The sequence below is a fragment of the Vibrio sp. 10N.261.46.E11 genome (assembly GCF_041472735.1).
Taxonomy (GTDB): domain Bacteria; phylum Pseudomonadota; class Gammaproteobacteria; order Enterobacterales; family Vibrionaceae; genus Vibrio.
Map to the genome: position 1 here is coordinate 1 of NZ_JBFRQW010000001.1, position 57,671 is coordinate 57,671.

The 57,671-nt window shown below is 44.0% G+C and carries 49 protein-coding genes, 1 tRNA gene, 2 pseudogenes and 1 riboswitch (1 of these 53 running past the window's edge); of the genes and pseudogenes, 25 read left to right on the forward strand and 27 right to left on the reverse strand.

The annotated features are described in order from the left end of the window. Positions 1 to 68: 68 nt before the first annotated feature. On the reverse strand, positions 69 to 680 hold the full coding sequence (locus AB4407_RS00005; protein WP_372117384.1) for a YecA family protein: 612 nt from the start codon (positions 678 to 680) through the stop codon (positions 69 to 71). A gap of 210 nt (positions 681 to 890) precedes the next feature. Here AB4407_RS00005 and dusC point away from each other — a divergent pair, with 210 nt between their 5' ends. After that, entirely contained in the window at positions 891 to 1,847 is a 957-nt protein-coding gene (dusC, locus tag AB4407_RS00010) for a tRNA dihydrouridine(16) synthase DusC (RefSeq protein ID WP_372117387.1), read from the forward strand. Between the two features lie 68 nt (positions 1,848 to 1,915). On the opposite strand, the gene AB4407_RS00015 is transcribed toward dusC, so the two are convergent. The 3 genes from AB4407_RS00015 to yfbV form a co-directional block, all read right to left on the reverse strand. Next, positions 1,916 to 3,382, reverse strand: coding sequence for a GGDEF domain-containing protein (locus AB4407_RS00015; protein WP_372117390.1), 1,467 nt, complete (start codon positions 3,380 to 3,382; stop codon positions 1,916 to 1,918). A gap of 252 nt (positions 3,383 to 3,634) precedes the next feature. Then, the gene (locus tag AB4407_RS00020; protein ID WP_372117392.1) at positions 3,635 to 4,600 is read right to left on the reverse strand and encodes an ABC transporter substrate-binding protein; all 966 of its coding nucleotides are present in this window, start codon (positions 4,598 to 4,600) and stop codon (positions 3,635 to 3,637) included. Positions 4,601 to 4,908: 308 nt separating this feature from the next. Beyond that, the gene (yfbV, locus tag AB4407_RS00025) at positions 4,909 to 5,361 is read right to left on the reverse strand and encodes a terminus macrodomain insulation protein YfbV (protein WP_372117394.1); all 453 of its coding nucleotides are present in this window, start codon (positions 5,359 to 5,361) and stop codon (positions 4,909 to 4,911) included. Between the two features lie 341 nt (positions 5,362 to 5,702). On the opposite strand from yfbV, the gene AB4407_RS00030 reads away from it, so the two are divergent. The 3 genes from AB4407_RS00030 to AB4407_RS00040 all read left to right on the forward strand — a co-directional run bounded on the left by AB4407_RS00030 (position 5,703) and on the right by AB4407_RS00040 (position 12,066). Then, the gene (locus AB4407_RS00030; protein ID WP_102514399.1) at positions 5,703 to 6,899 is read left to right on the forward strand and encodes an acetate kinase; all 1,197 of its coding nucleotides are present in this window, start codon (positions 5,703 to 5,705) and stop codon (positions 6,897 to 6,899) included. Between the two features lie 146 nt (positions 6,900 to 7,045). Continuing rightward, positions 7,046 to 9,211, forward strand: coding sequence for a phosphate acetyltransferase (gene pta, locus AB4407_RS00035; RefSeq protein ID WP_372117398.1), 2,166 nt, complete (start codon positions 7,046 to 7,048; stop codon positions 9,209 to 9,211). A gap of 497 nt (positions 9,212 to 9,708) precedes the next feature. After that, positions 9,709 to 12,066, forward strand: a complete 2,358-nt coding sequence (locus AB4407_RS00040) for an EAL domain-containing protein (protein ID WP_372117400.1) — start codon at positions 9,709 to 9,711, stop codon at positions 12,064 to 12,066. 196 nt (positions 12,067 to 12,262) lie between these two features. On the opposite strand, the gene AB4407_RS00045 is transcribed toward AB4407_RS00040, so the two are convergent. The 11 genes from AB4407_RS00045 to moaA form a co-directional block, all read right to left on the reverse strand. Continuing rightward, complete coding sequence (locus AB4407_RS00045; protein ID WP_372117403.1) at positions 12,263 to 13,210, reverse strand: glutathione S-transferase family protein; 948 nt, start codon at positions 13,208 to 13,210, stop codon at positions 12,263 to 12,265. A gap of 206 nt (positions 13,211 to 13,416) precedes the next feature. Next, a complete protein-coding gene (gene oppF, locus AB4407_RS00050) occupies positions 13,417 to 14,403 on the reverse strand; it encodes a murein tripeptide/oligopeptide ABC transporter ATP binding protein OppF (protein ID WP_017062172.1) in 987 nt (328 codons plus the stop codon). Beyond that, positions 14,400 to 15,371, reverse strand: coding sequence for an ABC transporter ATP-binding protein (locus tag AB4407_RS00055; RefSeq protein WP_012603544.1), 972 nt, complete (start codon positions 15,369 to 15,371; stop codon positions 14,400 to 14,402). Before AB4407_RS00055 ends, oppF begins: the two co-directional genes overlap by 4 nt. Before the next feature lie 52 nt (positions 15,372 to 15,423). Further along, positions 15,424 to 16,326, reverse strand: coding sequence for an oligopeptide ABC transporter permease OppC (gene oppC, locus AB4407_RS00060; RefSeq protein ID WP_372117405.1), 903 nt, complete (start codon positions 16,324 to 16,326; stop codon positions 15,424 to 15,426). Between the two features lie 12 nt (positions 16,327 to 16,338). Then, positions 16,339 to 17,259, reverse strand: coding sequence for an oligopeptide ABC transporter permease OppB (gene oppB / locus AB4407_RS00065; protein ID WP_017062174.1), 921 nt, complete (start codon positions 17,257 to 17,259; stop codon positions 16,339 to 16,341). A 111-nt stretch (positions 17,260 to 17,370) separates the two neighbouring features. Continuing rightward, entirely contained in the window at positions 17,371 to 19,002 is a 1,632-nt protein-coding gene (locus AB4407_RS00070) for an ABC transporter substrate-binding protein (protein WP_372117407.1), read from the reverse strand. Between the two features lie 633 nt (positions 19,003 to 19,635). Beyond that, entirely contained in the window at positions 19,636 to 20,091 is a 456-nt protein-coding gene (gene moaE, locus AB4407_RS00075) for a molybdopterin synthase catalytic subunit MoaE (RefSeq protein ID WP_372117409.1), read from the reverse strand. A 2-nt stretch (positions 20,092 to 20,093) separates the two neighbouring features. After that, on the reverse strand, positions 20,094 to 20,339 hold the full coding sequence (gene moaD / locus AB4407_RS00080; RefSeq protein WP_019823606.1) for a molybdopterin synthase sulfur carrier subunit: 246 nt from the start codon (positions 20,337 to 20,339) through the stop codon (positions 20,094 to 20,096). Then, positions 20,336 to 20,815: a cyclic pyranopterin monophosphate synthase MoaC gene (gene moaC / locus AB4407_RS00085; RefSeq protein WP_004734026.1), complete on the reverse strand. Its 480-nt coding sequence runs from the start codon at positions 20,813 to 20,815 to the stop codon at positions 20,336 to 20,338. The genes moaD and moaC overlap by 4 nt, the downstream gene beginning before the upstream one ends. Before the next feature lie 12 nt (positions 20,816 to 20,827). Next, complete coding sequence (gene moaB / locus AB4407_RS00090) at positions 20,828 to 21,340, reverse strand: molybdenum cofactor biosynthesis protein B (protein ID WP_004734027.1); 513 nt, start codon at positions 21,338 to 21,340, stop codon at positions 20,828 to 20,830. Between the two features lie 356 nt (positions 21,341 to 21,696). Beyond that, on the reverse strand, positions 21,697 to 22,686 hold the full coding sequence (gene moaA / locus AB4407_RS00095) for a GTP 3',8-cyclase MoaA (RefSeq protein ID WP_372117410.1): 990 nt from the start codon (positions 22,684 to 22,686) through the stop codon (positions 21,697 to 21,699). Next, a riboswitch (molybdenum cofactor riboswitch) is annotated at positions 22,675 to 22,827 on the reverse strand. (Overlaps the previous gene by 12 nt.) Before the next feature lie 194 nt (positions 22,828 to 23,021). Here moaA and AB4407_RS00100 point away from each other — a divergent pair. Continuing rightward, positions 23,022 to 23,909, forward strand: a complete 888-nt coding sequence (locus AB4407_RS00100) for a YvcK family protein (protein ID WP_372117413.1) — start codon at positions 23,022 to 23,024, stop codon at positions 23,907 to 23,909. 112 nt (positions 23,910 to 24,021) lie between these two features. Here AB4407_RS00100 and luxU read toward each other — a convergent pair whose 3' ends face one another. The 3 genes from luxU to uvrB all read right to left on the reverse strand — a co-directional run bounded on the left by luxU (position 24,022) and on the right by uvrB (position 28,109). Next, positions 24,022 to 24,366: a quorum-sensing phosphorelay protein LuxU gene (gene luxU / locus AB4407_RS00105; RefSeq protein WP_372117415.1), complete on the reverse strand. Its 345-nt coding sequence runs from the start codon at positions 24,364 to 24,366 to the stop codon at positions 24,022 to 24,024. Between the two features lie 23 nt (positions 24,367 to 24,389). After that, positions 24,390 to 25,778: a quorum-sensing sigma-54 dependent transcriptional regulator LuxO gene (gene luxO / locus AB4407_RS00110; RefSeq protein WP_372117418.1), complete on the reverse strand. Its 1,389-nt coding sequence runs from the start codon at positions 25,776 to 25,778 to the stop codon at positions 24,390 to 24,392. 300 nt (positions 25,779 to 26,078) lie between these two features. Beyond that, complete coding sequence (uvrB, locus tag AB4407_RS00115) at positions 26,079 to 28,109, reverse strand: excinuclease ABC subunit UvrB (protein WP_372117420.1); 2,031 nt, start codon at positions 28,107 to 28,109, stop codon at positions 26,079 to 26,081. Positions 28,110 to 28,618: 509 nt separating this feature from the next. Here uvrB and AB4407_RS00120 point away from each other — a divergent pair. The 10 genes from AB4407_RS00120 (at position 28,619) to AB4407_RS00165 (ending at position 37,621) form a co-directional block, all read left to right on the forward strand. Next, positions 28,619 to 28,694: transfer RNA gene (locus AB4407_RS00120), tRNA-Asn, on the forward strand. A 526-nt stretch (positions 28,695 to 29,220) separates the two neighbouring features. Beyond that, complete coding sequence (gene rsxA / locus AB4407_RS00125; protein ID WP_004734039.1) at positions 29,221 to 29,799, forward strand: electron transport complex subunit RsxA; 579 nt, start codon at positions 29,221 to 29,223, stop codon at positions 29,797 to 29,799. Between the two features lie 2 nt (positions 29,800 to 29,801). Next, positions 29,802 to 30,395 carry an electron transport complex subunit RsxB gene (gene rsxB / locus AB4407_RS00130; protein WP_004734040.1) on the forward strand — a complete coding sequence of 198 codons (594 nt, stop codon included), beginning with the start codon at positions 29,802 to 29,804 and terminating at the stop codon, positions 30,393 to 30,395. Positions 30,396 to 30,402: 7 nt separating this feature from the next. Continuing rightward, positions 30,403 to 33,213, forward strand: coding sequence for an electron transport complex subunit RsxC (gene rsxC / locus AB4407_RS00135; RefSeq protein ID WP_372117423.1), 2,811 nt, complete (start codon positions 30,403 to 30,405; stop codon positions 33,211 to 33,213). Then, positions 33,213 to 34,259: an electron transport complex subunit RsxD gene (gene rsxD, locus AB4407_RS00140; RefSeq protein WP_017105543.1), complete on the forward strand. Its 1,047-nt coding sequence runs from the start codon at positions 33,213 to 33,215 to the stop codon at positions 34,257 to 34,259. Before rsxC ends, rsxD begins: the two co-directional genes overlap by 1 nt. Positions 34,260 to 34,271: 12 nt before the next feature. Then, positions 34,272 to 34,901 (forward strand): electron transport complex subunit RsxG, encoded by a 630-nt coding sequence (gene rsxG, locus AB4407_RS00145; RefSeq protein WP_372117426.1) that lies wholly within the window; start codon positions 34,272 to 34,274, stop codon positions 34,899 to 34,901. After that, the gene (locus AB4407_RS00150; protein WP_076656929.1) at positions 34,901 to 35,593 is read left to right on the forward strand and encodes an electron transport complex subunit E; all 693 of its coding nucleotides are present in this window, start codon (positions 34,901 to 34,903) and stop codon (positions 35,591 to 35,593) included. The genes rsxG and AB4407_RS00150 overlap by 1 nt, the downstream gene beginning before the upstream one ends. 206 nt (positions 35,594 to 35,799) lie before the next feature. Then, positions 35,800 to 36,435 (forward strand): endonuclease III, encoded by a 636-nt coding sequence (gene nth, locus AB4407_RS00155; protein WP_102281089.1) that lies wholly within the window; start codon positions 35,800 to 35,802, stop codon positions 36,433 to 36,435. Between the two features lie 133 nt (positions 36,436 to 36,568). Continuing rightward, positions 36,569 to 36,985: a lactoylglutathione lyase gene (gene gloA, locus AB4407_RS00160; protein WP_004734046.1), complete on the forward strand. Its 417-nt coding sequence runs from the start codon at positions 36,569 to 36,571 to the stop codon at positions 36,983 to 36,985. Between the two features lie 201 nt (positions 36,986 to 37,186). Beyond that, positions 37,187 to 37,621 (forward strand): DUF2753 domain-containing protein, encoded by a 435-nt coding sequence (locus tag AB4407_RS00165; protein ID WP_004734047.1) that lies wholly within the window; start codon positions 37,187 to 37,189, stop codon positions 37,619 to 37,621. 99 nt (positions 37,622 to 37,720) lie between these two features. On the opposite strand, the gene motY is transcribed toward AB4407_RS00165, so the two are convergent. Next, on the reverse strand, positions 37,721 to 38,602 hold the full coding sequence (gene motY / locus AB4407_RS00170) for a flagellar protein MotY (protein ID WP_372117428.1): 882 nt from the start codon (positions 38,600 to 38,602) through the stop codon (positions 37,721 to 37,723). A 188-nt stretch (positions 38,603 to 38,790) separates the two neighbouring features. Between motY and rnt the strand changes: the two genes are divergently transcribed. Beyond that, positions 38,791 to 39,426, forward strand: a complete 636-nt coding sequence (rnt, locus tag AB4407_RS00175; RefSeq protein ID WP_372117431.1) for a ribonuclease T — start codon at positions 38,791 to 38,793, stop codon at positions 39,424 to 39,426. A gap of 74 nt (positions 39,427 to 39,500) precedes the next feature. After that, a complete protein-coding gene (locus tag AB4407_RS00180; protein ID WP_372117434.1) occupies positions 39,501 to 40,826 on the forward strand; it encodes a Na+/H+ antiporter family protein in 1,326 nt (441 codons plus the stop codon). 215 nt (positions 40,827 to 41,041) lie between these two features. Here the strand turns inward: AB4407_RS00180 and AB4407_RS00185 are convergent, their stop codons facing one another. Both AB4407_RS00185 and AB4407_RS00190 read right to left on the reverse strand, forming a co-directional pair. Next, entirely contained in the window at positions 41,042 to 41,671 is a 630-nt protein-coding gene (locus AB4407_RS00185; protein WP_372117437.1) for a DsbA family protein, read from the reverse strand. 98 nt (positions 41,672 to 41,769) lie between these two features. Then, a complete protein-coding gene (locus AB4407_RS00190; RefSeq protein ID WP_004741702.1) occupies positions 41,770 to 42,108 on the reverse strand; it encodes a Grx4 family monothiol glutaredoxin in 339 nt (112 codons plus the stop codon). A gap of 269 nt (positions 42,109 to 42,377) precedes the next feature. Here AB4407_RS00190 and sodB point away from each other — a divergent pair, with 269 nt between their 5' ends. The 3 genes from sodB (at position 42,378) to AB4407_RS00205 (ending at position 44,675) form a co-directional block, all read left to right on the forward strand. After that, positions 42,378 to 42,962 carry a superoxide dismutase [Fe] gene (gene sodB / locus AB4407_RS00195; RefSeq protein ID WP_004734050.1) on the forward strand — a complete coding sequence of 195 codons (585 nt, stop codon included), beginning with the start codon at positions 42,378 to 42,380 and terminating at the stop codon, positions 42,960 to 42,962. Between the two features lie 247 nt (positions 42,963 to 43,209). Next, positions 43,210 to 43,713 (forward strand): VC2046/SO_2500 family protein, encoded by a 504-nt coding sequence (locus tag AB4407_RS00200; RefSeq protein WP_372117439.1) that lies wholly within the window; start codon positions 43,210 to 43,212, stop codon positions 43,711 to 43,713. A gap of 278 nt (positions 43,714 to 43,991) precedes the next feature. Beyond that, positions 43,992 to 44,675: an SDR family oxidoreductase gene (locus tag AB4407_RS00205; protein WP_372117442.1), complete on the forward strand. Its 684-nt coding sequence runs from the start codon at positions 43,992 to 43,994 to the stop codon at positions 44,673 to 44,675. A gap of 190 nt (positions 44,676 to 44,865) precedes the next feature. Here the strand turns inward: AB4407_RS00205 and adhE are convergent, their stop codons facing one another. Next, positions 44,866 to 47,571: a bifunctional acetaldehyde-CoA/alcohol dehydrogenase gene (adhE, locus tag AB4407_RS00210; protein WP_372117444.1), complete on the reverse strand. Its 2,706-nt coding sequence runs from the start codon at positions 47,569 to 47,571 to the stop codon at positions 44,866 to 44,868. Between the two features lie 640 nt (positions 47,572 to 48,211). On the opposite strand from adhE, the gene AB4407_RS00215 reads away from it, so the two are divergent. Beyond that, a complete protein-coding gene (locus tag AB4407_RS00215) occupies positions 48,212 to 48,850 on the forward strand; it encodes a YchE family NAAT transporter (protein WP_004734056.1) in 639 nt (212 codons plus the stop codon). 149 nt (positions 48,851 to 48,999) lie between these two features. Continuing rightward, the gene (locus tag AB4407_RS00220) at positions 49,000 to 49,842 is read left to right on the forward strand and encodes an ion transporter (RefSeq protein ID WP_372117512.1); all 843 of its coding nucleotides are present in this window, start codon (positions 49,000 to 49,002) and stop codon (positions 49,840 to 49,842) included. 138 nt (positions 49,843 to 49,980) lie between these two features. On the opposite strand, the gene asd is transcribed toward AB4407_RS00220, so the two are convergent. Continuing rightward, positions 49,981 to 51,099, reverse strand: a complete 1,119-nt coding sequence (asd, locus tag AB4407_RS00225) for an aspartate-semialdehyde dehydrogenase (protein ID WP_012603520.1) — start codon at positions 51,097 to 51,099, stop codon at positions 49,981 to 49,983. A 500-nt stretch (positions 51,100 to 51,599) separates the two neighbouring features. Between asd and nhaC the strand changes: the two genes are divergently transcribed. Continuing rightward, positions 51,600 to 53,036: a Na+/H+ antiporter NhaC gene (nhaC, locus tag AB4407_RS00230; RefSeq protein ID WP_372117445.1), complete on the forward strand. Its 1,437-nt coding sequence runs from the start codon at positions 51,600 to 51,602 to the stop codon at positions 53,034 to 53,036. 96 nt (positions 53,037 to 53,132) lie between these two features. Here nhaC and AB4407_RS00235 read toward each other — a convergent pair whose 3' ends face one another. From AB4407_RS00235 to yejK, 4 genes and pseudogenes are all read right to left on the reverse strand, one after another. Then, complete coding sequence (locus AB4407_RS00235; protein WP_372117448.1) at positions 53,133 to 54,311, reverse strand: chemotaxis protein; 1,179 nt, start codon at positions 54,309 to 54,311, stop codon at positions 53,133 to 53,135. A 76-nt stretch (positions 54,312 to 54,387) separates the two neighbouring features. Beyond that, positions 54,388 to 54,759, reverse strand: a pseudogene (locus AB4407_RS00240) (Hpt domain-containing protein); the annotation flags it as partial. Between the two features lie 231 nt (positions 54,760 to 54,990). Next, positions 54,991 to 55,773: pseudogene (locus tag AB4407_RS00245) on the reverse strand (Hpt domain-containing protein); the annotation flags it as partial. 96 nt (positions 55,774 to 55,869) lie between these two features. Beyond that, positions 55,870 to 56,874: a nucleoid-associated protein YejK gene (gene yejK, locus AB4407_RS00250; RefSeq protein WP_009848690.1), complete on the reverse strand. Its 1,005-nt coding sequence runs from the start codon at positions 56,872 to 56,874 to the stop codon at positions 55,870 to 55,872. Positions 56,875 to 56,958: 84 nt separating this feature from the next. Here yejK and AB4407_RS00255 point away from each other — a divergent pair, with 84 nt between their 5' ends. Both AB4407_RS00255 and AB4407_RS00260 read left to right on the forward strand, forming a co-directional pair. Next, the gene (locus AB4407_RS00255; protein WP_004734063.1) at positions 56,959 to 57,186 is read left to right on the forward strand and encodes a YejL family protein; all 228 of its coding nucleotides are present in this window, start codon (positions 56,959 to 56,961) and stop codon (positions 57,184 to 57,186) included. 27 nt (positions 57,187 to 57,213) lie between these two features. Beyond that, positions 57,214 to 57,671, forward strand: partial view of a DUF3413 domain-containing protein gene (locus AB4407_RS00260; RefSeq protein ID WP_372117451.1) — the 5' end (the start) only. It continues 1,339 nt past the right edge of the window; only the first 458 of its 1,797 coding nucleotides appear in the window; its start codon is at positions 57,214 to 57,216; the stop codon falls past the right edge of the window.

Here is a 57,671-nt window from a genome sequence, read left to right on the forward strand (position 1 = left end):
AGTTATTTACTACGATTGGTATAATGTTCATTCAAGCTTAATCTATCAACAAGTCTCGATTAGCTGTGTTAACCGCAACATTGCTTGAATTTCTTGCCACTTTCACACGGACATAAATCGTTTCGACCAATGTCTTTAAATGGGTTCACGCTTTGTGACTTATTACCCAGCATAGCTTCATCTGCGGCAAGTGCCACTTCAGAAATCATCAGATCGACTTGACCCACTAAATCGGTAAGCGATGGTGGATTTTTAAGCCCTGCAGCGACCATTTGTTGTTGGGTTTGTTCTTCATCAATCGCTAGCATCAATGTAGTTAGCAGCGCTTGCAACATACGCAGAGTGCCGTCCGCAACTGTCACGCTCTGCCACTGCTCTTCCACTGTTGGCCAAACCATCATAAAGCCTTCAGAAAAATCGGCGAATTGTTCGTTAAAATCACCTTCAGCTAGTACGTCTGTCAGTAAATATTCATTGCGCTGAATCAGGTTGTGCTGACGATTGATCTGCTCTGTCACCGTTGTTACAAGCTGTTTACCCGCTTCAGGCGCAACAATAGCGAGCCATTCTTCTGGGTCTAATGGCTTGGTGGCTAAGTTAGAGGCAAGAATTGCGCCTTCCATAAACTGCGGAGTAATGTCAGTGATTGATTCAGGTAGGCTTAATAATTGATATGTCATGAAAGCTCTGGATATTGGGGCATTTTCGACATTATAACGCCATACTCCCTGAGTTGTCGCTATTTAGCGATAAACCATCATCAAGTCGGGTAGCACACACTAAGACAGGTAAACCATACTCATAGTGACAATCCTATAAGCAAACCGTACAATCACGCCTCTAATTTTTCGACCCACTCAGTTCGGTCCACTCAGTTTCGGTAAAGCAACATGCGAGTAATACTTGGCCCTATGGAGGGCGTTCTAGACCATCTAATGCGTGAAATTCTCACAGAGATCAATGATTACGATCTCTGTGTGACGGAATTTGTGCGCGTAGTTGATCAACTTCTTCCTCCGCATGTTTTTCACCGTATTTGCCCTGAATTGCATCAAGGCTCTCAAACCATGGCTGGTGTTCCAATCCATCTCCAGCTTCTAGGACAACACCCAAATTGGATGGCCGAGAATGCTTTTCAAGCTGCTAGTTTAGGCGCTAAAGGCATTGATCTTAATTTTGGTTGCCCTGCAAAAGCGGTAAACAAAAGTAATGGCGGTGCGTCACTGCTAAAAGAGCCCGAGCTCATCTATCAAGTAGTGAAAGCTTGCCGTGAGGCGGTCCCTGCGCACATTCCCGTGTCTGCAAAAATTCGATTAGGTTGGGAGCACCCGGAAGAGTGCTTTGAAATTGTCGACGCTATCGAACAAGCAAAGGCAGACGAACTCACTGTGCATGCAAGAACCAAAGTTGGCGGCTATAAAGCCAGCGAAATTAAATGGGATTACATCAATCAAATAAGAGAGAAAACCTCTCTGCCGTTGATTGCAAATGGGGAAATTTGGAACTATCAAGATGGTCAAGATTGTATTGAAGCAACGGGCGTCGACTCATTAATGGTCTGCCGCGGTGCTTTTAATATTCCAAACCTTGGCAATGTGGTTAAGCACAACCACCAGAAAATGCCATGGGATAGAGTGATCGCACTTTTACTGCGCTATTCAGAGTTTCAAATAAAAGGGGACAAAGGCATGTACTACCCCAATAGAGTGAAGCAGTGGTTTGTTTATCTAAGTAAAGGCTACCCTGAAGCGAATGAACTCTTTAAAGAAATTCGTACTTTCAAGAAAGCGCCGCCTATCGTAGAGCGCTTACAACGTTATCAAGATGAGCATTTCCACTCAGCTTAATATGTCTAAGCGAGGGAGAGCCATCAGCCCCTCTCCTCCTTATGCAGCACAAGACTTCAATAACGTGGTTAAAACTCGATTCGGTCTTTACCGGTCGTCTTAGCCACGTACAGTTTTTCATCGGCGTACTTAAATATCTCTTCAAAGTTGAGTTTGCTTTGCTCCGTCTCAACAATGCACACGCCGCCAGATACCGTGAAGCCATTAGGAATGATATCCGCGGATTTAGAACAAACTGCACTTTTTACACGTTGTAATGTTCTCATTAATGTTTCTCTGTCATCGCCTTTAATGTAGACAACAAACTCTTCACCACCAAACCTTGCTGCGACATCACTACTTCGAATGCTATTACTTATCTGGCGGGACATGTAGCGAATAACATCGTCCCCTTTGTCATGCCCAAAGGTATCATTAATCAACTTGAAATTATCAATGTCAAATACAGTCAAGGCGAATAACTGGTCATGCTCCACACTGCGCCAAAAAGCTTCTAGTCCCCTACGATTTAGCAGCCCGATCATCGGGTCTTTAGCTGCTAGCTCTTTGAAGTAACCACGTTCAATATTGGAGTTAACGAAGAAAAAGAGCGTTACAGAGAATAGATATACGATGATAGCGACAATCAGACTGTCTTTCTCGTAGACAAAAAAGTGCTCCACCTCTTTGGCAAAATCTAATTCGTAGTACATCGCGTGATGAGAGGTGACTCCTTCCAGTTGTATCGCGTGATAGAAAGTAGCGCTATCAACCGGATTAACCAAGGTGGTATCAATAATATCGATTCTACCGGCTAAGTGCTCATTCGAACTCGCAAGCAATTTACTGGCGTCAATCTCAACAGAAAGCATTCCTTGATGTATCCCCTTATGAAACACCGGAATCGTCATGCTTATCATACGGTCAAGAGAGTCAAATCGATACGCAGGCCCCGTTAAAGTCAATTGTTCTGGATTGTTGGCGGTTCTTTGCCAATACGGGCGGCTTTTTATGGTCGAAAGTAGTTCTTTCCCTAGCTCTTTAGCAAAGTCTTCAGGCGAAGAGATCACATAGCCGCGGGTATCAATAAAGTGTACACCGTTGTGATATTCATCAAGCTGGGATAAAAATGAAAGAATGGGTGCTAGAGCAATCTTGTTTGCCGCACTTTTATAGCTATCGCTAGTTTCATCACAAAGGGATTCTTGACCAACCAACATATAGTCGATATCGACAGAGGGGATATCTGCGGTTTTTCCGTCAGCAAGAAGTAATACGTCGATAGGCCAAATGCGGCAAAGACCGTCAACCACCTGCTTATTATGATCCAGGAAAAGAGGGTTTCCTGATTTGTAGTAATTAGAGAAGCTGTAATCTAGAGCGGTAACAATTTTGGTCGTTCGTTTAAACACTTCTTCAATACGCTGAAACTCACTGCTGATGTCTTTTTCTACCGCATCAAAATGATTTTTTCCTATCAGCCCAAGTAACATGGTCGCGATCACAGCGGGAAAGCCGAAGACAAAGGTAAGGCTAAAGTGCCTATTTACTTTCATAGAATGTGCTCTTAGCGCTCAGTTAATATCATTAGTTCCATTAATATTATGACATTAATCGACAACCCTCTCGATGTAAAATAATGTAAATTGATATTAGCGATGCACCTAACGGGGAAATAACTACTTAAAAATGAATAAAGTAGATCGCAGCTAATGGTGAGAGTCGACTAGTGTTGTTCATTGTGATGGTTTAAAACCCTGTTAACAAAGTGACTTATCAAGCGTTGTGTTTTTTGATGTAAATACCCTTTAACGACTAACTATCGCACGTTCAACCACAGACTTTGGTAGTGTCAAACCAAGCTCACGAGCAGCCTCTAGATTCACAACCAACTGAGAGCTTTGAGCCGTTTGAACACTCAACTTCCCTGGTTTTTGTCCGTCCAAAATAGCGGCCACATAATCAGCGGTCTGCACCCCAACGTCATAGTAATCTAGACCTAACCCAGCTATTGCTCCCTTGCCAACATAAGACGTTGCTCCTGCAACCACGGGTGTGCCAGCTTGGTTTGCTGCATTTATAAGTCCTTCAATACCGCTTGCCACCGTGTTATCGGTTAGCGCGTAGATAACATCAGATTTTTTAGCCACGGATGCTGTTTTTTCTTCTAAATCATCGATGGACAGCACTTTTGCAGTATGCAAAGTAAAACCAAAGTCTCGTGTAGCCTTTTTCAATAACCCAACTAATGCAACGGCATTCGCTTCGGCAGGGTTATAAACCACACCGATTGAACCTGCATTAGGGAGTAGCTCTTTAATAAGAGATACATGTTGGGAAATAGGTGATAAGTCAGAAAGGCCTGTGACATTTCGTCCCGGCTGTTCCAATTGTTTAACAAGCCTTGCGCCGATAGGGTCTGTTACCGCAGTAAACACAATCGGGATCGTTCGAGTCGCTGAAACCAACGCTTGAGAGGTCGGTGTCGCGATGCCAACTAATACATGAGGGTTCTCATTAACTAACTCTCTGGCTATTTTTGCAGCCTGAACGGGATTGCCACCAGCCATTTCATAAGAGAACTCTAAATTTTTACCCGGTTCGTAACCTTTGGCTCTCAATCCTTCAAGAAGTCCTAGACGTGTTGCATTCAGATCTGGATGGTCGACAACTTGTGAAACCGAAACTTTGGCAACGTTCGCCATTACATTGCTTGTCCATAGCAACAACAGACAACTTACGATCGCTGCCAATACCTTTTTTACAGAACTCATTATCGCTCCCTGAATCAAGCTCTACTCATTATTGCTCGCTCAAAGAGAACAACATCAATATTGATAGTATTACCAGTAACCATTGATAACTTGAAGTTATATTTAACAAAAACACAACAAGGCTCGAAAAATGCGTGAAATAGAGAGAGGCAGAATTTGAAAGGTAAGAAACTACATGAGTAGTAAGAGAACAAAGGAATGAGGGGAGCGAGATGAATAAAAACGAAGTGAAAATATTAAAGTCAAACCTGAGAACAAACCATCAATGAAGAATAGTTGCTCTCAGACAAGAGGAGAGTTGAAACTCATTAGAACCAACGTTCCATTGAGGATTTATCTAGCTGACGAAATGCGCGATTTAAAATGATCGCCAATTCTTTATAACGAGGGCGCGACTTCATTGGCTCTAACGCAAAACCCGTTTCAGTGATCTTCTCATGAAGTTCGCGATACCACGAGACTAGCGCAGGTGGAAGTTGTGTGTTTGAGCGATTACCTAACCACCACATACCTTGAAGCGGTAAGCTGATTGCAAACAAAGCCATGACCACAGCTTGTGGTATCGCTTGATAATTATTAAAGACCATTTGTGTAAGAACACTAATAGCAGCTATCGCTGGCATCACTTTCACGCCAAAACGCGTCGCTTTGATAATGCGCTGCTCAGGGAAGATCGAGTTTAACTCTTTGCGGACGGGCCAGAGATCCATGTACGTTTGGCCATCTTTTAAACTACTCGCTAAACCAACTCTATTGCTCATATGAGTCTCCCATTAAAAAAAAGTTGAAACCATCAACTAAAAACACAAAAATTTGACGAAAAATAATATTCTTTCAAATTTTTTTGTTATATTTGCACAATATCGCTATTATTTGCAGACCTCAATCTCATTGTTGCCCTTATTTACAATTTAAGCAACTTTGAGAAGACTTCTGCAAGGAATGCACAAGCCTCTTTTTGATAAAGAGTGCTTTTACTTTATACGGAAATTAACGTTTTTTTGACCAAGGTTAGTACGCAAGCCCATGTGCTTCGACTATTCTTGAGATTAATTTTCATCCTTAACTGATTTCGATCAGAAAAATAAACAGGTAGTCATTAATGTCTAAGCTAGTTTTAGTTTTAAACTGTGGTAGTTCTTCTCTTAAATTCGCTGTTGTTGATGCAGAAACAGGTGCAGAGCACCTAACTGGTCTTGCTGAGTGTCTAGGTCTTCCAGAAGCTCGTATGAAGTGGAAACTTGATGGCAAGCATGAAGCACAACTAGGTGCGGGCGCAGCTCACGTAGAAGCACTATCTTTCATGGTAGAAACTATTCTTGCTTCTAAGCCTGAGCTTAAAGCTAACCTTGGCGCTATCGGTCACCGTATCGTACACGGTGGCGAGCAGTTCACTAAATCAGCACTTATCACTGATGAAGTACTTAAGGGTATTCAAGACGCTGCGACTTTTGCACCTCTTCACAACCCAGCTCACCTTATCGGTATCGAAGCGGCTCAACAGAACTTCCCTGGCCTTCAAAACGTTGCTGTATTTGACACTGCGTTCCACCAAACAATGCCTTCTGAGTCTTACCTATACGCTCTACCGTACAACCTGTACAAAGAGCACGGCATCCGTCGTTACGGCATGCACGGTACTTCTCACCTGTTCATTACTCGTGAAGTAGCTGGTCTACTAAACAAGCCAGTTGAAGAAGTTAACATCATCAACTGTCACCTAGGTAACGGCGCATCTGTATGTGCTATCAAGAACGGTCAATCTGTAGATACTTCTATGGGTCTTACTCCTCTTGAAGGCCTAGTAATGGGTACTCGTTGTGGTGACCTAGATCCTGCGATCATCTTCCACCTACACGACGCTCTTGGTTACTCTGTTGAAGAAATCAACAACATGCTAACTAAAGAGTCTGGCCTAGCGGGTCTAACTGAAGTGACTTCTGACTGTCGTTTCGTTGAAGACAACTACGGCGAGAAAGAAGAAGCAACTCGTGCAATGGACGTGTTCTGTCACCGTCTAGCTAAGTACGTTGCTGGTTACACAGCAACTCTAGAAGGTCGTCTAGACGCAATCACTTTCACTGGTGGCATCGGCGAGAACTCTGGCCCAATCCGTGAAATGGTTCTTAACCGCCTAGGCATCTTCGGCATCGAAGTTGACGGTGAAGCTAACCTTAAAGCACGTTTCGGCGGCGAAGGTACTATCACTACAGCTAACAGCCGTATCCCTGCAATGGTTATCTCGACTAATGAAGAGCTAGTAATTGCTGAAGACACTGCGAAACTAGCAGGTCTTTAATTGATTTTCCTGACTAACTTCCCTCGAAGCTAGTCAGTTTTTCATATCAAGAAAATGGGGCTCAACTTCTATTCCTACCCCAATATTTTTATCGGTGGGAATAGCGGTTGAGCTTTTTTATTTCCAATAGTCAAAGGTGTTCGTCAATGTCACGTACTATTATGCTTATCCCTACAAGCGCTGGTGTTGGTCTTACTAGTGTTAGCATGGGTGTTCTTCGCGCTATGGAGCGTAAGGGCGTAAGTGTTTCTTTCTACAAGCCAATCGCTCAACCTCGCAGCGGTGGTGATCAACCGGATCTAACGTCTACTATTATCAGCGTAAACAGCGACATTAAGATTGGTGAGCCAATCGCAATGACTAAAGCTGAAGCTTTGATCGGTAGCGAAAAAATGGACGTACTTCTTGAGTCTGTTGTTGAGCAATACAACAAGATCAACAAAGACGCAGAAGTAACGCTAATCGAAGGTCTAGTGCCTACTCGTAAGCACCCATTTGCTAACCAAGTAAACGCGGAAATCGCGAAGACACTTGGCGCGGAGATCGTATTCGTTGCGACTCCGGGTACATACAACCCTATTCAGCTTAAAGAGCACATCGAAGTAGCATGTTCTAACTTCGGCGGCACTAAAAACAAGAACATCTCTGGCGTTATTATTAACAAACTGAATGCACCTGTTGATGAAGCTGGTCGTACTCGCCCTGACCTATCTGAAATCTTTGATGATGCAGACAGTGCTCAGCAAGCGAACCTTGAAGTAATGCAAATCTTCAACTCTAGCCCTATCCGTGTTCTTGGCTGTGTGCCATGGAGCATCGACCTAATCGCAACTCGTGCGGTTGATATGGCTAAGCACCTTAACGCTGAAATCATCAACGAAGGTGAAATCTCAACTCGTCGTATTAAGAGCATCACTTTCTGTGCACGTTCTCTACCGCACATGATTGAGCACTTTAAGCCAGGTTCACTGCTAGTAACTTCTGCAGACCGCCCTGACGTTATCGTTGCTGCGGCTCTTGCTGCGAAAAACGGTGTTGAAATTGGCGCAATCCTACTGACTGGCGGTTACGACATTCCAGAAAGCATTGCTAACCTTTGCGCACCAGCATTCGCTTCAGGTCTACCGATCTTCAAAGCTCAAGGTAACACTTGGCAGACGTCTCTAAACCTACAGAGCTTCAACCTAGAAGTACCTGCAGACGATAAAGAACGTATCGAGTTCGTTAACGATCACGTTGCAAGCCACATTGATGGCCCTTGGATTGATTCTCTATCTGAAGGGACTCAAGGCATCCGTCGTCTAAGCCCACCAGCATTCCGTTACCAGCTAACTGAATTTGCTCGTAAAGCGGCTAAGCGTATTGTTCTTCCTGAAGGTGACGAGCCACGTACAGTGAAAGCTGCGGCTATCTGTGCTGAGCGCGGTATCGCAACGTGTGTACTTCTAGGTAACCCTGAAGAAATCCGTCGCGTTGCAGCGCAGCAAGGTGTTGAGCTTGGCGCTGGCGTTGAGATCATCGATTCTGCATCAGTTCGCGAAAACTACGTAGCTCGTCTAGTAGAACTTCGTGGCGCTAAAGGTATGACTGAAGTTGTTGCTCGTGAGAAGCTAGAAGACTCAGTATTCCTAGGTACTATGATGCTTGAAGCTGGTGAAGTTGACGGCCTAGTTTCTGGTGCTGTTCACACAACGGCGAACACTATCGTTCCTCCGTTCCAGATCATCAAGACGGCTCCTGATGCTTCTATCGTATCTTCAATCTTCTTCATGCTTCTGCCTGATCAAGTGCTTGTATACGGTGACTGTGCGATCAACCCAGATCCAACAGCGGAACAGCTTGCTGAAATCGCTATCCAATCTGCAGATTCTGCTGCGGCATTCGGTATCGACCCACGCGTTGCTATGATCTCTTACTCTACTGGTGAATCTGGTAAAGGTGCTGACGTAGATAAAGTACGTGAAGCAACCAAACTTGCTCAAGCGAAACGTCCTGATCTAGTGATCGACGGTCCTCTTCAGTACGACGCCGCAATCATGGAAAACGTAGCCGCTTCAAAAGCGCCTAACTCTCCAGTTGCAGGTAAAGCGACAGTATTTGTATTCCCAGACCTAAACACGGGTAACACGACTTACAAAGCTGTACAGCGTTCAGCAGACCTAGTGTCTATCGGTCCAATGCTTCAAGGTATGCGCAAGCCAGTAAATGACTTGTCTCGTGGCGCTCTAGTAGACGATATCGTTTACACAGTAGCTCTAACGGCTATCCAAGCAGACCAAGCAGCTCAAGCTGAAGAAAAAGTAATTAACTAATTACTTTTCTCTCTCTAAAATGCATTAAAAACATTCAAGCCCGTGCAATTGCATGGGCTTTTTTCCATTACAAATTGGTGGAAATCAAATCAAATCAAATCAAATCAAAAACGTTAAACATACTGTAGGTTAATTGAACAACGTAAGCAGGTACGGCTCACCCTTTCATATCAAATCACCAAAGAGCTGTATTTTCACTTTTAGCTAAATCACTGATTTATCGAGCTGTCTTTTTCTTTCCCTTCAATTCTTAACCTACCGTACGTTTGTCGGAAAAGTGCAAACTTTCACGTTTTTATTCTTCGCAATGATGATTAGTTTTGTTATATTCTTTTACATAATAAATAAACTTCTTTGTATTTCATAACACTATGACGTCAGATACTCGGCTGATCGCGTTGATCAAATGGCTCCCAGTTAGTTTTATCGCACTTTTTTCACTCGTACTGATTTCTTCATTTCTGTACAACTCACACCTGTCTAATCAAAAACAATTAGTGAGAGCAGAACAACTATTTAAAGATCAGCACAAGCAATTGCTTAAAAGCCAAGTCGACGTAGCAAAAAGCCAAGTTCTCTACCTGAAGTCGACCACCGAGTCAGAACTAAAACAAGTCGTCAAAGAGCGATTAGAAGAAGCACATCGGATTTCTACTCGCCTTTACGAAGATAACAGGTCACAGCCGATAGAAGTAATTGAATCCGTAGTTAAAAGTGCGCTGAAAGACATTCGCTTTAATAACGATCGAGGTTACCTTTTTATCGTTGATCGCCAGTCTAAAGGCATCATGCACCCATTCTGGCCCCACCTTGAAGGACAAGACCTTTCCACACTCAAAGACACAAGAGGCACAGCTATTGTTACTGAAATGGTTAAACTGTCACTTGAAAAAGAGACTAGCTTTTACAGATGGTGGTTTCACAAACCGGGTGACAATCAAACAGAGTACGAAAAAATTGGGTACTCTATCTATTTTGAACCATTAGACTGGGTAATAAGTTCAGGTGATTATGTCGTTGACGTTGAAAATGATTTAAAAAAGCAATCACTCAATTGGCTTAATAGCCTTAAGCTTCCTGATTCTGACCAGTTGTTCGTGATCGACAAACAAGGCGTTTTCCTAGCTCATGAGTCACCGGAATTAGTCGGAACAAAGCATCCTACATTTCAATCTTTTATCTTGAATGAGGACATCATAGAAGCAAACCATGAAGGTTTTGTAACTCTCGGAGTTAAATCCAACAACAGCCAGTCCTCTAGCACTCTGAACTATGTAACGAAAATCCCCGATTGGGATTGGTTTATCGTAGGTAGTGCCTATACCCAAGCCATTAACCAATATTCAGTCACTCATAAACAACTTACAGAAGAGTCGTTAAAACGCGATACCATCGAGCTCGTCATATACAGTAGTGCAGGTTTCGTTACCCTTCTGATTCTTAGTTTCTATACCAGTAATGCTATTGCACGTCGCTTTACTACTTTCCAAGGCCAAATAAGGCGTGACTTTCATAAATTGGAGCAAAATCGTAAAGAGTTATCTTACTTAGCTCATCATGACTCGCTCACCGGTCTTTACAACCGAACTGCATTAAAAGAGAGCTTTGCGGTCATACAGGAAAGAAACATACAAAATACGACTAAAATCGCCTTACTTTTTATCGACCTAGATGATTTTAAAAATATTAACGACGCTCATGGTCATGGCTATGGGGATCAACTGCTCAAAAATATTGCTCAAACTCTACAACATTTAACTGAGCCGAATGAAATGTATTTCCGTTTTGGCGGAGATGAGTTTATTGCAATTATAGACAACCTACCAACAGCCGAATCTTTGACACCAATTCTCAGCAAGATTAAGCCGGCAATCGAACGCTCCTACGATATCAAAGGGGAAAGCCTATCGATTAAGGCAAGCATCGGCGTATCGTTATCTCCCGATCATGCTGACAATATCGAAATGTTAATCTCTAAAGCTGATATGGCGCTCTATTTCGCTAAACGTACAAGCAAAGGCATTATTCAACTATTTGACGAGTCTATTTCTGATGATATTCACAGTAAACTCGAGATTCAGAACGCGCTTAACTCCGCCTTAAATAATGACGAACTGTACGTTCACTATCAACCTCAAATCGACGTACATTCAGGTGTCGTGTTAGGAGTAGAAGCGCTCTGTCGTTGGCAAAACAAAAAATTAGGATTTATTCCACCTGACGTGTTCATCAGCATGGCGGAAAAAACGAGCCTGATTAATGACATTACGTTCTTTGTCGCTGAAACTAGCATGCGCCGTATTAGCAAGATCAACCGTAAACTGGGGCTATCTCTATCTTTGTCGATCAACCTATCTCCGGCCGTGTTTACTCAGCGTAATTTAGTTGAACGATTCTCTGAGCTTGCAGCTAAATATGCAATGGCACCAGAAAAAATTAAAATTGAGATTACGGAAAGCGTCCTCGTTGAAGATCTACAAGCCGTCACTCAGGTAATGAACCGCTTCCAAGCTCTAGGTATGCAAGTTTCCATCGATGATTTCGGTACAGGTTACTCATCATTAAGCTACATTGCCTCACTTCCTATCAATGAGATCAAGATTGATAAATCATTCGTAGATACTATTGATACCGATGCAAGGCAATTTGCACTGGTTGAAGCGATTACCTCTCTAGCAAATATTTTCAGCTTCGATTTGGTCGTGGAAGGTATTGAGACTAAAGCACAGCTCCAGTCCATTCAACAATTGTACTGCAGTGCTGTTCAAGGCTACTACTACTCGCGTCCGGTAAGCGCAACAGACCTCGTAGAGTATCTAGAGCTACAAAATCAAAAAGAAGCCTTCGAAGTGTAAGCCGATATCAAGCCTGACGCTATGTTCCGGTAAGTTCTACCAATCGTAGTAAATAACTGGTCATCCTAGCTTGTTAAAACGCTCGATAACGGCGTTAGAATTTTTGATTGTAGAATAACTACTTATCGAAAATTCTTCCTTGTTCTCAAGCCTTTTCTCTACGCTATTTATGATCACTTACTTACTGTGATTGATATTAAATTAAATAACTTCTTTCATGGGGGGATTCCAAATCAAGGTAAGGTCCTTTAGGCACAACTTGAGTTGGGTTAATGCCCGTATGGCTGTAATAGTAGTGACGCTTGATGTGATAAAAATCGGTCGTCTCTTTAATGCCTTCGATCTGGTAAAGCTCTTTTAAGTATCCTTGAATATGGACGTAGTCTGAAATTCGCTGCTTGTTACACTTAAAGTGACCAACATACACCGCATCAAACCGAACCAGAGTGGTAAACAAGCGCCAATCCGCTTCTGTAATCTCGTTACCCGCTAAATAGCGATGTTCGCTAAGGTGAGCGTCTACTTTGTCTAAGGCTTCAAATAACGCATCATACGCTTCTTCGTAGGCTTCTTGTGTCGTTGCAAAGCCCGTTCGGTACACACCGTTGTTAATGTTTGGGTAGATATAGTCATTCCACTCATCAATCTTCTTTGCCAGTTCCCACGGATAGTAATCATCCGTGTTGCCTGTCAGTTCGTTAAACTCTGAGTTAAACATACGGATAATCTCAGACGACTCGTTACTCACAATGGTGTTGGTTTTCTTATCCCATAGCACTGGAACGGTTACTCGGCCTGAATAGTCCGGTTTGGCTTGGGTGTAGATTTGGTGCATGCGAGTGTGACCGAACAAAGGCTCAGGTAAACCCATTTGCCAACCTTCACTCATCATGTCAGGGCAAACCACCGTCACATCAATATGATCGGTTAGATCTTTCAATTGACGGAAGATCAGCGTGCGATGCGCCCAAGGACACGCTAACGATACGTATAGGTGGTAGCGACCACTTTCTGGCTCAAATTGCGCACCGGCTTTATTCTCAACCCAGTTACGAAAGCCCGCATCTTCACGAACGAACTTACCACCGCTTTCTTTGGTGTCGTACCACACATCGTGCCAAACACCTTCAACTAACTTGCCCATATCCAAACCTCTGTGATGCTAACTTTTCTCTAGTATAAAAAAAGCCAACTTTTTCAAAACTAGAAGAAGTTGGCTTAGTTGTTCGAATATTTTGATGAAGCTTGTTGATCGAGATCCAATAAGCCTAAACATTAGACAAAAAAAGCGCGACTCTAATAACGAGTCGCGCTTAAGCCTGTCACAGGCTGAACCGTTTTAAATAGACTCTAGACTTGTACGTGCAAGCAAGATACTGCGTGAACGTCATCGCCTTGAATCGTTGGCTTAGTTTGCGCACACGCCTCTGTTGCTTGTGGACAACGAGTACGGAACACACAACCTGATGGCGGATTGATTGGTGACGGTAGATCACCTTCCAACATCTGAATGGTTTTACTGCGCTCTAAGCGAGGGTCTGGAATCGGAACTGCAGACATCAACGCTTTGGTGTACGGGTGTTTAGGGTCAGAGAATAATGCATCTGATTCGCCAAGTTCTACCGCGTTGCCTAGGTACATGACCAATACGCGGTCAGAAATGTGTTTAACAACCGACAAATCGTGCGCGATGAATACCAAAGACAAACCAAGTTCTTTCTGTAGCTCTTTCAGAAGGTTAACTACTTGAGCTTGGATAGATACATCCAGTGCAGAAACAGGCTCATCACAGATGATCATCTTAGGCTTCAAGATAAGTGCACGTGCAATACCGATACGCTGACACTGACCACCTGAGAATTCATGTGGGTAACGGTTGATTACGTTGGGTAGTAGACCAACTTTTGCCATCATCTCTTTAACTCTATCCTTAACTTCTTGTTTAGAAAGTTCAGGGAAAAAAGTCTCTAGAGGCTCAGCAATAATGTCACCTACTGACATACGCGGATTGAGTGATGCGAGCGGATCTTGGAAGATCATCTGAATCTCTTTACGAGTCTCACGACGTTTCACTTCTTGCATCTTAGTCAGGTCCTGACCTAACCACATCACTTGACCTTCAGTCGCTTCAACCAAACCGATAATTGCGCGTGCAAAAGTCGACTTACCACAACCAGACTCACCTACCACACCTAGCGTTTCGCCTTCGTAAAGGTGAACATCCACACCATCAACTGCTTTAAGGTTTGATGGTTTTGCCCAAGGCCAAGCAGACTTCGCTGCAATGCTAAAGTGAACTTTCAGGTCTTTAATATCTAATAGTAATTCTTTACTCATTTTGTCCAAGTCTCCCAATCTGAAAAACAAGCGCGCTGACGGTCTTTAGCAAATGGCTGCAAAATCGGTGCTTCTTGCTTACAACGGTCCATTACACGGTGACAACGGTCTTGGTAAGGACAACCAGTCGGTAGGCGAAGTAAGTTAGGTGGGTTACCTGGAATCGTCGGTAGAATTTCACCTTCGGTATCCAAACGAGGAATCGCTTTAAGCAGGCCTTCCGCATAAGGGTGGCTAGGCTCATAGAAGATTTCATCAACCGTGCCGTATTCCATTGTACGACCCGCGTACATCACTAGAACTTTGTCACAAGAACCGGCAACGACACCCAAATCATGGGTGATCATGATGATTGCCGTATTGAACTCATCTTTAAGTTCGTTCAGCAATTCCATGATTTGCGCTTGAATGGTTACATCCAGTGCCGTTGTTGGTTCATCAGCGATAAGCAATTTAGGACGACACAGCAGGGCCATTGCGATCATCACACGCTGACGCATGCCACCCGAAAATTCGTGCGGATACATGGTAATACGTTTACGTGCTTCAGGGATTTTCACCGCTTCAAGCATGCGTACTGATTCTTCAAACGCTTCTGCTTTACCCATGCCTTTATGCAGCATAAGTACTTCCATCAGCTGATCACTTACTTTCATGTAAGGGTTCAGTGAGGTCATTGGATCTTGGAAGATCATCGCGATCTGTTCAGCACGAACCTTGTTCAGCGCTTTTTCAGGCAGGTTGAGGATTTCATTACCTTCAAACTTCGCACTACCTGAGATGATGCCGTTCTTAGCCAGCAGCCCCATCAGTGCAAATACCGTTTGTGATTTACCTGAACCCGACTCACCAACAATACCCAGCGTTTCGCCTTGGTTAAGTGAGAAATTCAGGTCGTTTACTGCGGTTACGATACCATCTTGCGTGGTAAATTCGACGCGCAGATCTTTGACATCTAATAAGCTCATCATTGCTTCCTTAATCTTTTATAGCTTTTGTAGCTTTATTTGCTATTAATTTTTATCTGTCTTTTGGATCAAGCGCATCGCGCAGACCGTCGCCTACGTAGTTAAAGCAGAACAGCGTTACTACCATGAATGCCGCAGGGAATGCCAGTTGCCAAATTGCAACTTCCATTGTTTGCGAACCTTCTTGAAGCAATGCGCCCCAGCTTGTCATAGGCTCTTGAACACCAAGACCAAGGAAAGATAAGAATGATTCTGTAAGGATCATGCTCGGAATAAGTAGCGTCGAGTAAACCGCAACAATACCCAATACGTTCGGTACGATATGACGTGTAATGATCTTCCATTTGCTTACACCACATACGTGAGCAGCTTCAATGAACTCTTTACTACGTAGGCTCAACGTTTGACCACGTACAATACGCGCCATATCGAGCCAAGCAATCGCACCAATAGCAACGAAGATTAGGACGATGTTACGACCAAAGAACGTTACCAGTACGATCACTAGGAACATGAATGGTACTGCGTACAAGATTTCTAGGATACGCATCATCACTCGGTCAGTACGGCCACCGATGAAGCCAGAAGCTGCACCGTAAAGCGTACCAATCAATACCGCTACGAAGGCACCCATCACACCAACCATCAATGAGATGCGGCCACCGATTAGAGTACGTACATACAAGTCACGACCTAAGCTATCGGTACCAAACCAGTGATCAGCATTAGGACCTACGTGCATTGCATACCAGTCAGTATCGTCGTAAGTGTACTGAGCCAGCATCGGTAAGAAGATAACCGCCAGTACCATTAACGTTAGAATGAACAGGCTCACCATCGCCGCTTTGTTACGCATAAAACGAATACGAGCATCCTGCCATAAACTACGACCTTCGATCTCCAAACTCTCAGAGAACTTTTCGATCGCTTCTAAATTTTCTTTTTTCTTCAACATAACCAGTCCCTGTTAGTAGCGAATTTTCGGGTCAATCAGCGCTAGCAAAATATCAACAATTGCGTTGAACAAGATGAATAGGAAACCAATCAAGATGGTTACACCCATTACTAGCGAGTAGTCACGGTTAAACGCAGCGTTAACAAACAGCTTACCGATACCTGGTAGGCCGAAGATGGTTTCAACAACAACTGAACCTGTGATGATACCTACGAATGCAGGTCCCATGTAAGAAACAACAGGCAGCATTGCTGGCTTAAGAGCATGCTTAAGAATGATGTAACGGTAGCTTAGACCTTTTGCACGTGCAGTTCGGATAAAGTTACTGTTTAGCGTTTCAATCATGCTACCACGAGTAATACGAGCGAAAGTTGCTACGTATAGAAGAGACATCGCGATAACAGGTAGCACGATGTACATGAATGTACCGCCATGCCAACCACCAGCAGGGAATATATTCCAGTGCAGTGAGAATAGGTAAATCAGTGCGGGTGCCAATACAAACGATGGCATTACAACCCCAAGCATCGCGGTCGACATGATGGTGTAGTCGACCCAGGTATTATGCTTCAAAGCAGCAATGGTTCCGACGGTGACCCCCATTAGTAGCGTGAAGATAAAGGCAACAAAACCTACCTTCGCCGATACTGGAAGTGCTACCGCGATCAGCTCATTTACTGTGTAATCTTGATATTTGAACGACGGACCAAAATCACCCTGAAGGATGTTGGTTAAGTACGTGGTGTATTGTTCAAATACTGGTTTATCTAAGCCGTATTTAGCTTCGATGTTAGCCATAACTTCTGGCGGTAATGGACGCTCGCTTGAAAACGGGTTACCCGGTGCGAAACGCATGAGAAAGAAAGATATAGTGATCAACACCAACATGGTTGGAATCGCTTCAAATATCCTTTTCATAATGAATTTAAGCATAAACTCACTCTTTCAGTCTGTGACAATTAAAATTAGAAAGACGCTACATGCGCGTGTCACGCATGTAGTGTCTGTATCGTTATAGTTATATTAACTTTTTAGAATCGAAGCTTATTGAGCTTTGATGTATAAGTCTTTCGAGAAGATCTTATCTTCCGCGTTGTTAGTAGGGAAGCCACCAACGTGCGGATTTAGTAGACGTGATTTCACGTATTGATAGATAGGTGCAATCGGCATGTCATTCGCCATTAGCGCTTCAGCTTCAAGGTAAAGTGCTTTGCGCTCTTCTTCTGAAGTCGAGCTTAGTGCTTTATCAATGATTTGATCGTAAGCCGCGCTGTCGTAGTGAACACCACCGGTAGTGTTGTTACTCTTCATTAGCGTTAGGAATGACGACGCTTCATTGTAGTCTCCACACCAACCAGCACGAGCTACTTCAAAGTCACCAGAATCTTTAGAAGATAGGTAAGTTTTCCACTCTTGGTTCTCAAGTGTTACTGAAAGGCCTAGTGTCTTCTTCCACATTGAACCTAGTGCTACAGCAATCTTCTTATGGTTTTCAGAAGTGTTGTAAAGTAGGTTGAAGTTTAGTGGGTTATCTTTACCGTAACCCGCTTCTTCTAGAAGACGAGCAGCTTCTACGTTACGCTCTTTTTGAGACATAGCGCCATACTGAGGAAGTACAGGATCGAAGTTCGCTGTAATTTCAGGTGTTAGGAAATATGCTGGCTTTTGACCTTGCGCTAGAATTGCACCAGTCACGATGTCGCGGTCGATAGCGTAAGAGATTGCTTTACGTACACGAACATCATCAAATGGCGCTTTCTTCGTATTAAAGATGTAATAGTAAGTACATAGGTTACCGACTACAGATACATCTTCTGCGTGCTCTTTCTTAAGACGCTTGAAGTGCTCAGTTGGAAGTTCGTTTGTGAAATCGATTTCGCCAGATAGGAAGCGGTTCATTTCCGCTACTTGGTTCTCGATTGGTAGGAACGTTACTTTGTTAAGAACCGTTTTGTCGTTGTCCCAGTATTGCTCGTTACGCTTTAGAACTAGACGCTCGTTAACAACCCACTTATCAACAGCAAACGCGCCGTTACCTACGAAGTTACCCGGCTTAGTCCATTGATCACCGAATTTTTCAACAGTTGCCTGGTGTACTGGCTTCACTGTTGTGTGGCCCATCATCATTACGAAGTATGGTACCGCTGTCTCTAATTCAACAACAAGCGTGTTTGCATCCACTGCTTTAACGCCTAGCTCGCTCTTGTCTTTCTTACCCGCTACGATGTCTTTCGCGTTCACCATCTTGGTATATTCCATGTACCAAGCGTATGGAGAAGCCGTCGCAGGATCAACTGCACGTTGCCAGCTGTAAACGAAATCTTGAGCTGTTACAGGATCGCCGTTAGACCATTTTGCGTCTTTGCGTAGGTGGAAAGTGAATGTTTTGTTGTCTGTCGTTTCCCAGCTTTCAGCAACACCAGGAATAGTATTACCTTCGCCGTCTTGGTTCACTAGACCTTCTAGAAGATCACGAATGACGTGAGATTCTGGTACACCTTGAGATTTGTGTGGGTCGATAGTTGCAACTTCAGTACCGTTACCGCGAACAAGTTCCTGAACTTTTGCTAGTTCTGTACCTGCTGGAACTTCAGCAGCGATAGAAAGAGTAGAAGAGGCAGCCACTGCCAAACCAGCACCTAGAAGAAGGGCCTGAGTGATTTTATTCTTGTACATTTAATAAACTCCAAGTTTTATGTATTGCATCCATGACTTCTTTGCTAGGTTCACTGAACGGCAGTGATTTAGATTTATTTAGCTCAAAATTTAAGCATAAAAACCTAAAACCTTACAAAGATTGAGGCACACACTATCAACCATTGAAGTAATTTGCCATAAACAAGTCGCAAAAAATCGGATAATTCTCCGAAATACTCAAGGTATCAGTGTAAATATCTAATAAAACCCTAATGAATAGTGAGTTACATATAGGGATTAATTAAAAAACAGCCTTTAGTGTTGATATATCTGCATTGATACTTTTTTTTAGCATCTTATGCTGGAACACTGACGGCAAATTAACATTAATGCCACATGAAATCTAATTACACATCACATATCCCCTAAATAGACTCTTCTATTTGTGAGGATTATCACTTTATACAAAACAGCATAATGCACTGCACCAAAGCAGGTTTAGAAATGCACCAAGACAGACAAAATCACGCACCGTAATTTATATGCAACTTGAATGACTAATCATTTAGTAAATACCCGATTTTTTATAAATGACTTTGTTGCACGCACAAAAAAGCCGACGTTCAACGTCGGCTTTTATTATTCATTCAGGATGAGAGTAACCTTGGATGGTTATTTTTCCCAGCGTTCCGCCGCTTTCGCATCCGAATCACGAGAATCAACCCAGCGAGTTATTTCAGTGGTACGTTCTTTTTTCCAAAACGGCGCTTTGGTTTTCAGAAAGTCCATCACAAACTCACACGCTTCAAAGGCCGCACCACGGTGTGCGCTAGATACACCAACGTAAACAATCTGGTCACCGATATCTAGGTCACCCACACGGTGGATAACACGCATCTTTTGAATTGGCCAGCGAGCCTCAGCTTGATCACAAATCTCGCTCAGTGATTTTTCTGTCATGCCCGGATAGTGCTCAAGAGACAAACCAATCACATTATCGCCTAGGTTCATGTCGCGTACTTTACCAACAAAGGTCACCACAGCACCTGCAGAAGTTCCGTCAGAGAGAAACTCGTACTCATCAGCAACAGAGAAGTCCTCGGCAGTCACTACTACTCTTGAATCCATGGCTAACCTCCAGTAACAGGTGGGAAGAAAGCCACTTCGTCGCCGTCTTTCACTTCAGTTGTCAGAGGTACGATTGATTGGTTAAGTGCAGCTAGAAGCTTACCCTCTTCCAACGCGATATCCCATTTACCCTCTTGTGTTACAAGGTGGCTGCGAATCGCTTCGATAGTACTGAATTGGGCGTCGACTTCTAAACTATCAACACCGACAAGTTCACGAGTTTGCGCAAAGAAAAGTACAGTAATCATGATTCCACCTTAAAGTGTCCTGATTTGCCACCCGTCTTCTCTAACAGGCGTACATTCTCGATAACAATGTCTTTCTGAACAGCTTTACACATATCGTAAATGGTTAACGCAGCTACAGAAGCAGCCGTCAGCGCTTCCATCTCTACGCCCGTCTTACCAGCAAGCTTACAAACAGATTCGATGCGAACCTTGTTTTCAGACTCGATAGCTTCAAGCTGCACTTCTACTTTAGTTAATAGCAGAGGGTGACACAGGGGAATCAGATCCCACGTCTTCTTAGCCGCTTGAATACCCGCGATACGTGCCGTTGCGAAAACATCACCTTTATGGTGGCTACCAGAAACAATCAGCTCTAGCGTTTCAGCAGACATTTGTACAAAAGCTTCCGCTCTCGCTTCACGTACTGTCTCAGCTTTAGCCGATACATCGACCATGTTTGCTTCGCCAGACGCGTTAATGTGTGTAAATTGGCTCATGCTCAAACCACCTTATACAGAAAGATGTGGCATGAAGTTGCAAGGACGGTGGCTAGCATCCATCTGTTGCTTGATGATCTTAGTCCAACCTGTGCGACAAGCACCTGTAGAGCCTGGCATCGCAAAGATTACTGTATGGTTAGCAAAGCCCGCGATCGCACGTGATTGAATTGTTGATGTACCGATTTCTTCGTAAGATACTTGACGGAATAGCTCACCAAAGCCTTCTACTTCTTTGTCGAATAGTGGCTTAAGCGCTTCAGGCGTGCTGTCACGAGAAGTAAAACCCGTACCGCCAGTGATCATGATCGCTTGTACGCTTTCATCAGCGATCCACTTAGATACGATCGCACGGATCTTGTACATGTCGTCGATAACGATTTGCTTATCAACAACGTTGTGACCCGCTTCTTTAGCATGCTCAGCTAAGTAGCCACCTGACGTATCGTTTTCTTCTGTACGCGTATCTGAAACCGTTAGTACTGCAATGTTTGCTGCTTGGAATTTGCTTTCTGCGTGACCCATTTGTTCACCTATATAAATTTTTCAATTATGAGGGCGTGTTGACCTTTCGTGATTAAATTTTGTTCGAGATAAAAGCGTTTTAATCGCGGCGAGGGGGAAGTAGCCTAGTCATTCTAAGCAAATCTCCCTCAACAAAGAGTAAAACGCTTTTAGCCGAACCCTTCGGGCAGCGTTTGCTGGTCATTTCTACTACGTTATCAGCTTCTCATGTAGGCTAGCTACACATCAAAGCCTCTGCCTTGTATAAATACCCAGCAACTCGCTGCAAAAATCAGCTCGAAAGAGCAACACGTCCTAGACTGATTCGCGCAGCCTAAAGAAGCTGAGCGATAAAATGCTTTAGAGTAGTTTGCGGGTTAACCGCCGATTGACGCCAAGTTTGGAGTCATGCCGCTGTTGCCATCATGCAAGAAGTGGCTAACGGACTTGGTTTGAAGCTGAGCCTGAATTCGATCAATGAGCTCTTGCTCTTGCTGATCTTCTTGAATCAGATCTCTCAGTTCAACACCGTGGTCGCCAAACAGACATAAGTGCAGTTTACCGGTCGCAGAAACACGCAGTCGGTTACAACTCTCACAAAAGTCTTTCTCGTAAGGCATGATCAAACCGATTTCACCCTGGTAGTCTGGGTGGACAAACACTTGTGCCGGGCCATCATTAACCGCTTTGACTTTTAACAGCCAACCATTAGCAATAAGCTGGTTGCGAATCGCAACGCCAGACACATGGTGTTTATCGAACAACTCGTCCATCTCACCGGTTTTCATCAGCTCGATAAAACGTAATTGAATAGGTTTGTCTTTGATCCAATTAAGGAAGGCTGGTAATTCCTGACTGTTGAGGTCTTTCATTAATACAACGTTGACTTTGACTTGTTCAAAGCCAACCTCAAATGCTTTATCAATACCTCGGATAACCTCAGTAAACTTGTTCTCACCTGTGATCTGATGGAACATGCGTGAATCTAAGCTATCCACGCTCACGTTTATATGGGTTAAACCAGCATCACGCCACTTCCCTACTTGTTTCTCCATGCGATAGCCGTTCGTTGTCGTGGCTACTTTTTCGATGCCTGGAGTAGAAGCAACGGTATGTATGATTTCAGGAAAGTCTTTGCGCAGACTCGGCTCTCCGCCTGTAATACGGATCTTTGAGGTACCACAATCTGCAAACGCTTTTACAACGCGTTTGATCTCGGGAACACTTAAAAAAGACGAGTTTTTTTGCCCTGACGGTTTATAACCATCCGGCAAGCAGTAAGTACATTTAAAGTTACAGACGTCTGTAACCGACAAGCGCAAGTAATAAAACTTGCGATGGAATCTATCTTCGAATTGTTGCGCCACGGAACACCTTTCCAAACACGGGAGGCATAATCATTTCCAATTAAGCCCTTGTGACAACATGTCACTGGCTCTTGATGCGTATCGGTACAGCAAATACCACTGTGCGACTTAGCATGCGAGAGCTCGGAGTTATGGCAACCGCACGTTATATTCACACGCGCAGTAGCTGAGTAGTAAAATACTTAATATTTGTACGTGAATCTAGCTCTGATGACAAAAAACGAGTCACATCGGCAAAAAAAACGTATCAAACCCTCAAAATAACTCTTGTTGAGTATCTGACGAGAAGCATTTAACCTAAATTATAGTTGGTAATAATCTAACAAGAACAAAAAATGAATATTTACTCTTCAAAAAAAGTGGTCGCAATTGGTGGTGGTCACGGCTTAGGTCGTATGCTTGCGGCATTAAAAGACTTTGGTAGCAATGCGACAGGCATTGTTGCAACGACAGATAACGGTGGATCAACCGGGCGTATTCGAGATTGCCAAGGTGGCATCGCTTGGGGTGATACTCGTAACTGTATCAACCAACTAATCACCGAGCCTTCGATCAGTTCGATGATGTTCGAATACCGCTTTCGCGGTCAAGGTGAGCTCGATGGTCACAACCTCGGTAACCTAATGCTGACTGCACTAGACAACCTTTCAGTTCGCCCATTGGAAGCCATCAACCTGATTCGTAACATGCTTAAGGTCGATGTGAATATTGTGCCGATGACCGAGCACCCTTCTGACCTCACAGCCCTATCAATGGACGGACGTTGGGTAACTGGCGAAACCAACGTCGATGACATGACAGAAAAACTACGCATGATGGACTTGTCGCCAGAAGTACCTGCAACTAAAGAAGCCGTTGCTGCGGTGGAAGAAGCAGACTGTATTGTGCTTGGCCCAGGCAGCTTTTTAACCAGTGTGATGCCTCCGCTGCTACTGCCAGAAATTGGTAAAGCAATCGCTGGAAACACCAAGGCAAAAGTTATCTTCATTGAAAACCTGTCTCCAGAACACGGTCCAGCAGGTAAAATGACGCTTCAGGAGCAATTGGAGTGGTGTGAACGTACCTGTAAAGCACGTAAAATAGACGTTGTACTAGGCAATGAACCACACCCAGAACTAGAAGGGCAATGGAATTGTGTGACCACGGATCTTGCATCTGTAAACCGAGATTGGCGACACGACCGAGTGAAGCTCCAACAAGCGATCGAAGCTCAGTTGGCTTAGTTCATTCATAAGTTCATAAGTTCATAAGTTCAAGCATCAGAAAACGAAAAAGGAGCATCATGCTCCTTTTTACTCTCTGTACCTCTACCTATAGATATAGCAATTAACCGCTTTAGAGACCCGTCATCAACTGTTGATATTCAGTATAAGTTGATAGCAGAAGTTCCTGCATATCTTGAAAATCAATATCTGTCACGGGCAATGCTTGCTTCACTTTTGCGTCTAAGCTAATAGCAAAATTACACAAAGAATCAGCACCAAAACTCGCAGCACTGCTCTTCAACGCATGGCTGATATCGGCCAAATACTTAGACGTATCGGTATCTTTATTTAGCTCTAGATGCTCGTAGTATCCCTTCAATTCACCTAAAAATATTTCCAGTAATACTGGGACATTCTCTTGCCCAATCTCACCGGCAAGCTCATCAACTTTTTGCTGATTTAATACTTTCATCATCGTTCTTTCTTATTGTTTGGCGATTACTGCTTCGCATTCCACGTTTGCAATTTACGGTATATCGTTGATGGACTGACATCCAAGAAACCAGCCGCGCGAGGGATGTTGCCATCACACGCTTTTATGGCTTGTTCGATTGCCGTTTTCTCAGTGATCCACAATGGGAAAATATCTTTTACTGTGATGCCTTCACTCTGCTTCTCTTTCAGGCGCAGACTGTTTTCAATCGGTTGATTCAATGGTGGTGGAAGCATGTTCAGAGTAATCTCTTTACCATTATTCAACACCACCACATTCCGCAATACGTTTTGTAGCTGACGAACGTTACCTGGCCACTCATATTGGTTAAAGCGATCCAACACTTCTTGAGCAAAACGTACAAACGCCTTACCTTCTTCAACCGACATGTAGCCCAATAATGAGTAAGCAATCTCGATAACATCTTCACCACGCTCACGCAATGGCGGCAAATGTAGAGGAATCACGTACAGACGGTAGTATAAATCTTCTCTAAAGCGACCTTCTTGTACTTCTTTCCAAGGATCACGGTTAGTCGCACAAACAAAACGAACGTCCACACTCTTCATCTTCGAAGAGCCTACCTTTTGAAAAGTACCCGTTTGAATAAAACGCAGAAGCTTGGTTTGTAGTTCAAGGTCCATTTCACACAGCTCATCGAGGAACAATGTCCCACCATCAGCCAATTCAGCAGCACCTTGACGATCAGTTGCCGCACCCGTAAATGCCCCTTTTACGTGGCCAAACAGCTCACTCTCAATCAAGTCTTTAGGAATTGCCGCACAGTTGATGGCGATGAAAGGTTTGTCGCCACGCTTACTTGCAGCATGAATAGCCTCTGCACATACTTCTTTACCCGTACCACTTTCACCGGTAATGAAAATACTCGCTTTACTTGATGCTGCAGAATCGATAGTTCGGTAAACCTGCTGCATAGTTTGGCTACTGCCAATGAAGCCTTGGTAATTCTGGTTTCCCGGATGTTCAGAGCTGTTCTTAAGCTTGGTCGCTTTGCGGATCGCGTTGTTCACCGTAATACGAAGTCGGTCGGCTTCACACGGTTTGATCAGGAAGTCTTGAGAACCATGACGCATCGCTTCTACGGCAGTATCGATAGAGCCGTGCGCTGTCATGAAGATAACGGGCACTTCAGGGTATTTTTGTTTTACAGCAAAGAGCACGTCCATACCCGTCATATCAGGCAGACGTAAATCTAATAAAATTAGGTCAGGGATTCGATGATTCAAACTCTCTATTGCATCGCGGCCAGTGCCGACAATGTTGATATCAATTTCGAGCGGTGTAAGATACGAGCGGTATAACGCTGCGACTGAAGCCGTATCCTCCACCATCAACAAATACTTTGATTTGTTATCTAGCGTTTTTGATTGCATATCCTAGCCGTTATAATTTGCATTTCTTACTATAATCGCATTCCGCTTTGCATTATGCAAATTAGCCACAATATTTGTATTGTATTTTTTTACTTGCTTCAAATAATCAATGTTTTATCTATATGGCACGAACGATGCAATTGTGTAGATGACCTTCGGGTCACCTAGCCAACTGACGTTGTTAGTGGACTTTGTGTTCACAAACGTAAGCCAGTAGAACATTTACTACTGGCTGTTTTTTGCCTGAAACACTCTCAATTCTTGTATTGAGGGGAACAATTCTTCGAATGGAAAGTAAGATTAGCTGTTGGTAATAAACTGCTTTCTTAGCTGCTCAATTTCATCACGCTTTTGTGCGGCCAATTCAAATTCTAGATTCTGAGCATGCTGATACATTGCCGCTTCCAACTTACTGATCTCTTTATCAAGCTGTTGCGGCGTAAGCACTGCATAACTTTCTGAAGGCTCAGCCACCTTAGACAACGGAACTTGTTTAGATTGTCGCTGTTGCTTCGACTTAGTGATATCACCCAACTCCATGATATCTTTAATGTTGCGCTTCAGAGCTTGTGGCGTAATACCTTGCTCTTCGTTGTAAGCCTGCTGTTTCTCTCTACGACGGTCGGTTTCATCAATCGCTTTTTTCATCGACTTAGTAATCGAGTCACCGTATAAGATCGCTTTACCTTTAAGGTTACGAGCCGCACGACCAATGGTTTGGATCAGAGAGCGTTCAGAACGTAAGAAGCCCTCTTTATCAGCATCAAGAATCGCCACCAGCGATACTTCCGGCATATCCAAACCTTCTCGAAGTAAGTTAATGCCCACTAACACGTCAAACTTGCCCAAACGTAGGTCTCTGATAATTTCTACGCGTTCAACGGTATCGATATCAGAGTGCAAGTAACGAACTTTAACGCCATGCTCACTCAGGTATTCAGTTAAGTCCTCTGCCATTCGCTTAGTTAGCGTCGTGACAAGTACACGCTCTTCTTTCACTGAACGTATTCTGATTTCAGACAATAGGTCATCAACCTGAGTCGCGACAGGCCTTACTTCGATAATTGGGTCTAACAAACCAGTAGGACGCACCACTTGATCAGCAATCTCACCATCTGATTTCTCGATTTCGTAATTGCCTGGCGTGGCCGACACAAAAATCGTTTGCGGGGCTATAGACTCAAATTCTTCAAACTTCATTGGACGGTTATCCAATGCCGAAGGCAGACGGAAACCAAACTCAACTAGAGTTTCCTTACGCGAACGGTCACCTTTATACATGGCGCCAATTTGCGGCACGGTCACGTGTGACTCATCGATAATCAACAGACCATCATCAGGCAAGTAATCAAATAACGTCGGAGGCGCTTCCCCTTCAGCACGGCCACTCAAGTATCGTGAATAGTTTTCGATACCAGAACAGAAGCCCAGCTCGGTCATCATCTCGATATCAAACTGAGTTCTTTGAGAGATACGCTGTTCTTCTAGAAGCTTATTATTGTCTTTTAAATATTGAGCTCTATCACGCAACTCATCCTTAATCTTCTCAATCGCTTCAAGGATTTTCTCTCGTGGAGTGACATAGTGCGTTTTTGGATAAACCGTAAAGCGAGGCAGGTCTCTTTGCTTAACCGCACCAGTTAGTGGGTCAAAGATACTGATGCAATCCACTTCATCATCGAACATTTCAATTCGCACGGCATCTTGGTCAGATTCAGCCGGGAAGATATCAATCACTTCACCACGTACGCGGAATTGACCTCGTTCAAATGCGACGTCGTTTCTTGAATATTGTAGCTCCGCCAAACGGCGCAAAATATCACGCTGATCCATGACCTCACCACGACTCAAGTGAAGCATCATTTTCAAATACGACTTAGGATCACCAAGACCATAAATAGCCGATACAGAAGCCACAATGATGGCGTCTTTTCGCTCTAATAAGGCCTTGGTCGCCGAAAGTCTCATCTGCTCGATATGAGCATTCACCGACGCATCTTTCTCAATGAACGTATCCGTGGTTGGTACATACGCTTCAGGCTGGTAGTAATCGTAGTAAGATACGAAGTACTCAACGGCATTATTTGGAAAGAAGGATTTCATCTCACCATAAAGTTGAGCAGCCAACGTCTTATTCGGTGCTAACAGAATGGCAGGTCTTTGTGATTGGGAAATGACATTGGCAAGCGTAAAGGTTTTACCTGAGCCCGTTACCCCTAATAGAGTTTGATGCGCCAAACCAGAATCTAGTCCATCTAATAATTTGGTAATTGCCGTCGGCTGGTCACCGGACGGACTGTAGTCCGATACCAAGTCAAAGAGTTTACTCATAGGTCGCCATTTCCATACTGTTTATTTAATCAGGTCATTGTCACTCTAGGAGGAGTGTCGTTGCAACTATTATCTAGAGAAATGCATCTTAAGATTAGATATCAGTTATAGCTTTTATTTTTGGAACTTGGTATTATCCGTGCCCCTGCAAGATCTCTTCAGCTAAATTACTCGATTTTTAATCCACTACTTTTCCCCAAAAAATCTAAAAATAGCACTTGTTTTACTGTTTATTTTATAATCTCAAAAAGTTATACAATCGTAATGTTTCGATATAAAACTTTTAAATACATCACGTTACCGCAGATTTTAACATTTTCAGATTTATCCCAATTATTGTTGTTAAAGTTTCACGCACATACTTATCCACAATTTTGGTGGATAACTAAAGCAAAGCTAAATCTGATAAGGCGTTCAAGAAAGTAAAGTTTTTTATCTTATTTTTTTCTGCTATTTTTTATTGACAGAAAATAGGAGTCTTATTAGAATTCGCGTCGCTAACAAGCAATTCCCCTTTAGTTCAGTTGGTAGAACGGCGGACTGTTAATCCGTATGTCGCAAGTTCAAGTCTTGCAAGGGGAGCCAAATTCAGAAAAAAGCTCAATCGAAAGATTGGGCTTTTTTCGTATATAACTGCGACTAACTTGTTCCAAGTTAATGTCACACCCGAATCGTCGGACCGTGCTACCCGCCCGCGTTCAAGTCTCGACAAGGGGGCCAAATTTAAAGAAGCCGCATCAACCGATGCGGCTTTTTGCGTTTTAACGTACTCACTTTCCTAAAAGCCCTCTAAGCAACCGAGCAACAGCCCTGAGTTAGCAACAATCAATTGACTCAAAAGTTCGCTATTTACTTCAACCAATTTCGACCTTTTGGCCGAAGACAAAAGTGAAATCACTGAGTACTCAAATGATCAGACAAAGATCATTGTGATATACCGCTGCACGCTCACACCGTCAAAATCTATGTCTATACTTACTGCAGCTTTGGTAATCAATCGATTACCTGATGTTTTTTTCACCAAGTGTCTAAATCCCTAGTGATCCTTGGTTGTTATTAGGTGAGCAAAACAGGATAATATCGGGATCGGAATCTCAAGAATTAATCCATTATGACCGAATACCTTTTGTTGTTGGTTGGCACAGTGCTGGTCAATAACTTTGTGCTAGTGAAGTTTTTAGGGCTATGTCCTTTCATGGGAGTCTCCAAGAAGTTGGAGACTGCAATTGGCATGGGCCTCGCGACGACTTTCGTTCTAACGTTAGCGTCGGTATCTGCATACCTAGTAGAAACCTACATCCTTACCCCTCTGGGTATTGAATACCTGCGTACCATGAGTTTTATCTTGGTTATCGCGGTGGTTGTTCAATTTACGGAAATGGTCGTTCACAAAACCAGCCCGACTCTATATCGCCTGTTGGGTATCTTTCTGCCTCTTATCACCACCAACTGCGCGGTGTTAGGTGTGGCACTTTTGAACATCAATGAAAACCACAACTTCATTCAGTCGATCATCTATGGTTTCGGCGCTGCGGTGGGTTTCTCTCTTGTTCTGATCCTATTTGCTGCGATGCGTGAGCGTATTGCGGTTGCTGATGTTCCAATGCCATTCAAAGGCGCATCAATTGCGATGATCACAGCAGGCCTAATGTCTCTGGCATTTATGGGCTTTACTGGTTTGGTGAAATAAGCATGAGTACCATTTTAATTGCGATCATTGCGCTAGCCGTTTTAGCCGCTGTTTTTGGCGCTATTTTAGGCTTTGCTTCTATCCGCTTTAAAGTAGAAGCCGATCCTATCGTTGATCAAATCGATACTATTTTACCGCAAACTCAATGTGGCCAATGTGGCTACCCAGGTTGTCGTCCATACGCAGAGGCGATCGCTAACGGAGACAAAATCAACAAATGTCCTCCAGGCGGCCAAGCAACCATTGAAAAGCTAGCAGACTTAATGGGCGTAGAAGTTGAAGACTCCGCTCATGACTTAGATAACAAAGTAAAAACTGTTGCTTTCATTCATGAAGATATGTGTATCGGCTGTACTAAATGTATTCAAGCCTGTCCTGTTGACGCCATTGTTGGTGGCACCAAGGCACTACACACAGTTATCAAAGATGAATGTACAGGTTGTGATCTATGTGTCGCACCGTGCCCTACTGACTGTATCGAAATGATTCCAGTGGCAACAACGACTGAAAATTGGAAATGGCAGATGAACATCATCCCTGTTACAGATATCACTAACCAAGCAACTGATGCGACTGCGTCAGAGCCTAAGGCGTAGGGTTAGTATGATCTCTTTAATTGAACAAATTCGCACGGGCTCTATTTGGAACTTCCCGGGCGGCGTGCACCCTGCTGAAAACAAGAAACAGTCCAATACCACTGACATCGTTCATGCAAGGCTTCCCGAGGAAATCGTTCTTCCGGTAAAACAGCACATCGGTAAGCCAGGTAACTTATTGGTTGCTAGGGGTGACACCGTGCTAAAAGGCCAACAACTGACAGCCTTGGACACGGGTTTTACGTTACCAGTACACGCACCAACATCGGGTGTGATTACCGCTATCGAACCACGAACCACCGCTCACCCTTCTGGCTTGAGCGAAATGTGCGTGGTTATTAAACCTGATGGCTTAGACACGTGGATTGAAAAACACCCAGTTGAAGATTTTTCAACAAAGACCTCAGATGAACTGCTTGATGTGATTCGCCAAGCTGGTATTTCAGGCATGGGCGGCGCAGGCTTCCCTACGGCTAAGAAACTTCAATCAGGCTTAGGTCGTACCGACATTTTGATCGTCAACGCTGCGGAATGTGAACCTTACATCACCTCTGATGACAAGTTGCTGCAAGAGCATGCCGACGAAGTACTAAAAGGCATCGAAGTGGTTGAACACATTCTTCAACCAAAGCTGACCGTGATTGGTATTGAAGACAACAAGCCAGATGCGATAAAAGCACTTGAGATTGCCGCGAAAGACAAAGATATCGTCATTCGTGTTATCCCAACCAAATACCCTTCTGGTGGTGAAAAACAGCTGATCAAGATCCTCACCAATAAAGAGGTTCCAGCTGGCGGCATCCCTGCGGATATAGGTGTTTTGGTTCAGAACGTTGGCTCTCTCTACTCAATTAAGAGAGCAGTAATCGACGGCGAACCTGTCATTAACCGCGTTGTGACTTTAACCGGTAAGACCTTTAAGCAACCTCGTAACGTTTGGGCGCTCTTAGGCACACCAGTACATGAGTTGCTTGAAGAGTTTGGCTACAAAGCCGATAAAAAGCTGCCGCGTTTGATTTTGGGCGGCCCTATGATGGGCTTCACCTTGCCACATGCCAATGTGCCAATCACGAAAACGTCGAACTGTATTTTAGCGCCAACGCGTCGTGAAATTTCACCAAGCACTTACGAGATGGAATGTATTCGATGCAGTGCTTGTGCCGAAGCTTGTCCTGCCTCTCTGCTGCCTCAACAGCTGCAATGGCACGCGAAAGCCAATGAGCTGGATAAGTGCGAAGAGCTAAACATTAAAGACTGTATTGAATGTGGTGCTTGTGCGTTTGTTTGCCCAAGTGAGATTCCTCTTGTTCAGTACTATCGCCAAGCGAAAGCCGAAATCAAAACAAGAAAAGACGAAGCAACGGCTGCAGAGCGCGCCAAGGTTCGTTTTGAAGAGAAAAACGCTCGTATGGAGCGTGACAAAGCAGAACGCGAAAACCGCTTCAAGAAAGCCGCGGATAACCGTCGTAAAGACATGAAATCAGCCGGCGGTGACGATGCAATTGCTGCTGCGATTGCTCGTGTTAAAGCACAAAAAGCCGCTGCTGATCAGGCTCCAAGTGAAGAGCCAGCAGTGAAACCTGCGGTTGCAGCTGCGATTGCGAAGGCAAAAGCGAAACAAGCTGCGGCTCAGAAAGCGGATAGCGCTGAACCAGACAACTCTGAAATGTCGAAGCTACGTGAAGAACGTAAACGACAAGCACGAGAACGCAAGGCACAACAAGCTGCTGCTGACGATCCAGATGAAAGCTCTGGTGATGGCAAGAAAGATGCTGTCGCTGCCGCTATCGCTCGTGCTAAAGCTAAGAAAGCACAACAAGCGGAACCAGCTTCTGAAGCTCCAGTCGAAAGCTCTGGCGACGCTAAGAAAGATGCTGTCGCTGCAGCTATCGCTCGCGCTAAAGCAAAGAAAGCACAACAAGCTGAATCTTCTACTCAAACCGAAAGTGAAGCTCCGGTTAAAAGTTCTGGCGATGCTAAGAAAGATGCTGTCGCTGCGGCTATAGCTCGCGCTAAAGCGAAGAAAGCACAACAAGCAGGTTCAGCTTCCGAGGCTCCAGTTGAAAGTACTGGCGACGCTAAGAAAGACGCCGTTGCTGCAGCTATCGCTCGTGCTAAAGCGAAGAAGGCTCAACAAGCAGAATCAGCTGCTCAAACCGAAAGTGAAGCTCCAGCTAAAAGCTCTGGCGATGCCAAGAAAGACGCAGTCGCTGCGGCCATTGCTTGTGCTAAAGCCAAGAAAGCTCAACAAGCGGAATCAGCTACTCAAACCGAAAGTGAAGCTCCGGTTAAAAGTTCTGGCGATGCTAAGAAAGATGCCGTCGCTGCGGCCATTGCTCGCGCTAAAGCCAAGAAAGCTAAACAAGCGGAATTAGCAGCTCAAACCGAAAGTGAAGCTCCAGCTAAAAGCTCTGGCGATGCTAAGAAAGATGCTGTCGCTGCGGCCATTGCTCGTGCTAAAGCCAAGAAAGCACAGCAAGCTAAGCAAGACCAAACAGCAGAAACTCCTGAGCCAGTGATTGAAGTTGAAGCTGAAATTCAATCAGAGCCCGTCGATCCTAAAAAAGCTGCCGTTGCCGCTGCAATAGCTCGTGCTAAGGCGAAAAAAGCACAGCAAGCTAAGCCAGTCGAAGCTGAAGAAATCGCTCCCGAACCTGTAGCTGAACCTTTAGTTGAAAAAGAGACTGTGGTTGAATCTGAGGTTCAATCAGAACCCGTCGATCCTAAGAAAGCAGCCGTTGCTGCCGCAATTGCTCGTGCTAAAGCAAGAAAAGCGCAGCAAGAGCAAGATAAAAAGAACAATGAGGAGAAAGAGTAGTGGCCTTCTTTATCGCCAGCTCACCGCACGCACACAATCGTAGAAGCACCCCAGATCTCATGAAATGGGTGGCTATTTGTGCATTGCCAGGTCTACTAGCTCAAACCTACTTCTTTGGATGGGGTACGCTCATCCAGTTAGTATTTGCTATCGCACTTGCTGTTACCTTTGAAGCAGCCGTAATGCTATTGAGAAAACGTCCGCCAGTGATGGCATTGCGTGATTACAGTGCGGTTGTTACCGCTTGGCTACTCAGTGTCGCGATTCCCCCACACTCTCCGTGGTGGATTCTAGTCATAGGTATGTTCTTCGCTATCATCATCGCAAAACACCTTTATGGCGGCCTTGGACAAAACCCGTTTAACCCAGCAATGGTGGCTTACGTTGTTTTGCTGATCTCATTCCCAGTTCAGATGACCAGTTGGAATGCTCCTACTAGCTTAACCGCTGAAGCAACGAGCTTTGTTGACTCATTTTTGATGATCTTTACCGGTTTCAATAATGAGGGTTTATCTCTTCAACAAGCTCGTCTTGGTATTGATGGCACCACGATGGCAACACCACTCGATGCATTCAAAACCGCATTAACGGCAGGCAACACCGCTTCTGAAGCTCTGTCTCAGCCACAATTCAGCTGGTTAGCTGGCGTGGGGTGGGAATGGGTTAACCTTGCCTACCTAGTCGGCGGCTTGGTGCTCATCAAACAACGCGTGATTCAGTGGCATATTCCGGTCGCTTTTATTGCTAGCCTTGCGCTGTTTAGCTTAGTGTTCTTAGTGCTGACGCCTGGTGAAACAGCTTCTCCAACCATTCATTTATTGTCTGGCGCAACCATGCTTGGTGCATTTTTCATTGCGACCGACCCAGTTTCAGCATCCACGACAGTCAAAGGTCGCTTGGTGTTTGGTGCTCTGATCGGCGGTTTAGTCTTTATCATCCGCAGTTGGGGTGGTTTCCCTGATGGCGTGGCGTTTGCTGTATTGTTAGCCAACATGTGTGTTCCACTGATTGACTACTACACCAAACCTCGTACATACGGCCACTAAGGAGCGGATACCATGCTAAATGCAATTAAGAAAAATGGCCTTGTACTCGCGATTTTTGCTTGTGCTTCAACAGGTTTGGTCGCGGTAACTCACTACCTGACCAAAGATCAGATCAAGCAGCAAGAACAGGCTCAATTACTGTCCGTGCTTAACCAAGTGATCCCGCACGATCTGCACGATAATGAACTGTTTTCAGCCTGTACTCTGGTTCAAGCAGAAGAGTTGGGCACTGAACAAGCGATGCCCGCTTACATTGCTAAACTCAATGGTGAGCCAAGTGCGATTGCGATCGAAGCGATTGCACCCGATGGCTACAACGGTGCGATTAAGGTCATTGTTGGGATGAGAATCGACGGTACGATTTTAGGTACTCGCGTGCTTTCACACCAAGAAACTCCGGGATTGGGTGATAAGATTGATCTTCGTGTGAGTGATTGGATTCTCTCATTTGCTGGTAAGCAAGTGACGGATTCTAATCTTGACCGTTGGAAGGTTCGTAAAGACGGTGGTGACTTCGACCAGTTTACTGGCGCGACCATTACGCCAAGAGCGGTCGTTAAGTCAGTGAAACAAGCGGTGCAATACGTTAACCAAAACAACCAAGCATTGCTTGTTCAACCTCTAAATTGTGGTGGTGAATAATGAGTGACCATAAAACACTAATCAAAAATGGCATGTGGGCTAACAACCCTGCCCTAGTTCAACTTCTTGGCTTATGTCCTTTGTTGGCTGTGTCTTCAACGGTGACCAACGCACTTGGACTGGGTATTGCGACTCTGCTTGTATTGGTCGGTTCGAACGTTGCTGTTTCTCTGGTTCGTAACCACGTGCCAAAAGAAGTGCGTATTCCAGTCTTCGTAATGATCATTGCATCACTGGTAACCTGTGTTCAGCTTCTGATGAACGCATACGCGTATGGCCTTTACCTGTCTTTGGGTATCTTCATCCCACTGATCGTAACCAACTGTATCATCATTGGCCGAGCTGAGGCCTTCGCTTCTAAAAACGAAGTGCTGCCTGCTGCTCAAGATGGTTTCTGGATGGGTCTTGGTATGACATCGGTACTGGTTGTACTGGGTGCGATGCGTGAGGTTATTGGTAACGGCACCCTATTTGATGGCGCAGACCTGCTCCTTGGTGATTGGGCTTCGGTGTTACGAATCCAGATATTTCAATTTGATAACAGCTTCTTGCTAGCCCTGCTTCCACCAGGTGCCTTTATTGGTGTTGGTTTCTTGATTGCGTTGAAAAATATCATCGACAACCAAGCAAAATCTAGACAGCCTAAACAAGAAAAACCAGTCATTGAACGCGCTCGCGTTACCAATGCTTAATAAGTTACAGTAGCTTAAACCCTGTTGAGTAGCTCAACCGCTCAGCAGGTAATTAGATCGACCAAGTACACATAATAATGACGCTCATAAGAGCGCGTAACCGATGATAAAGCCTGAACCATTGCGAAACTTGTTATTTTAAAACGAGTAAGTTTGAAAGAACTTCGCCGGAACTCAAGCCCTAACTATTTGAAAGTAATGTCGCTATGAACAATGTAAAACGAGTAGAAATACTTGAGCGTTTGAGAGAAAACAATCCAAATCCAGAAACCGAGCTTAACTGGAACAGCCCTTTCGAGTTGCTGATCGCCGTGCTCTTATCTGCGCAGGCAACCGATGTCAGCGTCAACAAAGCCACTGATAAGCTTTATCCTGTGGCTAATACTCCACAGGCTATTTTCGACCTAGGTGTCGATGGCTTAAAAGAGTACATCAAAACCATCGGCCTATTTAACTCAAAAGCAGAAAACACCATCAAAACGTGTCGCATGCTGCTTGACCTACATAATGGTGAAGTACCGGAAGATCGCGCTGCATTAGAGGCCCTTCCAGGCGTTGGCCGCAAAACTGCAAACGTAGTGTTAAATACCGCCTTCGGTTGGCCAACCATTGCCGTTGATACTCACATCTACCGTGTATCAAACCGCACCAAGTTAGCTATGGGTAAAACCGTCGACGATGTTGAAGCAAAGCTTCTCAAAGTCATTCCAAAAGAATTCAAACTGGATGTCCACCACTGGCTCATTCTTCACGGACGTTACACCTGTGTTGCACGTAAACCACGCTGTGGCAGTTGTATCATTGAAGACTTGTGTGAGTTCAAGGAAAAAACCGACGTCTAAGCTCATAAGCTGTTAGCCCTAAGCTAAGAAGCTAAGAAGCTAAGAAGCTAAGAAGCTAAACAATGCCGCATTTTTCTAGCGGCATAAAACAGAATTACAAAAACGTATACATAGTTAAAGCTAGGAGCAAATCATGTCAAACGGTCGTATTTTACACACCATGCTACGCGTTGGTGATCTAGACAAGTCTATCGAGTTCTACACCAATGTAATGGGAATGCAGCTATTACGTAAGAACGAAAACAAAGAGTACGAATACACGCTGGCTTTCGTTGGCTTTGGTGACGAATCTCAAGGCGCTGTGATTGAGCTAACTTACAACTGGGGTACGACTGAATATGACCTTGGCTCAGCTTTTGGCCACGTTGCTATCGGTGTGGATGACATCTATACAACGTGTGATGCGATTAAAGCTGCAGGCGGTAATGTGACACGTGAAGCGGGCCCTGTAAAAGGCGGCTCTACTCACATCGCATTCGTGAAAGACCCTGATGGCTACATGATAGAGCTGATTCAGAACAAACAAGCAAGCGCAGGTCTAGAAGGTTAATTCCTAAATACCTTTGCAAGATTAGGCTAGAACGCCTGATGAAATGAACACAGAAGCGAGCACTATGCTCGCTTCTTTTTTATCACTCTCCCCATAATCGATATTCTTTACCAATTATTATTAACAATCTCACTGATGAAACTTTACATGATAATAATTATCATTTAAATTAAGTCCCCTATTGATTAGTGAGGTAACACAATGATTAGCGAATGGGAAAAACACACGTTACTCGCCGATACGGCATTACAGCTCGATGATCCTGTACGAAGTATTCTTCACTATCAGCAAGCGTTGAACTTAAGCGAAGAAATTACTGAACGTACCGATATTCAGGCCGATGAACGCCTACTTATATCAGTGATCTCTTGCCACAATCTTGCGCAATTCTGGCGCTGGGCCGGCGACACTGAATATGAACTCAAGTATCTGCAATTGGCTTCAGAAAAAGTACTGACACTGATCCCGCAATGTCCCAATACGCAATGTTCAAGCTTCATTGACTCAATTGGTTGCTGTAAAAAAGCCCTTATCGACTTCATGAAACGCCATCCCAACCCTAAAATTGCTTCTATGGTGGAAAAGATCGATACCGCGACCAACTGTGAAATGATCGCCCGCTTCCGCTTGAACTAAACAAATTACGTTTAAACAACGACTCCAAATTTAAAATATAAAAAAGCCCGTCATCAGTGAAAACGGGCTTTGTCATTTCAAAACGAGCTATTGTTCAGATTACACCTGTGTGCGACCTAAAGAGATAACAACACGTCGGTTTTTGTCTTTACCAATTGGCGAGTTGTTGTCAGCAATTGGACGACGCTTACCATAGCCTTGTACTTGAATACGGTCTTCTGGCAAGCCTAGAGATTTAAAGTACTCTCTTAATGATTCCGCTCTGCGCTCTGAAAGGTTCTGGCTAATACCTTTGCTATCGACGGAATCGGTGTATGTAGCCACCAGCACAAGGTCGATGTCTTGGTTATAGCGAACATAGTCGGCAATCTGGCTGAGTCTCTTACGTGAAGACTTATTCAACTGATCGCTGTTACGATCGTAGTGCAAGATAGTAAAAGAGATATCTTCGAAGCTATAAGGCAATAAGTTGGCGATACAGTCACTGAACACATTGTACTTTTCTTGGAATAATACCGATGATAGCGCAACTTCGATTCGCTGATCTCGGCTCTGCCATTCTTGATAGCTGAATGTCGGGTAACGCCCTTTCTCCAACTCACTCAACATACCCCAAGCGGTTTGACCACCAACATAGCCATCAAATTGTTGGAAGAACTTTATGGTCGTCATACGATCTGCACTTTCGCCCGGTCGCCAAGCTGGCGGCATAGAGATCAAGCTTACATTACGTGTCGCACCCATCGGGCGGCGCATTTTAAGTTCAAAGTCTAAAATGATTTTTTTACTCGCACGAGATGAGAACTCAGCATCACCAAAATTTGGGATTGGGTGAACCAAGCGACATTCAAGTGGCGTATTAGCCACCATCTCCCATGTCGACTGTTGAGGAGATGCTCCGTAACGCTTTTCTTGCGCCAGAACCGATGACGACATAAGTAGCGAAAATAGCATTGAACCTGTTATGAGTTGTTTCTTCATAAAGTGGAGTATCTCTTAAGCAATTTGTTTAACAATGCAGCCAATTGCCGCATTTTTCTCTCACGTTTGAATATGCAATTATCAAGCCGAAATAGGTCGGCTAATTTATGATTTATTGCCCTTCCCTAGTTTTTATCACTGCTATTATCTGCAATAATGCAGCCTTAATCACACATATTTGGGCTAACATGACTGTAGAAAACGAAGCTCTGACCCTAAAAAAACGCTTTCGTGGCTATTTTCCAGTGGTCATCGACGTGGAAACCGCAGGGTTTAACGCTGAAACCGATGCATTATTAGAAATCTGTGCCATTACACTAAGAATGGATGAAAACGGAGATCTGCACCCTGCATCAACGCTTCATTTTCACATTGAGCCTTTTGAAGGCGCAAATATAGAGCAGGCAGCATTAGACTTTAACGGAATTAAAGACCCATTTAGCCCATTACGTGGTGCTGTGTCGGAACAAGAAGCCCTTAAAGAAATCTACAAGCTAGTGAGAAAAGAACAAAAAGCTTCAGATTGCAGTCGTGCAATCATGGTCGCTCACAACGCTACATTCGATTTGAACTTCGTTAATGCGGCAAGTGAGCGTTGTAAGCTTAAACGCGTCCCGTTCCATCCATTTGCAACTTTTGACACTGCAGCTCTTAGTGGTCTTGCCTACGGTCAAACCGTTTTGGCTAAAGCTTGCCGCACTGCAGGGATGGAATTTGACAACAAAGAAGCACACTCTGCTTTGTATGATACGCAAAAAACCACAGAGTTATTTTGCGGCATTGTAAACAAATGGAAAGCCCTTGGCGGTTGGCCTCTTGATTGACGAAGAATAAAAAATAGAGTCGGTAAACGTTCGTTCGTATTGCCTTCATAAAAACACAACATCCCGAGAATAATATGAACCCTGTTGTAATTTCAGTTTGCATCATGCTTGTTTTAGCTTTGATGCGCGTAAACGTAGTCGTTGCTCTCACGTTCAGCGCAATTATCGGTGGCGTAGCCTCTGGTATGAGCTTGAACGACGCAGTCGCGGCTTTCGAAAGTGGATTAGGCGGCGGTGCAACGATCGCACTTAGCTACGCTATGCTTGGTACATTCGCTGTTGCTATCTCACGTTCTGGTATCACAGACCTACTTGCCCAAAGCGTCATTAAGCGCATTCACGGCAAAGAGAACAGTGCGGCATCTAATGGTCTAAAATACGGCATCCTTGCGTCTTTGATCTTAGTGACCATGTCTTCGCAAAACGTGATTCCTGTGCATATCGCCTTCATCCCAATTTTAATCCCACCTCTATTAGGCGTATTCGCAAAAATGAACCTAGACCGTCGTCTGGTTGCGTGTGTACTTACTTTTGGCCTGATTACGCCTTACATGGTGTTACCAATTGGTTTTGGCGGCATCTTCCTAAACAACATCCTGCTTAAAAACCTTCACGACAATGGTCTTGAAAACGTTGTAGCAAGCCAAGTGCCTATGGCAATGTTGTTACCCGCTGCTGGCATGATCTTCGGCCTTCTTACCGCAGTATTCTTTACTTACCGTAAGCCTCGCCAATACAAAGAAACCTCTCACACTGTTGTTTCAACAGAAGTGAAAGAGATCAACAAGAAGCACATCCTAGTTGCAGCGGCTGGTATCGTTGCAGCGCTAACAGTTCAACTGTCGACGGGGTCTATGATCATCGGTGCTCTAGCGGGTTTCATGGTATTCACCTTCGGTGGCGTAATCGCTTGGAAAGAGACACAAGATGTCTTCACCAAAGGCGTTCACATGATGGCAATGATCGGTTTCATCATGATTGCAGCGGCAGGTTTTGCAGCGGTAATGAAGCAAACGGGTGGCGTTGAATCTCTGGTTGAAGCACTTTCAACAAGTATCGGCGACAACAAACCTTTAGCAGCGCTACTTATGCTAGTTGTTGGTCTATTGGTAACTATGGGTATCGGTTCTTCGTTCTCTACGATTCCAATCCTTGCAACTATCTACGTCCCATTAGCAGCAGCATTTGGTTTCTCACCTATGGCAACGATCGCTCTAGTAGGTACAGCTGCAGCGCTTGGTGATGCTGGCTCTCCAGCTTCTGACTCAACCTTAGGTCCAACATCGGGTCTTAATGCTGATGGTCAACACGAGCACGTATGGGAAACCGTGGTACCGACGTTCCTACACTACAACATCCCACTGATCGTATTCGGTTGGATTGCAGCTATGGTTCTGTAATTCGATTCTGTCGTAAAGAGCCCTAAGCTATCTATTACAAAGGCCGCATCGTGCGGTCTTTTTTGTATCTGGAATATCTATCCTCTTCACTTGTTCTTTAACGCTCTCAACCCTTTACCACCGCAATAAACGAATTACATCGAACAAAAGAAAAGGCTTACTCCTACGAATAAGCCTTAGAAACCATTACACCAATATGAACAGCTCTCGCTGGATTATGCAGCGGGAGCGTTATTCACTAGAATTTCGCGAATAGACTTGAGCGTAGCTTCAGTTGAATGGTAATCCAATTCAACTTCACTAAAGATACCGTTTACCTCAAGCATTAAGGTTGGGTAAGAATGCACACCCATCGCTTCTTTAAAACCTAACTGGTCATCTAACTCGCTTTCCAAGAGCTTACTAGAAAGGTCATTTTCAAACTGTTGTACATTCATCCCTAGCTCTTGAGCTAACTGCAAATGCGTTTCTTGGCTATGAGGCAGCATCGCACGAAGGTAGTAAGCGTGCTGGATCGCTTCAAGCATTGCTTCGTAGTGATCTTGAAAACCAGCAGCGATCACTGCACGGCATGCAGGGTAAGTACTACGAACAGGTTGGCACTCAGTCCAAAATTCATGGTTAAACTCAGTCCCTAGTTTAGCTTCGATTTGCTTCCAAATCGCTTGCAGCTTGCCTTTCATCTCTTCTGACATTAGCTCATCAGAATCCGGGGCCAAACCACCCACTACATAGTTAAACTCAATGCTCGCAGGCAATTGTTGTTTCAATAACTCAAGTGTTGGCTTGTAACCCCAACACCAGCTGCACATTGGATCATGCACATAATGAAGTTTTACGTTCATTGTTCATTCCTTATCGAGTCAATGATTCGATCAATTCAAACAAAAAAGGAGCCTAATTAAGGCCCCTCATTTTAACTATTCAGCGCAGAGGCTAGAACTTATTCAGCGTCATCGCCAGCAACTTTAGCCGCTGCTTCTTTGATGATTGGCTGAAGTTCGCCTTTTTGGAACATCTCAAGAATGATGTCACAACCACCGATTAGCTCACCTTCAACCCAAAGTTGTGGGAAAGTTGGCCATTGTGCGTAAGCAGGAAGCTCTGCACGGATATCAGGGTTTTGTAGGATATCTACGTAAGCAAATTTTTCGCCACATGCCATTAGAGCTTGAGACGCTTGAGAAGAGAAACCACAGCTAGGTAGCTTAGGAGAACCTTTCATGTACAGTAGAATAGTGTTTTCTTCAATTTGCTGTTTGATTTTATCGATAGTTTCCATTGCTTCCTCGTTAATGGATTACGGCTTTTATTGCCTTTATTCTACCCCAAACCAAAAGAATAAAAACCATATAAAAAAAGCGGTTAACAAGCTAAGCTAACAATTCACACAAAAGTGATGAAATAAGCTTTTAATAAAGTAAAAACTTGCTAAACTATATCGCAAGTCAGCAAATTTACCATGGTTGGCAGTATAGCGAGCCATGAATAATAATATCACTGGAAGCAATCGAAAGAGTTAACTCTTTCATATCAATGGAGAATTGAGCAATGGCATTTGAACTACCGGCTCTTCCTTACGCGAAAGACGCGCTAGAACCACACATCTCAGCAGAAACGCTAGATTTCCACCACGGTAAGCACCACAACACTTACGTTGTTAAGCTAAACGGTCTTATCCCAGGTACTGAGTTTGAAGGCAAAACACTAGAAGAGATCGTTAAGACTTCTACTGGTGGTGTTTTCAATAACGCTGCTCAAATCTGGAACCACACGTTCTACTGGCACTGTCTTGCTCCTAAAGCAGGCGGCGAACCAACTGGCGCTGTTGCAGAAGCGATCAACGCTGCATTCGGTTCTTTCGAAGAATTCAAAGCGAAATTCACTGATTCAGCAATCAACAACTTCGGTTCTTCTTGGACTTGGTTAGTTAAGAAAGCTGACGGTTCTCTAGACATCGTTAACACTTCTAACGCTGCGACTCCTCTAACAGAAGAAGGTGTTACTCCACTTCTAACTGTTGACCTATGGGAACACGCTTACTACATCGATTTCCGCAATGTTCGCCCTGACTACATGGCTGCATTCTGGAACCTAGTAAACTGGTCTTTCGTAGAAGAGAACCTAGCTAAGTAATTATTACTTACGCTGCGCTATTTATAGCGAGTTATCTATTGAAAGCTCATGCCTCGGCGTGAGCTTTTTTGTATCTGTCGTATTCTAATCAATGCGAACATTGCGAAACGAACTAGCAGATCAAGCCTACTTTTCAACCTATTCTTACCTTTCTCAATCGCCCTACATAAATTCGTTATTTGCCTGTAATTAAACTCTAAAGTTTGCCGACTCCATGCCGTTAAAGGTGTATCCAATGAGAGGCGACATGCAAATACATACTTTAGACAAAGCAGGAATCATCAACGAACTGAAGTTCGGCATCGGGATCAGCCAAGCGGTTGAGCAAGGTCGCCGTGCAGATTTCGCGTTGCTGTTATCTATGTTTTCTAATGATGTTCGCGATTGTACTCCCATCGACACTATTGACGTCACTGAAACGACTGAAGATCGTCTACGTAAGCAATTTGGCGTAGCAGAGCCGCAACAACTGCGTTCAAACCAATCGTCGTATGAAATTTCAGTGCAACAATCGAATCACTTTCATCAAGCTAGCCTTGCCAGCGCCAAACTAAGCCACTATTTGAAGCCTGAAGCACTTGCCTTCATGCCTGAAGATACGGGCGACTTACCCGAAGAGGTTTATCAAAATCTTTCTGGTCATGACCGACGCAAACTGGCAAGTAAACAGTTGCCTGATTTACTAAATGCGACGCTCTACAACGAGCTGTCGACAGCTCAACGTCAGTATCAGATTCAGGCGCAAGTATAGCTGCTACTTAGCCTTCCTCTTTCTCGCTCAATATTCTCGACTACTCTTTGTTCGATCTCGCTTTTCTAACGATTGATGTAGGTAATATGAACCAACACCTTTGGTCATCATCAAAACCGGAGATATCGGGCAACACTTGAAGTTACTGCAAAATGTGACCTGCCACAAAGTTCATAAAAAGTTATCTATGGGTACACCTTAGTTTGAACCAATTCACACCAACTGTACAAAATTTAACCCATTCTTATCCAACATGGACGATTTGCTTAGGTGCTGGGATGGAAATAAAAAGCTCAATTATATTGGTAACATCTGCTGGCTCGCGATTAGGAGGAACGATTGCGAATCACTTTGTTAACCTTGGAGCCACTGTCATCCTTTGTGATAAAGACGCAAAAGCACTTCAGGCGACTTATTTACAATGCGCCCGCTTCTCCGACTCTGTTTACCATTACACGCTCGAAGGGAATGACAGCCAAGCTATTCTCAGCGTATTTGATTTTATTCAAGCCACCTTTAACACGACACCCGATGTTCTGGTCAACAATTGGATAAGTTCCCCAATGCCTAGTCTAATTGGCGATCAGCCTGTCAGTAGCTTTATCAATGATCTGTCTGCTATGGCATCGACCCTTTTCGCATTTGGGCAAATCAGTGCAGAGAGGTTGCGAGAGCAAGACAAAGAAGGCGTGATTGTGAATGTGATATCTCACGATGACTTTCATGATGTTTCAGGCTTAGAGAGCGCAAACTCCATGATTACCGGCTTTACCCATAGCTGGGCGAAAGAGCTGACGCCATTTGGTATTCGAGTCGGCGGTGTTGTCCCCGCTGTTCATAACTCTGATGGCAAACTCAACCGATGCCATTGGGCGCAGCTGCAAGATGAACTTACTAGAACAACCGAATACATTGTCTCGAACGACTACTTCAGTGGGCGAGTTGTGGCGGCAGAAGTTTAACCCGTTCCCGACTCCAAAATATATAGTGACGAACACAGCTCATATTGAGTACAAGAGCTATCGCCTTTCAATCTGTTTATAAACGAACCAAACATAAAAAAGCCCCAGTCTCTCGACTGGGGCTTTCATCTTTTCCCGATAGATAAGTATCGTGCTAGCGAAAACTTATCTCAAAACTAATGCTTACTTATTATGCGTTAGCTTTTTCTTTTTTAGCTTTTGGCGCTTTCGCTTCAGCTGGCTTTTGGTCTGCTTTCTTAAGGATAACTGTAGTACCTTCGAAAGTTTCGCCTTCAACGTATGGTTGGCCGAAGTAAGACGTTGTTAGAACTTCTTTTAGCTCAGTGATTAGAGGGTAACGTGGGTTAGCACCTGTACACTGGTCATCGAACGCTTCAACAGCTAGCTCGTCTAGTTTAGCGATGAAGTCAGACTCGTTAACACCCGCAGCTTGGATAGATAGTGGGATGTCTAGGTCTTTCTTAAGCTCTTCTAGCCAAGTCAGTAGACGTTCAATCTTCTGAGCAGTACGGTCACCAGCTTGGCTTAGGCCTAGGTGGTCAGCAACTTCAGCGTAACGACGACGTGCTTGTGGACGGTCGTACTGAGAGAATGCAGTCTGCTTAGTTGGGTTATCGTTCGCGTTGTAACGTACAACGTTTGAGATAAGTAGTGCGTTAGCAAGACCGTGTGGTAGGTGGAACTCAGCACCAATTTTGTGAGCCATTGAGTGACACACACCTAGGAATGCGTTCGCAAAAGCAATACCAGCGATAGTTGCTGCGTTGTGAACTTTCTCACGAGCGATTGGGTCTGCTGAACCATTTTTGTAGCTTGATGGTAGGTATTCTTTAAGCATCTTAAGCGCTTGAAGAGCTTGACCATCTGAGTATTCGTTCGCAAGAACAGATACGTAAGCTTCTAGTGCGTGAGTTACTGCATCGTAACCACCAAATGCTGTTAGAGACTTAGGCATGTTCATTACTAGGTTAGCATCAACAACAGCCATGTTAGGCGTGATTTCGTAATCCGCTAGTGGGTACTTAGCACCAGTCTTGTCGTCAGTAACAACAGCGAATGGCGTAACTTCTGAACCCGTACCTGAAGTAGTAGTGATACATACAAGCTCAGCTTTCTGACCCATTTTAGGGAACTTGTAGATACGTTTACGGATGTCCATAAAGCGCATTGCTAGTTCTTCGAAGTGAGTTTCTGGGTGCTCGTACATAACCCACATGATCTTAGCAGCATCCATTGGAGAACCACCACCTAGAGCAAGGATTACGTCAGGTTGGAAGCTCTTCATTGCTTCAGCGCCTTTCTCAACAACAGACAGTGTTGGATCCGCTTCTACATCGAAGAATACTTGAACTTCAATACCCTGTGCTTTCAGGATTTGTACTACGTCATCTGCGTAACCGTTGTTGAATAGGAAACGGTCAGTTACTAGGAATGCGCGTTTCTTACCTTCTAGGTCGCTCATTGCGATTGGAAGGCTACCACGACGGAAGTAGATAGACTTAGGTAGTTTGTGCCACAACATGTTTTCAGCTCGCTTCGCTACAGTTTTCTTGTTGATAAGGTGCTTAGGACCTACGTTCTCAGAGATAGAGTTACCACCCCATGAACCACAACCTAGAGTTAGAGAAGGTGCAACGTTGAAGTTGTACAGGTCACCGATACCACCGTGAGTAGTAGGGATGTTAATTAGGATACGAGCAGTCTTCATCTTGTCACCGAAGTAACGGATGCGGTCTGCATTAGTATCTTGGTTAGTGTAAAGACCAGATGTGTGACCGATACCACCGATTTCAACCATAGTTACCGCTTGAGCAACAGCATCTTCGAAGTCGTCTGCACGGAATAGACCTAGAGTAGGAGACAGTTTCTCGTGAGCAAACTCGTCATCGTAAGAAACTTTACCAAGACCTTCACCTACAAGTACTTTTGTATCAGCAGGAACTTTAACACCAGCCATTTCAGCGATTGCTGGAGCAGGTTGACCTACGATTTTAGCGTTTAGGTTGCCGTCGATAAGCAGTACTTTACGTACTTTGTCAGCGTCAGCTTTAGATAAAACGTGAGCTTTGTGAGAAGCAAAACGCTCTTTAACTTCGTCATAGACTTCGCCAACAACGATTGCTGCTTGCTCAGAAGCACATACAACGCCGTTATCGAATGTTTTAGACATAAGGATAGATGCTACAGCACGTTTGATGTCAGCTGTTTCATCGATAACGACAGGAACGTTACCAGCACCAACACCGATAGCAGGCTTACCAGAAGAGTATGCTGCTTTAACCATGCCTGGACCACCAGTCGCAAGGATAAGTGCAATACCGTCGTGCTTCATTAGCGCGTTAGAAAGCTCTACAGATGGTTGGTCAATCCAACCGATGATGTCTTTTGGAGCGCCCGCTGCTACTGCTGCGTCTAGAACCAGTTTAGCTGCATCGTTAGTTGAGTTCTTTGCACGTGGGTGTGGCGAGAAGATGATGCCGTTACGTGTCTTAAGAGAGATTAGAGATTTGAAGATTGCTGTAGAAGTTGGGTTCGTTGTTGGAACGATACCACAGATGATACCTACAGGCTCAGCGATAGTCATTGTGCCTAGGCTTTCATCTTCATCAAGAATGCCACATGTTTTTTCGTCTTTGTATTTGTTGTAGATAAATTCAGATGCAAAGTGGTTTTTGATAACCTTATCTTCAACAATACCCATTCCAGATTCAGCAACTGCTTGTTGTGCAAGTGGGATACGAGCGTGGTTAGCGGCAAGAGAAGCTGCGCGGAAGATTGCGTCTACTTTCTCTTGAGAGAATGTTGCAAACTCTTCTTGTGCTGCTTTAACGCGTGCTACTAGAGCATCAAGTTCCGCTAAGTTAGTTACAGGCATGGTGGATCTCCTAAAATAATAAATATTAAAAACTTTTTATTAATTTCGCTGCTTGCTTTTAACCTCAAACAACAACGTTCTTAGTAAATTGCTTTCAGGACTGAGTATATTATTTCACAGTGTGAAAAAAATTGACCCAGATCAGTTACCCAAAAAGAATTAACCAAAAAGTAGTAAGGCAATCGCAAAAACCGACTTAAGATTATGATTTATATAGATTAAAATCACAATTTTGGTTAGTGCAAAAAACAAGCAAACAGACAAGTTTTTTCTACATTGCGTAACAAACTGTAAAAAAGTTTCATTTTTAGTCAGTTAAATTACATGTATACAGCTATATTCGTGCCACTGAGAGTATATCCAGACCGTTGCACCGGCTAGATTTTGACATAATTTTTATTAAATTCGTGCGGCAGTTAACAGTTACTCGATAATAAATTACAAAATGAAACACTAACAACTAACTCGCAACACTGCCAATACAAAAGAGATATTCAATTAGTTTTTCTAAAAATAATCCCCTATTTCAGGTTAGTTTTTTTCATTCGTGCAAATCCGATTTGTCCCTTACATTACGCGCTCAGACTATTCACCGAATCAAACCATCAACCTTAAAATTCGCTAACTGGAGATCGCTCTCATGCAAGGCTTAGAACTCGCAATTTTTATGCAATTCTTCCTTGGGCTTGTTGCTGCCGTAAACCCAATCGGCATTATGCCTGTTTTTGTTTCCCTTACTGCACATATGCCGCCAGAAGAGAGGAACAGGACCGCATTACAAGCCAACATTGCTGTTGCCGTTATCCTGATTGTCTCGCTCGTTGCAGGACAAATGCTGCTTGATATGTTTAGCATCTCGCTGGATTCATTTCGTGTTGCAGGTGGCTTGCTGTTATTGAGCATCGCATTTTCGATGATGAGCGGTAAGCTCGGTGAAGATAAGCAGAATAAACAAGAGAAATCTGAATACATCAGCAAGGAGCAAATCGGTGTTGTTCCTCTTGCTATGCCTTTAATGGCGGGCCCCGGGGCAATCAGCTCGACTATTGTTTACGGATCTCGTTACCCTGCAGCTATTGATACTGTGGGAATTGGCATTAGCATTATCGCGTTTGCAACCTGCTCTTGGCTTCTGTTCCGTTCAGCGCCGGTTATCGTTCGCTTTTTAGGTCAAACGGGTATCAACGTGATCACTCGTATCATGGGCTTGATTCTTGGCGCATTGGGCATCGAGTTCATCGCCAACGGCCTACGTAATTTGTTCCCAGGTTTGGCATAACATTTAACGGTATTCCGGTTGCTCTATAAAAGGCAACAATATTGCAATATAGATGAGGCGAGGAAAGCAATTGGGCTTTCACTCGCCTCGTTATTATGAAGCTTGTATAATGACTGTTAATGCATTTAACAAAAGATGAATCTCCCCTTATGCCACGCAAGCCACTCAAGCATCATTTGTACGTCATTATCTTTGGTACTCACACGCCAGCCGGACGTGCGTTTGATATTTCTCTGATCGTCGCAATCTTGGCTTCGCTGTTGGTACTTATTCTAGAGTCCCTCTCAAATGTCATGACTGAGTGGTCACAACAGCTTCGTTATATCGAATACACCTTTACAGCACTCTTCACACTTGAATATTTGTTAAGGCTCTATTGTTCTCCGAAACCAAAATCTTACGCCACCAGCTTTTATGGTGTTGTTGACCTCTTAGCGATTCTTCCAACCTACCTAGCGATCATTTTCCCAGGTGCTTCATTTATGGGTGTGGTGAGACTGCTTCGTGTCATGCGCATCTTCCGAATCCTAAAGTTGGTTCGTTACCTGCAAGATTCCAACATATTGTTACGCTCACTATTAATGGCAAGACGAAAGATTCTGATCTTCTTTACTACTGTCGGCATCTTGGTCGTTATCTTTGGGGCACTGATCTTTGTTATTGAAGGGCCAGAAAATGGCTTTACAAGTATTCCCCACAGTATTTATTGGGCAATCGTAACCATTACTACGGTTGGCTACGGTGACATGATCCCTCAAACCGCGTTAGGTAAAGCGATCGCTTCTCTGACCATGCTATTGGGTTACTCTATTTTAGCGGTACCGACAGGGATTATTACTGCAGAGCTCAGCAACGAGATGAACTCGCACAAAGAGTTGGTAAAGTGTCCGAACTGTAACCGCGCCGGCCATGATTCGGATGCTATGTATTGCAAACACTGTGCGAGTGAATTGGCAGACCCCGACAAGCGTGTCGTTACAGAAGAGAAATAAAAGCAGACTCAAGATGCGAAGAGATTTAAGGGCAGTTTCGAGGGCCGAATAACGAGATATCAATAAACTAAAAAGGGTTGACGTTTATCGTCAACCCTTTCGGTTTATCAGCTAATAGAATTTAAGCAATCTTACCGATTACGCTTTCTCAGCAAGGATAATGCGTAAAGTACGGCGTAGTGGTTCTGCAGCACCCCAAAGTAGTTGGTCACCTACCGTGAACGCATTCAGGAAATCGTTACCCATCGACATCTTACGCAGACGACCGACTGGTACAGACATTGTGCCTGTTACTTTCGCTGGTGTTAGCTCCTGCGCAGTGATGTCTCGGTCATTAGGAATCACTTTAACCCAATCATTGTGCGTCGCGATGATCTCTTCGATCTCGTCCATAGGCACGTCTTGTTTAAGCTTAATCGTTAGTGCTTGAGCGTGACAACGCATTGCACCGATTCGTACACAAGTGCCATCAATTGGGATTGGCTGACCATCTAGGCCAAGAATCTTGTTCGCTTCAACGCCGGCTTTCCACTCTTCTTTGCTTTGACCGTTTTCACGCTTCACATCGATCCAAGGAATCAGTGAGCCCGCAAGCGGAGCACCGAACTGATCGGTTGGAAATGAAGATGAACGAATGGTATCAGCGACTTTCTTATCGATATCAAGAATTGAACTCGAAGGGTTCGCTAACTCAGAACTTACGCTATCGTTGATCACACCCATTTGTGAGATAAGTTCACGCATGTTCTTAGCGCCCGCACCTGAAGCGGCTTGGTAAGTCATGGCACTCATCCACTCAACCATACCTTTCTCGTATAGACCACCCAAAGCCATAAGCATTAAGCTCACAGTACAGTTACCGCCTACGAAAGTGTTAGTCCCGCCGTGGATGCCTTGTTGGATTTGAGCCAAGTTAACAGGATCAAGAGTGATGATTGAATCCGCGTCCATACGTAAGGTAGAAGCCGCATCAATCCAGTAGCCTTTCCAACCTGCTTGACGCAGTGCTGGGTATACTTTTGAGGTGTAGTCTCCGCCTTGACAGGTAATCACCGCATCAAGCTGTTTTAGGCTATCAATATCAAAAGCGTCTTGAAGTAGACCCGCATCTTTACCACCCAAAACAGGGGCAGGAATACCAATCTGAGACGTACTGTAATAAACAGGTTCAATCAAGTCGAAATCTTTCTCTTCAACCATACGTTGCATCAATACAGAACCAACCATACCGCGCCAACCAACTAGACCTACTCTCATCGCTCACTCTCCATGTATAAATTAAAAATTGCTCTCCCCCATCTATAAGTTTTTCAGAAACAGAACTCAAGTGCTTTTTGTCAAAAAGTGTAACTTTTTCGTTTCTTTTAAGTGAACGCAATGAATAGCGCAGTTATCCCTGTATCGACATTTAATATCCACCTCATTGATAAAACTCCCATTATCCTCAAATTCAAACATTTGCATCGCCAAAACAGCTTAATCCTACTCGTGTCACAAACAGTAAATCCCTCTTTTTAATCAATACTATCCAGAATAATACTTCACAAAACGAAAACAACGTGCGACAAGTTTCAACATGCAACAACCATGAATTTAACAATATTTCAGATAATGAAACCATGATTAATTGTTTTAGCAGTCAAATATCACAAATTGGGTGTATTTTTTCGATATAATAAACTAATTACTGTAGTGTCCGTTTTGCACCACACACCATAACGAAGCACTATAAATGCTCGAAATCACAAGAGGCTTTTATGAAGCAGAGTAAAACTCGCCTACCGAACCTATTGCAGGTATTCATCGCGTTAGGATTATTTCTATCCCTTGCTTTTTCCTTTACTGCAAAGCTTGACCTTCCAATTCAACTTGCCTTGTATATTGGCTGGTTCATTATCATGGTTCTCGGTATTCGCCTTGGCCACGAATACAAAGACTTAGAAAAAGCGGCACTCAAAGGAATATCCAATGGCTTAGGCGCGGTTTTAATACTTTTAGCCGTTGGCGCTCTTGTTGGTACTTGGATCTCTGGCGGGATCGTACCTACTATCATTTACTATGGTCTGAAAGCAATCCACCCTTCTATCTTCCTTTTAGCGACCATGATTATCTGTTCTCTAACCGCATTGGCAACTGGTACTTCTTGGGGCGCCGCGGGTACAGCAGGTATCGCAATGATGGGCATAGGCCAAGGTCTAGGTGTTCCAGCACCGATTACTGCAGGTGCAGTACTGTCAGGCTGTTACTTCGGTGACAAGATGTCTCCACTTTCGGATTCAGTGATTCTGGCTTCTTCAATGTCTGGTGTTGAAGTGGTTGAGCACATCAAGGGCATGCTGCCAGTTGCGTTAATCAGCTACGTGATTACTGGCATCATGTTTACTGCGTTTGGTTTCCACTACGCGGGCAACGTTGACATGAGCCAAGTAGATTCTGTCATCAAAGCAATGGAAGTTCAGTTCTACATCACACCTTACTCATTTGTCCCAGTACTGATCGTGCTTGGTCTGTTGGCTTTCCGCATGCCTTCATTCCCGGTAATCAGCTTCGGTTCTCTGCTAGGTATTATCTGGGCAGTCATGATCCAAGATATCGATTTCCTAACGGCATTCAATACAGCTTGGGCACCGTTCTCTATCTCCTCTGGCGTAGAGTTTATTGACTCGATTCTTAACCGTGGCGGCATGTCTTCAATGCTTGGTTCGGTAGCGGTGATTGTGTTTGGTTTAGGTTTTGGTGGCTTACTGGATAAAGTGGGCGTATTAGAGACGATTGCTAAGGTGTTCGAGCGCCGAGTAAATAGCGCTGGTTCTCTAGCAACAAGCACGATCGGCACGGCATTCATGGGTAACGTATTCGGTTCTGCAATGTACGTATCGTTAATCCTAACGCCAAAAATCTGTGCGAAAAACTACGACCGTTTAGGTTATCAACGTAAAAATCTATCTCGTAACGCTGAGTTCGGTGGCACGTTAACTTCAGGCATGGTTCCTTGGAGTGATAACGGTATCTACATGGCGAGTATTCTTGGTGTCGCAACGCTCTCTTACGCTCCGTTCATGTGGTTGAGCTTCATCTGTATCCTCGTGACTATCGTAACGTCTTACATGGGTTGGTTCGTTGATAAATGTGAACCAACAGCACCAGTGCTTGAAACTGAAGAAGCCGCTGAACTGAGCAAGCAACAAGCTTAAGCTAAGGCTTTAGTGCTTAAGCACAAAAATGTTGATGATATAAATGCCAAAAGAGCGCTCTAGAGCGCTCTTTTTTGATCTACTTAATTACTGAATTTATTTGTTGGCGGTTCGTTTACCCAACCAATAACCGATGCCTAACGGTGCAAAGAACACCACCAAGATAAACAGGATGAAGTAAATAATCACACCTTTGATTAAGTCCATCAGTTTATCAATAGCGAGTACCACCACCTCTTGAGAGACGCGATCAAGGTCTTGTGTGAACAGTTCTCTCTCTGAAGTCACAATGCCTGCAATTTCAATACGCTCTTTCGCAATCATCGCGACCAGAGCTTCTCTCTCTCGTGTCACCATTTTTTCTAACGCTACACGTTCTTCAGTGAGCATCGCCAATTTTTGATCTGTCTTATCACTTAGGTCGTTAAGTAAAGGCTGCATTTCTGTCGACATAATCGAAGCCAATGTTTGCATGTACTCAGGGTTATTCTCAATGAAGTCCTGCATGCTTGCTGATGTTTGACGAAGGCTTTCCAATGTCATCGACAAATCTTCACCTGTGAGCGAACTGTTCATCGCCACCAACTCAGCTTTCCACGTCATCAATTTCGGCGTTTGGTCAGCCATTAGGCTTAAGCGGTCTGATGCATCGCTCATGGCTTCTGGCATAGTACCTAGGCTCTGAACGATTTGAGATTCGTCTTTACCCAGATAAGTTAGCCATTCGCGATAAGCAGGCGTGCTTCTGAAGGTAAGATCTTTAAAAGGGTTGCTCGCGGCAAACTCTGCAACAAATGCTTTGCTCTTCTTGAAATCACTTGAGTTCAATACACCCTTTGCTAGCTTCTCAGCTTCTTGGTCAAGAGAACGAGCAGTCTCTACCGCATTATCCGTCACGAACAGATCCGCGCCATCGCCTTGGCTATAAAACTGATTCATTTGGGCTGTGAAAACCCATGAGTCAATTAATGCTGACATTGGGGAAGTTTGGTACGCAGCTTGTTGTAAGCCCTGCTCAGCATGGATCTTCCAAAGCAACACATAAGATTGATGTAAGGTGTCATCAGCAGGGTAAGATTGCGCAATGAGATCGGCTGAGTCTTCTACTCGTGTAAAAAACATCTTGGCGTATTCACGCGTCATGATCCGAGCCTGTAACTCTTGCTGAGTAAGAGGCGTCGTTTGACTATCTAGCTTAACTTCCAAGAGAGAACAACCACTTAGCATAATGCTAAGCACCAACACTATCCAATTTCGACTCGAAACTCGTGACATATAAACCTCTAACAAAGACTAAGGGCGCGGATTGTATGAGCGCTTCGTCAGAGTATTGTCAAAAAACCTGTAAAAGTTAACGTTGGGTATTTAAATAGTCATGAGCAGAATCTACAGAGGCTTTTATCGCCATCTCTAGTTCGGCTAAATCGTGCTCGCTGATGGCTCTGGACTGCTTCATTGTCATTTCAATAGTCGCTGCAATGATCGCTAACCGAGACGCTTTGATGCTGCCAGCCACACCTTTTAAGCTGTGTACAATGCGAGCAGCAGAGGTTTCATCCTTGGTGAGCAGAGATTTGAATCTGGTGTAGTCATCTGCGTGATCTTCGACAAAGACCCCTAGCAACAATTCAACAGACTCGGTATCGCCATCAAGAGTCTCTAGCATCTCTTCAATATCAATCGCTGGCTTTGAATCCGTAACACAGGCAATGTGCTTCTCTGGCTCTTGCACTTGTTCTGGTGTTCGCTGAGTTGGGGGTTGCTGAATAGAGTTTTGCTGAACCGGAACTTGTGGAATAGGTTCTTGCAAAATCGGTTCTTGTGAAATCGGTTCTTGTGAAATAGCTTGCGGGCTTGTCGTGCAAGCACTCTGCTGAGGTTGAGCCTCTTCCTGTCTTGAATCGACGACTGGTTCCGGTCTGAGTGCTTGGTCTACTTCTTTCATCGATTTTTGAGACCTAACACTCCACAACACTAACGCAATCATTGCCACTAAGCTTAAACCTAGCATGAACAATAATAGGTTGTATTGACGATCATGGAACTCAGCTTCAAGTTTAATGATCTGTTCGTTTACTGAATTCTTCTTAATTTTATCGACTAAATAATTGAGCTGAGCGTAATCACTCAGCAATGCTGAAGCATCAGCCAGTAATTGTTGGAGTGCATCTTGCTCTTCGGATTTTAATGAATAAGATTTTTCAAGTATAGAATCAAAGGCGCGATAAGTTGCTGATGAACTTTGGTTATCTGAATACATCGCTTCAAAAACGACGACACCAAATTCGTTGAGTAGCGGCTTTAACTTAGGGGAAAGCTCAGTATCTGTGCGTAACACTTTGATGTTATCGACGATATCTTGCACCTGACTTTCTATCGGAATGAATTCATCAAATTTTTCTAAAAATTGATCGGCAACGTAAAGCAGTTGGTTCACATCAGGACGAAACAAGGCGTGTTGGAAATCAGATTCAATCTGCAGTCGGATCGAATAAACCAATTGAGCATCGAGTGCTAAATCATTAATGCGAGAGACTCGCAGCGGCTCAGAGAAATAAAGCGATTGCCTCAATTCATTAACACGAATACCGAGTTCTTCAATTTGAGCGAGCGAGTGAGAGTAAGAACGGCTTAGATTAAGGAGAGCCAGTGAAGGAAGTAGCCACAGAGCCAAGAGTGCAACCAAAAAAGTTGCGGGTCTTTTAAAGCGATTGGGCTTTGCTACTGATTGTTCCATCGATATTCCTTGTTCATGCGAACTCTAAACCATTATGTTGCTAAACATAAACAAGCGACAACAACCTGCTGTCGCTTGCTACCTAATAACTTCGGACTATGACTTATTGCGAGTCAGTTGATCACGTAAGTTCGGTGGCGTCCCTTTAATGGTTAGCGTGTCTGTCTCTGGATCGTAGAAGATACGCTCACCTAAAAGCAGACTATCAAAACTAACATTCAAACCGCCACCAGCACCAACAAATTTTGTTAGTTTACGCATAGTTGCGCGGTCTGCTGGGAAGCTGTCTTCTAACTCGTAGCCTTGCTCACTAGTATAGTCAAAGAAGCTTGTACCATCTGTGCTTGCTGGCAATTCTCCAGAAAGTTCACGAACTTGAACTTCATCACCCGCTTTAAGCTGTTCGTTACAGTAATCCGCAACTTGTTTTTTATAGCTGATCGCTTCCTCTTTCTCTAACTTAGAGTCAGAAACAAAGTCTTCTACCGCTTGCATCAATACTTGGTTTTGCTGCTTAGCATCCAAGCCTACTTCTGCTTGAAGGAAGTCTAAGAAGAAGTCAGCGACTTTACGACCAACGCGCCCTTTAATATAAGTAAGGTAACGGTTTGACTCTTTGTCTGTGTCGTATGTTGAAAGATCAAGGCGCGCAACAATATCCATCTTCGAGATATCAAGGTAATCCGTCGCACTAATATCTAGCCCTTCGGTCACTTTCAAACTTTGGTTTGAAGGCAGTAGTCCGATGAAAAGGTAGTCTGTCGCCAGTGATTGATATTCAGCCAGTACCAAAGTGCCTTCATCAGCAAAAGGATACTTTGAAAGCTCATCTTTCAGACGTAGCGCACTTTTTTGAGAGAAATCATAAAAACTTTGTTCTCCAGCTCGAAATTCATGCAACGACTGCTGGAATTCGCTGTCGGATTTGAAAGAACCAAATCCTTTACCTGCTTTTGAATTAAAAACTCGGTGAAGTTCAGCGACTAGGTTTTCAGATGCAGTATCGTTTTCTAGAGATTCAGCACGATAGTTAACAATCAGCTCTTCCTGATCGTTCTTGCTTAGCTGGTGTAAAATTACGTTGGAAAGGTGAAGGCTCATAGTGAAAATATTACCGTTCAGGTTTCAGTTGTTGTGCATAGTAGGTTATCATAAGCCGCTTTTACTATCATTATTAGAGTCCTTATGCCGATTATATCTAAATACACAGATGATCAAGTTGAAAAAATCCTAGCTGAAGTAGGTGCTGTACTGACTAAGCACAAAGCTTCACCTGAGCTTTCATTGATGATCGCTGGAAATATCGCAACCAATGTCTTAAATCAGAACGTTGCTGCTTCACAACGCAAAGGAATTGCTGAAAAATTTGCCGAAGCTTTAATTTCTTCTCTTGAAGATAAAAAGTCTCACTAAGTTTGATTGACGGAAAAAGAATTATAAATGGTAGACAGCGCAAACTCATATAGCGATCGTGTATCTCGACTGGTAGGTTGGGGCCACTGGTTTGCATTTTTCAACATCATTGCTGCGATGTTGATTGGTACTCGTTATATTACTCAATCTGCTTGGCCGGAAACCCTATTGGGTCAATTCTATTTGGCTGCATCATGGGTTGGTCATTTTGGATTTTTGGTGTTCGCGCTCTATCTATTAGTGCTGTTCCCACTCACTTTTATTCTTCCGTCGAGGAAGTTATTACGTTTGGTTGCCGTTATCTTCGCAACCATAGGTTTAACTGTCCTACTGATTGATACCCAAACGTATCAAAATATAAACCTCCACCTGACACCTGTCGTGTGGGAGGTTTTATTCAGTGGAGAGGAGTCTGCACTCACTTCTGATTTGCAGCACCTCTTCATTGTAATGCCACTAATCTTCTTATTGCAGCTAGGTCTGTC

What these genes read in the sequence shown, in the direction of transcription:
- AB4407_RS00215 (WP_004734056.1), top strand. Translation starts at nt 48,212, where the DNA reads ATGCAAGGCTTAGAACTCGCAATTTTTATGCAATTCTTCCTTGGGCTT.
- sodB (WP_004734050.1), top strand. Translation starts at nt 42,378, where the DNA reads ATGGCATTTGAACTACCGGCTCTTCCTTACGCGAAAGACGCGCTAGAA.
- AB4407_RS00055 (WP_012603544.1), bottom strand. Translation starts at nt 15,371, where the DNA reads ATGAGCTTATTAGATGTCAAAGATCTGCGCGTCGAATTTACCACGCAA.
- AB4407_RS00185 (WP_372117437.1), bottom strand. Translation starts at nt 41,671, where the DNA reads ATGAACGTAAAACTTCATTATGTGCATGATCCAATGTGCAGCTGGTGT.
- AB4407_RS00220 (WP_372117512.1), top strand. Translation starts at nt 49,000, where the DNA reads ATGCCACGCAAGCCACTCAAGCATCATTTGTACGTCATTATCTTTGGT.
- rsxC (WP_372117423.1), top strand. Translation starts at nt 30,403, where the DNA reads ATGATCTCTTTAATTGAACAAATTCGCACGGGCTCTATTTGGAACTTC.
- rsxB (WP_004734040.1), top strand. Translation starts at nt 29,802, where the DNA reads ATGAGTACCATTTTAATTGCGATCATTGCGCTAGCCGTTTTAGCCGCT.
- oppF (WP_017062172.1), bottom strand. Translation starts at nt 14,403, where the DNA reads ATGAGTAAAGAATTACTATTAGATATTAAAGACCTGAAAGTTCACTTT.
- rsxG (WP_372117426.1), top strand. Translation starts at nt 34,272, where the DNA reads ATGCTAAATGCAATTAAGAAAAATGGCCTTGTACTCGCGATTTTTGCT.
- AB4407_RS00045 (WP_372117403.1), bottom strand. Translation starts at nt 13,210, where the DNA reads ATGGGCAAGTTAGTTGAAGGTGTTTGGCACGATGTGTGGTACGACACC.
- AB4407_RS00150 (WP_076656929.1), top strand. Translation starts at nt 34,901, where the DNA reads ATGAGTGACCATAAAACACTAATCAAAAATGGCATGTGGGCTAACAAC.
- moaE (WP_372117409.1), bottom strand. Translation starts at nt 20,091, where the DNA reads ATGGATTCAAGAGTAGTAGTGACTGCCGAGGACTTCTCTGTTGCTGAT.
- pta (WP_372117398.1), top strand. Translation starts at nt 7,046, where the DNA reads ATGTCACGTACTATTATGCTTATCCCTACAAGCGCTGGTGTTGGTCTT.
- motY (WP_372117428.1), bottom strand. Translation starts at nt 38,602, where the DNA reads ATGAAGAAACAACTCATAACAGGTTCAATGCTATTTTCGCTACTTATG.
- AB4407_RS00235 (WP_372117448.1), bottom strand. Translation starts at nt 54,311, where the DNA reads ATGTCACGAGTTTCGAGTCGAAATTGGATAGTGTTGGTGCTTAGCATT.
- yfbV (WP_372117394.1), bottom strand. Translation starts at nt 5,361, where the DNA reads ATGAGCAATAGAGTTGGTTTAGCGAGTAGTTTAAAAGATGGCCAAACG.
- AB4407_RS00100 (WP_372117413.1), top strand. Translation starts at nt 23,022, where the DNA reads ATGAATATTTACTCTTCAAAAAAAGTGGTCGCAATTGGTGGTGGTCAC.
- AB4407_RS00020 (WP_372117392.1), bottom strand. Translation starts at nt 4,600, where the DNA reads ATGAGTTCTGTAAAAAAGGTATTGGCAGCGATCGTAAGTTGTCTGTTG.
- nhaC (WP_372117445.1), top strand. Translation starts at nt 51,600, where the DNA reads ATGAAGCAGAGTAAAACTCGCCTACCGAACCTATTGCAGGTATTCATC.
- AB4407_RS00165 (WP_004734047.1), top strand. Translation starts at nt 37,187, where the DNA reads ATGATTAGCGAATGGGAAAAACACACGTTACTCGCCGATACGGCATTA.
- gloA (WP_004734046.1), top strand. Translation starts at nt 36,569, where the DNA reads ATGTCAAACGGTCGTATTTTACACACCATGCTACGCGTTGGTGATCTA.
- adhE (WP_372117444.1), bottom strand. Translation starts at nt 47,571, where the DNA reads ATGCCTGTAACTAACTTAGCGGAACTTGATGCTCTAGTAGCACGCGTT.
- moaB (WP_004734027.1), bottom strand. Translation starts at nt 21,340, where the DNA reads ATGGGTCACGCAGAAAGCAAATTCCAAGCAGCAAACATTGCAGTACTA.
- asd (WP_012603520.1), bottom strand. Translation starts at nt 51,099, where the DNA reads ATGAGAGTAGGTCTAGTTGGTTGGCGCGGTATGGTTGGTTCTGTATTG.
- AB4407_RS00070 (WP_372117407.1), bottom strand. Translation starts at nt 19,002, where the DNA reads ATGTACAAGAATAAAATCACTCAGGCCCTTCTTCTAGGTGCTGGTTTG.
- rsxA (WP_004734039.1), top strand. Translation starts at nt 29,221, where the DNA reads ATGACCGAATACCTTTTGTTGTTGGTTGGCACAGTGCTGGTCAATAAC.
- moaD (WP_019823606.1), bottom strand. Translation starts at nt 20,339, where the DNA reads ATGATTACTGTACTTTTCTTTGCGCAAACTCGTGAACTTGTCGGTGTT.
- AB4407_RS00005 (WP_372117384.1), bottom strand. Translation starts at nt 680, where the DNA reads ATGACATATCAATTATTAAGCCTACCTGAATCAATCACTGACATTACT.
- luxO (WP_372117418.1), bottom strand. Translation starts at nt 25,778, where the DNA reads ATGCAATCAAAAACGCTAGATAACAAATCAAAGTATTTGTTGATGGTG.
- rnt (WP_372117431.1), top strand. Translation starts at nt 38,791, where the DNA reads ATGACTGTAGAAAACGAAGCTCTGACCCTAAAAAAACGCTTTCGTGGC.
- nth (WP_102281089.1), top strand. Translation starts at nt 35,800, where the DNA reads ATGAACAATGTAAAACGAGTAGAAATACTTGAGCGTTTGAGAGAAAAC.
- AB4407_RS00200 (WP_372117439.1), top strand. Translation starts at nt 43,210, where the DNA reads ATGCAAATACATACTTTAGACAAAGCAGGAATCATCAACGAACTGAAG.
- oppB (WP_017062174.1), bottom strand. Translation starts at nt 17,259, where the DNA reads ATGCTTAAATTCATTATGAAAAGGATATTTGAAGCGATTCCAACCATG.
- AB4407_RS00190 (WP_004741702.1), bottom strand. Translation starts at nt 42,108, where the DNA reads ATGGAAACTATCGATAAAATCAAACAGCAAATTGAAGAAAACACTATT.
- uvrB (WP_372117420.1), bottom strand. Translation starts at nt 28,109, where the DNA reads ATGAGTAAACTCTTTGACTTGGTATCGGACTACAGTCCGTCCGGTGAC.
- moaC (WP_004734026.1), bottom strand. Translation starts at nt 20,815, where the DNA reads ATGAGCCAATTTACACACATTAACGCGTCTGGCGAAGCAAACATGGTC.
- AB4407_RS00015 (WP_372117390.1), bottom strand. Translation starts at nt 3,382, where the DNA reads ATGAAAGTAAATAGGCACTTTAGCCTTACCTTTGTCTTCGGCTTTCCC.
- oppC (WP_372117405.1), bottom strand. Translation starts at nt 16,326, where the DNA reads ATGTTGAAGAAAAAAGAAAATTTAGAAGCGATCGAAAAGTTCTCTGAG.
- yejK (WP_009848690.1), bottom strand. Translation starts at nt 56,874, where the DNA reads ATGAGCCTTCACCTTTCCAACGTAATTTTACACCAGCTAAGCAAGAAC.
- AB4407_RS00180 (WP_372117434.1), top strand. Translation starts at nt 39,501, where the DNA reads ATGAACCCTGTTGTAATTTCAGTTTGCATCATGCTTGTTTTAGCTTTG.
- luxU (WP_372117415.1), bottom strand. Translation starts at nt 24,366, where the DNA reads ATGATGAAAGTATTAAATCAGCAAAAAGTTGATGAGCTTGCCGGTGAG.
- AB4407_RS00255 (WP_004734063.1), top strand. Translation starts at nt 56,959, where the DNA reads ATGCCGATTATATCTAAATACACAGATGATCAAGTTGAAAAAATCCTA.
- AB4407_RS00205 (WP_372117442.1), top strand. Translation starts at nt 43,992, where the DNA reads ATGGAAATAAAAAGCTCAATTATATTGGTAACATCTGCTGGCTCGCGA.
- dusC (WP_372117387.1), top strand. Translation starts at nt 891, where the DNA reads ATGCGAGTAATACTTGGCCCTATGGAGGGCGTTCTAGACCATCTAATG.
- AB4407_RS00030 (WP_102514399.1), top strand. Translation starts at nt 5,703, where the DNA reads ATGTCTAAGCTAGTTTTAGTTTTAAACTGTGGTAGTTCTTCTCTTAAA.